The following is a 57,372-nucleotide window of genomic DNA, read 5'->3' as shown; positions in this document are numbered from 1 at the left end:
CGGCCTACCGTACCAAGCAAACGATTGGTAGGGTAGGGTTCGTGGACCTCACCGACAGCGCCGCGGACGAGGCCTTCCGTGCGGAGATTTTCCGGACCGAGCTGCGGGCCTGGCTCCACGACCACCTCACCGGCGAGTTCGCCGCGGCCCGGGGGCTGGGCGGCCCCGGGCGCGAGCACGAGGCCTTCGACGTCCGCGTCGCCTGGGACCGCCACCTCGCCGCGCACGGCTGGACCTGCCTGGACTGGCCCAAGGAGTACGGCGGCCGGGCCGCCGGCCTCGCGCAGCAGGTGATCTTCCACGAGGAGTACGCGCGCGCCGACGCGCCGATCCGCGTCAGCCACATCGGCGAACAGCTCCTGGGGCCCACGCTCATCGCCTTCGGCACCGAGGAGCAGAAGCAGCGCTTCCTGCCGGGCATCCGCGACGTGACAGAGCTCTGGTGCCAGGGCTATTCCGAGCCCGACGCCGGCTCGGACCTCGCCAACGTCAAGACCACCGCCGTGCTCTCCGAAGACGGCAGCGAGTGGATCCTCAACGGACAGAAGGTGTGGACCTCGCTGGCGCACCTGGCCGACTGGTGCTTCGTCGTGGCGCGCACCGATGCCGCCGCGCCGAAACATCGAGGACTGTCATACCTGCTGGTGCCGATGCGGCAGCCCGGCGTCGAGGTCCGGCCGATCCTGCAGCTCACCAAGACCTCCGAGTTCAACGAGGTCTACTTCACCGACGCGCGCACCCCGGCGGGCAACGTCGTCGGCGGCGTGAACGACGGCTGGCGGGTCGCGATGGCCACCCTCGGCTTCGAACGCGGCGTCTCCACGCTCGGGCAGCAGATCGGCTTCCGGCGCGAGCTCGACGGGATCATCGCGCTGGCCAGGCGGACCGGGGCGGCCGGCGACCCGCTGATCCAGGACCGCCTCACCCGCGCCGCGATCGGTCTGGACGTGCTGCGCCTCAATGCTTTGCGATCCATGACGGGCCTGACAGACAGCGCTGGCAACACTGACAGCACCGGCACGACCGGCAGCACCGGGGGCACCGCCGGCCCCGAGGCCTCGATCGGCAAGCTGGCCTGGGCCCGCTGGCACCGCGACCTCGGCGAGCTGGCGATGGACGTGCTGGGCCCGGCCGGCACCGTCACCGGGCCCGGCTACGACCTCGACGAGTGGCAGCGGCTGTGGCTGTTCAGCCGCGCCGACACCATCTACGGCGGATCCGACGAGATCCAGCGGAACGTCATCGCCGAGCGCGTCCTCGGCCTGCCGAAGGAGCCGCGAGCGTGACCGTGCCGACCGTGCCCGCCCCCGTGGCGGGCCACAACCTCCTCGCCGGCAAGAACGTCGCCGTCACCGCCGCCGCCGGGACCGGCATCGGCGCCGCCGCCGCGCGCCGCTGCCTGGAGGAGGGGGCGCGCGTCGTCATCAGCGACCACCACGAGCGCCGCCTGGGGGAGACGCACGCGGCGCTGGCGAAGGAGTTCGGGGACGAGCAGGTCCACGCCCTGGTCTGCGACGTCACCCGCGAGGAGCACGTCCAGGCGCTGATCGACGGGACCGCCGAGCGCTTCGGCAGCCTCGACGTCCTGGTCAACAACGCCGGCCTCGGCGGCACCGCCTCGGTCCTGGACATGACGGACGAGGAGTGGACGCGGGTCCTCGACGTCACCCTCAACGGCACTTTCCGCTGCACCCGGGCGGCGCTGCGCCGCATGCGCGACCAGGGCACCGGCGGGGCCGTGGTCAACAACGCCTCGGTGATCGGCTGGCGCGCGCAGGAGGGCCAGGCGCACTACGCCGCGGCGAAAGCCGGGGTCATGGCCCTGACCCGCTGCTCGGCGCTGGACGCCGCCGCGTACGGTGTCCGGGTGAACGCCGTCGCGCCGTCACTGGCCATGCACCCGTTCCTCGCCAAGGTCACGACCGACGAACTGCTGTCCGAGCTGACCGCCCGCGAGGCGTTCGGGCGCGCCGCCGAGCCGTGGGAGGTCGCGAATGTCATGGTGTTCCTGGCAAGCGACTATGCCTCCTACCTGACCGGTGAAGTCCTCTCCGTTTCGAGCCAACATGCCTAAACCCCCCACCTCCGACCGCCGCGCCGAACTGCTGAACCTCGCCGCCGGCCTGTTCGCCGAGCGCGGCTACAAGAACACCACCGTGCGCGACATCGCCGACGCCGCCGGGATCCTGTCCGGGAGCCTGTACCACCACTTCGACTCCAAGGAGACGATGGCGGACGAGATCCTGCGGACGTTCCTGGACGAGCTGTTCCGCGACTACCGCGCGATCATCGAGCGCGAGAGCGATCCGCGCCGCGCGTTCGAGCAACTGGTCGACGCCTCGTTCCAGGCCATCGACCGCAGCCACGCGGCGATCGCGCTGTACCAGAACGAGGCCAAGCAACTGCGCCAGTCGCCGCGCTTCGCCTACCTGGACGACACCGACCGCGAGTTCCGCGAGATCTGGCTGGGCACGCTGGAGAAGGGCATCGCCTCGGGGGCGTTCCGCGCCGATCTGGACGCCACCATGGCCTACCGCTTCGTGCGCGACACCGTGTGGGTCGCGGTGCGCTGGTATGTGCCGGGCGGCAAGCTCACCGCCGAGGCAGTCTCGGCGCAGTACCTCTCCATGATCCTCGAAGGGTTCCAGAGCAGGGGTTGACCGATGAGTCGGGAGTGATGCGCCAATGGGTGAGGCCTACATAGTCGGGGCCCTGCGAACAGCGGTCGGACGCAAGAAGGGCGCGCTGTCCGCGGCGCATCCCGCCGATCTGGGAGCGCACGTCATCAAGGCGGTCGTGGACGCCGCCGGGGTCGATCCGGCGGCCGTGGACGACGTCGTGTTCGGCTGCGTCGACACCATCGGGACGCAGGCCGGCGACATCGCGCGCACCGCGTGGCTGGCCGCCGGGCTGCCCGAGGAGGTGCCGGGGGTGACGGTGGACCGGCAGTGCGGGTCCTCGCAGCAGGCGGTGCACTTCGCGGCCCAGGCGGTGCTGAGCGGGACGGCGGACCTCGTGGTGGCCGGCGGCGTGCAGAACATGTCGCAGATCCCGATCGCGGCGGCGATGACGGTCGCGACGCAGTTCGGCATCACGGATCCGTTCTCCGGCTCGAAGGGGTGGCGGGCCCGGTACGGCGACCAGCCGGTGTCGCAGTTCCACGCGGCCGAGCTGATCGCCGAGAAGTGGGACATCTCCCGGGACGAGATGGAGGACTTCGCGCTGGAGTCGCATCGGCGGGCGCTGGCGGCGATCGACGAGGGGCGCTTCGAGCGCGAGATCGTGCCGTACGAGGGGTTCGCGGTCGACGAGGGGCCGCGCCGCGACACCTCCAAGGAGGCCATGGCCGGCCTGCGCACGCTGGTCGAGGGCGGCCGGCTGACCGCGGCGGTGTCGTCGCAGATCTCTGATGCCTCGGCCGCGCTGCTCATCGCCTCCGAGGACGCGGTACGCACCCACGGCCTCACCCCGCGCGCCCGGATCCACCACCTCTCGGTCCGCGGCGCCGACCCGATCTACATGCTCACCGCCCCGATCCCGGCCACCGCGTATGCATTGCGCAAGAGCGCGATGGACCTGGACGACATCGACCTGGTCGAGATCAACGAGGCCTTCGCGCCGGTGGTGCTGGCGTGGGCCAAGGAGACCGGCGCGGACCCGGCGCGGGTGAACGTCAACGGCGGCGCCATCGCGCTGGGACACCCGCTGGGCGCGACCGGCGCGCGGCTGATGACGACGCTGCTGCACGAGTTGGAGCGCACCGGCGGCCGCTACGGTCTGCAGACGATGTGCGAGGGCGGCGGGCAGGCGAACGTGACGATCATCGAAAGGCTCTGATCTGCGACATCTCCGCGCACGGTGATTGTTCGCCGAAACGTGTGCGATCTGTGATGCTAATCAGTTCGTGAAGCCCGTGACCGGCAGATCCGGCGGCAGTACTCTGAATGACGATGAGCGTGAATATGAAGGCCGGTGCCGCCGTCGCCGCCGTGGTGCTGCTGCTGTTCCTCATCGTGCGGCCGACCAGCTCGGGGCACCACTTCAAGGTGACCGCCACCGAGTACGACTGCAACGTCAAAATAGCCGACGACCCGAGACCCCTGAACAAGGAAGTCCTGTCGACGGTGAGCATCAAGTGCGCCACCCCGCCGAAGCAGACCTCGCTGGTGCTGCAACTGCAGTACCACGCCAGCGGCTCCAGCGTGTGGACGAACGACGGCGACGCCCGCGCCTTCAACGGCATCCCCGGCCCGGACTACACGGACATCAACATCACGCAGCCGTGCAAGGCCGGGAGCTGGCGGATCGAGTACCAGCTGCAGGGGGTCGCGGCGGCGCTGGGGACGAACTTCCAGGAGGCGGCTCAGTTCGGGAGCAGCAAGGACATCAGCCAGTCGCAGTGCGACAACTCCTGAGCTGATTCCGGAGCGATTCGTCGGCCGGGTCCCCGAGCTGATCTATCGCCTCTGACCAGGTCTTCCGTCGTGAAGTTCACCCGATCGGGGGCATCGGGGCGGGCCGACTCCCGATGATCATGTGAGGCTTCCAGTGAGGGCACGCTAACTCGCCCTCATATCCCCCTAAGGAGCCCTCTCATGAGGAAGCTTGCCATGCTCGCCGTCGGCACCACTTTCGCGGCCGGCCTGGTACTGGTCCCGGCCGCCGGGGCGGCCACCGCGGCCACTGCCGGCCCTCCGGTCACCGACGTCCAGCCTCGCGTTTCCCTATACGACTGCGTGATTTCGGGCGGCCAAGTCCGGGAAATCGAGCCCGGTCTCGGCATCTGCGTCGGCGGCGCCCTCGATGGTCAGCCGGTCTGGTGGTAGCCGCATAGCAAGCCGAACATCACCGTTCTGATCCGACCGCGGGTCCTTGCGCACGCCGTGCGCGAGGACCCGCGTTTTCGGTCCGCGCGGCCCGCGCCTCCTGGCGGCTCTTCTCCAGCGGGTCGCCGTGCCACAGCATCGACAGGCCGATGAACAGGGTCAGGAAGACTCCCACGATCGCGTAGTTCCAGCCGCCGAGCGCGTGTTGTCCGGGGAGCGGGGAGAGGGTGTATGTCAGGATCCACACGGTGGCCACCGTCAGGCAGCCGAGGATCACCGCTCCGAACCACGGGGGCGACGGCTTGTCATTCATGGCTCTCCTGTCAACTTGAACCCTTGCTCTGCAGTGTGATGCGTGCCACTCTCATTGTGCAAGGGGTCCAATAAGGGATTCCCCCGAAAGCGTGCTCATCAGCGGGAGGCTGTGACATGTCGGCGTCGACCCTCAGCTCCACCGGTCTGCGGCCGGAGGCGCAGGCCTGGCAGGACGGCAAACGGTACCTGTGGCCGCTGGCCCTGGTCGTGCCGGTCCTGCCCTACGTCGGCTACGGCCTGTGGCACCGCTTCGACAACGCGCTGGCGTGGTACCTGACCCCGATCCTGGTGTACGTGATCGTGCCGGTCGGCGACTGGCTGATCGGCGAGGACGCGGGCAACCCGCCGGTGGAGCGTGAGGCGCAGTTGCAGTCGGCCTGGTACTACCGCGTGCTCACCTTCCTGTACCTGCCGCTGCAATTCGGCTCGCTGGTGCTGGGGGCGTGGTGCTGGAGCCAGCCCCATGTGAACCTCGCGTCCAAGGTCGGCATGGTGGTCACCATCGGCATCGTGACCGGCATCGCCATCAACACCGCGCACGAACTCGGGCACAAGCGCGAGGACGTGGAGCGCTGGCTGTCGAAGATCGCGCTCGCGCCGTCCGGATACGGGCACTTCTACGTCGAGCACAACCGGGGGCATCACGTGCGCGTCGCGACGCCCGAGGACCCGGCGTCGGCGCGGCTGGGGGAGTCCTTCTACCGGTTCTGGCCGCGCACCGTGTGGGGCTCGCTGAAGTCGGCGTGGGCGCTGGAGTCGAAGAAGCACCGGCTGCGCAGGCGCTCGCCCTGGACGCTGCGCAACGACCTGCTGAACGCGTGGCTGATGACCGTGGCCCTGTTCGCCGGGCTGACGGCCTGGCTGGGCGTCGGCGTCCTGCCGTTCCTGCTGCTGCAGATGGTCTTCGGCTTCTCGCTGCTGGAGATCGTGAACTACCTGGAGCACTACGGCCTGCTGCGCCAGCGCACCGCGAGCGGCCGCTACGAGAAGGTCGAGCCGGTCCACAGCTGGAACAGCGACCGCCTCTCGACGAACGTGTTCCTCTACCAGCTCCAGCGGCACAGCGACCACCACGCCTACCCGAATCGCCGCTACCAGGTGCTGCGCTCGTTCGACGAGGCGCCGCAGCTGCCCGGCGGCTACGCCACGATGATCGTGGTCGCGCTCTTCCCGCCGGTGTGGCGCCGGGTGATGGACCAGCGGGTGCTCGACCACTACGACGGCGACGCGCTGCGGGCGAACCTGACGCCGAAGCTGCGGGCGAAGTACGAGGCGCGGGCCGCGGGAACGAGCAGCGACTGAGGTGGCACCGGGGTGTTCTGGGCCCGGGGCCGGCGACTCGCCGGTCCCGGGCTTCTTCGTGTGCGCAGGTCGCAGGAGTCTGGTTGACGGCTTCATTGTTCTAGTAGTTCTATAGCAATCAACACAATGAAGCCTGATTCGTTGGGAGGGCTCTGATGCGTGCAGTCCGCTGTGTCGCGGTGGCTTCCGTGGCCGTTGTCCTTGCCGCTATTGCGGCGCCCGGTGCGTCGGCGGCGGCGAACCACCGGCCGGTGGCGCCGTACGACGTGACCTTCACCAGTTCCGGCGACACGCTCCCGGCGACCTTCCTGCCCGCCGGCGGCCGGAACCACGGAGCGGCGGCGCTGATCATCTCCGGCAGTGGTCCGACGGACCGCAACGGCGACGATCCGCAGTATCCGCACCTGGACACGAACCTGAACTTCGCCAAAGCCCTGGCGTCGGCCGGGGTCTCGTCACTGCGCTACGACAAACTCGGGTCCGGTACGGCCGGTCTCGGCGGTCCCGGGCACCACCCCGGCGGCGCCGGCATCGACTTCGACCTCTACGCGCAGGAAGCGCTCGACGCCTACCGCACCATGGCTTCCCAACCCGGTGTCGATCCGCACCGCCTGGTGATCGTCGGGCACAGCGAGGGCGGACTGTTCGCGCTGTGGCTGGCGAACCAGCTGAAGGGCACGCCGCTGGCGCCGCGCGCCGTCATCCTCGCCGCGCCGCTGAGTGAGCGCTACCTGGACCTGCTCGACACGCAGTTGACCGAGGCGTATCAGCAGGCTGCCGCGGCCGGTGCGATCACCGCAGCCGCGGCCGCGCACTACATCCGGCAGATGCGTGACGCCTTCGCCTCGATCCGTGCCGGCCACGGGGTCCCGCCCGGTTTGGACGACCCCTCGCTGGCGGCGATGCTGAGCCCGGTGAACGTCGCCTTTCTGGAGCAGGCCGACAAGTACGACCCGGCCGAGCTGGCCCGGTCGCTGGGGGGCGACTTCCCCGTCCTCGTGCTCCGCGGCACGAAAGACGTCCAGGTGACCGGCCCCGAGGTCGCCCGCGTCGCCGATGCGCTGCGCCAGGACCGCGACGCGTGGGACGTCAGCGTCCCCGACGCCGACCACCTGTTCAAGATCGTGACGGGCGTTCCGAACCCGGCCGTCGACTACGCGAACCCGAACCGGGAGTTCGCGCCGGAGGTCGGGGTGATGGTGCGGGTGTTCATCGGGGCGATGGTCGAGCGGGCGGACTAGGGGCGCCGCGGCCTCTCGCCCTTGACCGCCTTGCCGCAGCGTGCTGGTATGGCTGACGCAGGGATGCCAGCACTCAGGCTTCATGGGCTAGGGGTGGTCTCCTTTGCGTGTCCTGGAATCGGTGCGAAGCCGCTTCACAGCCGGCGTCCTCCTGGTTTCCGCCCTGACGGTGTCGGCGGTGCCGGTGGGTGCGGCCGCGGCGGTGGTCGCGGTGCGGGTCGCGGAGTCGTATCAGGTCTCGACCCCCGTCGACATCTCCGCCTCCTGCTCCTCGCAGAACGCTGAGACCATCCAGGCCGTCGATCCGAAGGCGAACGCCGTCTACGACGAGTGGATGGGGTGCAAGGGCATCGGCTTCTCCCGCTCCACCGACGGCGTCAAGACCTGGTCGGCGCCGATCACCTTGCAGGGCAGCAGCGGTCAGAACGGGCAGCGCACGTGGGATCCGGCCGTCACGGTGGGACCCGACGGCACCGTCTACGCCGCCTTCATGGTCTCGCGGTCGGGCCAGTCGTATCCGGTCGTCGACGCTTCCCACGACCACGGGGCCTCGTTCAAGACCGTCGGCGCCGCGATCCCGCCGGCGACCGGCGACTGGGGCGACCGCGACTTCATCGCGGTCGGTCCGGACGGCACGGTCTACCTCACGTGGGACTACGGCCCGAGTGCCGCGGCCGTGACCTTCCTGTGCGCGCCCGACGGCAGCTGCTCGTTCGCCACCGGCGACCTCAACGCGGTCATCCAGAAGTCCACCGACGGCGGTCACACCTGGAGCGCCATCACGCCGATCAACCCCGGCTTCCCGAACGGCGGCGGGGACAGCGCGCCGCTCATCGTCGAGCCGGACGGTTCGCTCGACGTCGTCTACCAGGGCTACACCGTCACGAACGTCCCCACCGACGACCTCACGGTCGCCTATACCTACGCCGCCCGCTCCACCGACGGCGGAGCCACCTGGTCCGCCCCGGTCCGTGTCGGTCCGAGCGCCGGCACCATGGACGACAGCGAGTGGTGGATCGACGGCGACGAGGCCCTGGGGCCCGACGGCACGCTCTACGCCACCTGGGACACTCAGGGCACTGGCACTGGCATTGGCACTGGCACTGGCACGGACACCGGCTGGCTGTCCTACTCGCGGGACCACGGCGCGACCTGGTCCACGCCGGTCCAGGCGCCGACGGACACGCTGAACGTCCCGCACATCATGCAGGTGGCTGCCGGGCCCGCCGGCATCGTCTACGTCGGATGGCTCTCGGACAGCGATCCGCGCGGCTATGCGCAGTATCTGCGGACCTACTCGGTGAGCAAGGGCTGGCTGTCGGCACCAGTGCAGGTCTCGCAGGGATTCGGATCCCCGTCGGTCTGGCCCGGCGACACCTTCGGGTTCTCCGCGTTGTCGCCGACGCGGCTGGCCATGGCGTGGGGGAGCGCTGTCGCGCCGACTGCGACCGAGGACGACATCTGGGCCGCCACGGTGGACGTCTCGCTGCCCTCGTCGCCGGCCGCGGGCTGAGGCCGGCGTCTCGGCCGAGATCCCAGCCGCGGGGCAGGCTCAGCTGCCGTCGCCGTACATCCGAGCCAGCCCCGCGGCCGTCTCCGCGATCCGCTCCCGCAACACCGTCGGCGCCAGCACCTCGACCCCGGCGCCCAACGACAGGAACTGGCCGTGCGCGTGGGTCAGCGACTCGATCGGCACCGTCGCCTTCACCCAGCCTTCGCGCTCGCAGTCGTCCTCGGCCGTGGTGTCCACCGCCTTCACCACGTCGGCCGCCATCACTTCCTCCAGCCGCTGCCTTCCGGCCGGTGACAAGCGGATCAGCGCGTCGCCCTGGACCAGGCGCGCCCGGAACTCCGCGACCTGCCGGGCCCAGTAGCTGTTCAGGTTGAAGTCGTCCGGGCGCTCGAAGCGGGAGTCGGCGTCGGCGTCGTCGTCCTCCAGCGCGGTCAGCTCCAGGATCTGGTTCACGCGGTAGGTGTTGATCCGTCCGGCTGATTCGGCGACGGCGTACCACTTGCCCGTCTTCAGCACGATCCCGTACGGCGCCAGCGTGCGCACCACCTCCGTCGGCTCCGTCCAGCGGCGGTACAGGACCCTGATACGCCGCTGGTTCCACACCGCCTCGGCGACGGCCGGCAGGAAGGGGCTGGTGTCGCCGTCGTCGTACCAGCCGGGGGCGTCGAGCAGGAAGCGCTCCTGGATGCGGCCGCTGCGGTCGGCCAGCTCCGGCGGCATGGCCGCCTTCACCTTCAGCTGCGCCGCGGCCATGACCGAGCCCAGTCCGAGCTCGGCGGCCGGGCCCGGCAGGGCGGCCAGGAACATGGCCTCGGCCTCGTTGGCCGACAGGCCGGTCAGCCGTGTGCGGTAGCCGTCCAGGAGCTGGTAGCCGCCGGCCGGGCCGGCGTCGCCGTAGAGCGGGATGCCGGCCTCGTGCAGCGACTCGACGTCGCGGTAGATGGTGCGGACCGAGACCTCCAGCTCGTCGGCGAGCTGTTGGGCCGTCATGCGTCCCCGGGTCTGCAGGAGCAGGAGCAGGGAGACGAGTCGGCTGGCGCGCATGGCTGGATTATCCGTCCCGGCGCCGACAGGTTCGCGTCAGGCGGTGAAGCCGGTGCGGACCTTGGTGCCGGTCTTCGCGCGGGAGGCCTCGAAGTCCGCCCGGAGGATGGCGAAGACGACCATGTCGCGGTACTCGCCGTCCCGGAAGTGGCAGCCGCGGCAGACGCCCTCGCGGACCAGGCCGGCCTTCTCCAGCGAGCGCTGCTCGGCGATGTTCTCCACGTCCGTCGAGGCCTCGACGCGGTTCACCGTGGTGTTGGCGAACAGGTAGGCGACCAGCTGGCGCTGCGCCTCGGTGCCGTGGCCCTTGCCGCGGCCGGAGGGGATCAGGCCGATGCCGAAGTTGATCCCCGGCGCCGGGATCGGGCCGTAGTGCTGCGGATGCCAGCTGACGGTGCCGATGTACTCGCCGTCGGCCTCGACCGCGAGTCGGCCGCTCAGGTCGCCCCACTTCTGGTACGCCTCGCCCGACTCCACGGTCTTGCGCATGCGGGCCGGGTCGGTGAAGCCGTAGAAGCTGTACGGATCGTTCTCGGGGGTCGAGACGTTCGCTTCGTCGATGGCGCAGTCTTCGAGGGTGATCGGACGAAGGCGCACCGTGCTCGCCGGGGTGTCGTAAGTCATAGCGGCCAAGTTAGCCCACTACCGCCGCCGAAGTCCTGGCCAATACCCCCACCGCCTCCTCGACGATCCGCCCGATGAGCTCCTCGCAGCTCGGCAGGTCCTCGATCAGGCCGACCACCTGGCCCGCCGACAGCACCCCGGCGGCCGGATCGCCGCGCACCAGACCGGCCTTCAGCAGCATCGGGGTGTTCGCGGCCATCACGACCTGGCCCAGACGCAGGCCGTGGTGCCGGCGCATCGCCAGGCCGTCCTTGACCATCGCGCGCAGCGACATGCCGGTCATCTTCTTGAAGGCCAGGCCGTTGCGCGCCGAGCGCAGCAGGGAGCTCACCGTGCCGGAGCGCTCGATCTGCTCCACGAGCCCGGTACGCAGCACGCGGTGCGGGACACCGTCGATCTTCGGGGTCGCGACGGTCCCGTTGACGTCGGCCGCCAGATAGAGCGCCTTCACGGCGTCCGGGACGCGGGAGTCGGACGTCAGCAGGAACCGCGTGCCCATCGCGATGCCCTCGGCGCCGTAGGCCAATGCCGCCGCCAGGCCCCGGCCGTCGAAGAACCCGCCGGCGGCCAGCACCGGGATGTCCACGGCCGCGGTGATCTGCGGCAGCAGCAGGCTGGTGGCCACGCCGCCGGTGTGTCCGCCGCCTTCGCCGCCCTGGACGACGACCGCGTCCACGCCCCAGGCCGCGACCTTCTCGGCGTGCCGCTTGGCGCCGATGGAGGGGACGACGACGGTTCCGGCGTCCTTGAGCTTCGCGATCAGCTCCTGCTTCGGGGCCAGGGCGAAGGAAGCGACCCGCACCCCCTCCTTGATGAGCAGATCCACTCGCTCGGCCGCGTCGGCCGCGTCAGCCCTCAGATTCACACCGAAGGGAGCATCAGTACGCTCCTTCACCTCGCGGATCGCGGCGGCCAGCTCGTCGTGGGACATGGTCGCCGAAGCCAGGATTCCCAGTCCTCCGGCCCGCGCCGTCGCGGTCACCAGATGGGGACCGGCGACCCAGCCCATGCCGGTCTGCACGATCGGGTGCCGGACACCCACGAGCTCCGTCCACCGCGTGCGGATCCGCTGCTCCAGCATGCGTCCTCATCGCCTTCCGGCGGAGGGGACTTCGCGCTCGCGGGTGTTCTCCGGGTCCAGGACCTCGCGGATCAGCCGCAGCGCCTCGGCGTCCGGCTCCGGGGTGGTCTGGACCCGCCCCCGGTCCGTCCCGATCAGGACGAAGCCGGTCGCGTCGACCACGTCGTCGATCGAGACGCCGGGATGGACCGACCGGACGCGCATCCGGTGGTCCTTGGTCTGGAAGTCGAAGACCGCCAGATTCGTCACCACGCGGCGCAGTTCGTGGAAGCGCGCAGCGTGCCCGGCGCCGCGGGCGCGGTCGTATCCGAGCCCTGAAACGACGTCCACCTTCTCCACGAACACTTTGGGGGAGTGGTTGGCGATCCAGTAACTGGTCGGGTGGTTGATCGTGTTGCCCGGCGCGCCGCGGACGCCGATCAGCTGCGCCTTGGGCCGGGCGAACTCCGGGCCGATGGCGGAGATGTTCTGGTTGCCGAACCTGTCGAGCTGGCTGGCGCCCATCATCACGTGGCGCGAGCCGTGCCAGACGAAGTCGAACAGCTGGCGGTAGGGGATGTGCGCCTCGACGTGCGACTCGGCGCCGGTGGGGTCGGTCAGGTAGTTCGCGTCCCCGTCGGAGAGCATCAAGCCCGGGGCGAAGGTCAGCTTGGCCAGCCGGGCCCCGAGCGCCGGGATCAGGCCCATCGGCGAGGCGATGATCTCGCCGTCGCCGCGCCAGGCCTCGGCGCAGGCGGCCACACAGATTTCGGAGCGGGTACAGACCTCGGCGCGTGTCACGTCGCTCATTCGCCGTGCTCCTTGTCCCCGGCGAACAGGTCGCCGGCCGCGTATGCCTTCTGCGCCGCCTCGTCGCGGCCGTAGTCCGGGACGCAGCTGGTGAAGCCGGCGCCGCCGGGGGCCTCGACGACGCCGTCGACCATCATCCGGTTGATCTTCAGGGACTGCGGCGGGCCGGCGGCCAGCAGGTCGCCGGTGTCCACGATCCGCTCGCAGGAGACGTAGCGCTTCGCGGCGGCCAGGCAGTAGAGGTCGTCGAAGTAGATGTCAGGGCCCAGATACTGGGTGTTGCCGAACATGTCGGCTCGGTTCATGTGGACCAGGGCGGCGTCCAGGTGGATCGCGGGCATCGCCAGGAGCTTCTCGCCGTCGTCGTAGGGCGAGTCGACGGTCCGCAGGTCCGGGTTGTTGCGCATGACGTCGGTGCCCAGGCCCGCGCGGGTCGGCAGGAACGGCAGGCGCAGCGCGGCGGCGTACAGGCCCCACTGCAACGCGCCCTCATCGAACTCCGATACCTCGATCTCGCCTTCCTGGCGCGCCTTGCGGAAGTGCGGGTCCAGGGGGATCGAGTCCAGGGACACGAACCCGTAGACCGCTTTGCGCACCTTGCCGGTAGCGCACAGCATGCCGACGTCCGGGCCGCCATAGGACACCACCGTCAAGTCCTTCAGGCTGGATTTGGCGATCGCGCTCACCAGCGCCATCGGCTTGCGCCGCGATCCCCAGCCGCCGATGCCGACCGTCATGCCGTCGCGCAGCTCGGCGACCACGTCCTCGACGGTCATCCGCTTGTCGCGCACGCTCACGCCCCGCCTTCCTTGTCGGCCACGAACTTGTCCCGCTCCTCGTCGGCGACCCCGGCCAGGTTGATCTCGAAGGTGAAGCCCTGCTCGTAGCGGTAGGAGCGTTTGACGTCGACCGGGTCGATGCCGTTCAGGGCGGCCTTCGCGGCCCGGATCACCGCCGGGTGCTTGGCGGCGATCTCGGCGGCCAGGTCCAGGGCGCGCTCGTGCAGCTTCTCGCGGGGCACGACGTCCCAGACCGAGCCGAACTCCAGGAGCCGCTGCGCCGAGACGGTGCGCGCCGTGTAGTACATGGTCCGCAGGTAGTGCTGCGGGACGAGCCGCCCGAGATGCGTGGCCGCGCCGAGCGCGCCCCGGTCCACCTCCGGCAGCCCGAAGTAGGCGTCGTCGCTGGCGATGACGCTGTCCGCGTTGCCCACCAAGCCGATCCCGCCCCCGACGCAGAACCCCGCCACCTCCGCGATGACCGGCACGGGACATTCGTAGACGGCGGCGAAGGCGGCGGCGCATCCGGCGTTGGCCCCGAGCAGCGCGTCGAAGCCGGGGGTGTTCTGCATCTCCTTGATGTCCACGCCGGCATTGAAACCGCGGCCCTCGGCGCGCAGGATGACTACCCGGGTCTCAGGATCCTGACCCGCGGCGTGCAGCGCGTCGGCGAGGGCGAACCAGCCGGCCACCGGCAGCGCGTTCACCGGGGGCTGGTCGACGGTGATCGTGACGACGCCCCGATGGGCCGCGCCGGACTCGCTGGTGCTGGTGACGGCCAAGGCGGCCTCCTGGTGGTCCGAGGGGGTGCGGACTGAGCAACCTAGCATTTGCTTGGGAGATCCTAGCGGTCGCTCGGAGGGGTGACCAGAGCGGCGGGAAACGCGAATGTGACGGACATTGGTCTGCAGGGAACTAGATTGCGACCGATCGGAGCGCGCACGATGTCCCAGGACGACCAGCGCAACCAGCCGAACGAGGAGCCCGAGCAGGCGGCGCGGCGGGCAGAGGCGGACGCCGCCGGGGGCGCTGGGGCGTCGCCGGGGTCGGGACCGGAACCGGAACCCGCACCGGGGCCGACTCCGGCGGCCGACGCCCCGAAACCGACGGTCACCGGCACCCCGGCCCCGACCGTCGTCGGCGCGCCGAGCCCCGCGAGTGAGCTCGGCGCCGCCGCGGTCGGGCCCACAGTGGCCACCGCGGCCGGAGCCGCCGGCGTGGCGGCCACTCCCCGCGCCGTCCCGCGGCGCCGCGAGTTCCACGAGGCCGGCGAGGGCGCCGCCCGCTACGCCGAAGCCCCCGAGTCGATGCCGCGCTCGGGTTCGGAGGAGTCCTGGAGCGCGCAGCCGCACCCCGGCTTCCGGCCCGACCCGGCGCGTCGCGCCTCCCCGCGACGTCTCATGGTCAGTTCCCTGGTCGGCCTGATCGTGCTGGGTGCCGGCTCCTTCGCCGGCTACCTCGTGCTGACCGCCAAGTCCAGCAACGGGAACGGCCCGGCGCTGTGGACCGGCGCGGTGGAGCAGCACGGCGCCGTCGTCGGCGGCATCAACGCCCAGAACAACGACGCGGCCTCGCCGGTCGACCTGCCCGCGGGTGCCAGCTTCGGCAACAGCGGGACCTCCCAGGGCGCCGCGATCAACCAGGCCATCATGGCCTGCCAGAAGGCGTCGACCACTTCGGTGCCGGTGACCGGCGCCACCGGCACCGCCGCCGAGATCAGCGCCTGGGGGAACAAGGCCACGCCGACCGCGAACGACCTGCACGCCGGCGCGGCCACCTTGCAGCGCACCCTTGCCGGCACCGACGCCATCACCGTGGCGAACGCGGCCTACAACCTGTGCCTGGGCTACCCGGCGGTCGCCACGGTGCCGCCGATGCCGGACGCCGCCGGCTCGCAGGCCTGGTCGGCCGCGGTCAAGGCGTACGCCCAGGCCGCGAACCAAGCGCTCCAGGGCATCAGCGGGAAGCCGAACATGCTGGTTACCGCGAACGACAGCATCAACGCCGGCAACGCGGATCTCGCCGCGCTGTCCGCGCGGGTCAACGCCTCCGTCTGAGCGCCTCTGACAAGAGCTGACAGCCGCTGACGGCCTCCCGTCGGCGGCTGACAGCTGTTGTCAGCTCTTGTCAGCGCCGTGTGCGCGGCCTATCAGCGGCACCCCCGATGCTCTTACTCGTAGCCAGACGACGAGTGAAGACGACAGAGGGGACCAGGTCGATGACCTCCTACGCGATCGAGGCCGAGGGCCTGCAGAAGTCCTTCGGCCAGACCCAGGCGCTCAAGGGCGTGGACCTGTACGCCAAGCCGGGAACCGTGCACGCCGTGCTGGGCCCGAACGGCGCCGGCAAGACCACCAGCGTCCGGATCCTGGCCACCCTGATCAAGGCCGACGCCGGCCGGGCCCGCATCGGCGGCTACGACGTGGCCAAGCAGGCCGAGAAGGTCCGCGCCACGATCGGCCTGACCGGCCAGTACGCCTCGGTCGACGAGGACCTGACCGGTATGGAGAACATGGAGCTGATCGGCCGGCTGCTGGACCTGTCCAAGCGCGACGCCCGGGCCCGCGCCGCCGAGCTGCTGGAGTGGTTCGACCTCACCGACGCCGCCAAGCGACCGGCCAAGACCTACTCCGGAGGGATGCGCCGGCGCCTGGACCTGGCCGCCTCGCTGGTCGGCCGGCCCTCGGTGATCTTCCTGGACGAGCCCACCACCGGCCTGGACCCGGCCAAGCGCGAGGACATGTGGGGCGTGGTGCGGCGGCTGGTCGGCGAGGGCTCCACGGTCCTGCTCACCACGCAGTACCTGGAGGAGGCCGACGCGCTGGCCGACGAGGTGACGGTGATCGACCGCGGCCAGGTGATCGCGCACGACACCCCGCTGGGCCTCAAGCGCGTCGTCGGCGGGCAGACGCTGACCGTGCAGCCGCTGGACCCGGCCCGGCTGGCCGAGACCGCGGCGCTGCTCCAGCAGGTGTCCGGGAGCAAGGCCGAGTCGCCGCGCACCGGGGTGGTGTCGGCGCCGGTGACGGACGACTCGGCGCTGACCGAGGTCGTGGCCCGGCTGTCGGCGGCCGGGATCGGCGTGTCCGAGCTGTCGCTGCACCTGCCGAGCCTGGACGAGGTGTTCTTCTCGCTGGTCGGCCGCCGGGCCGGGGACGAACGCGCGGTGCCCGCCACCCGCGACGAGAACGCGTCCGAGCCGTCCACCCCGGTCGCGGTCTGACCGCCGCCGCATCAGAACTCACAGACACAGAGGGGAACCCGCCATGACCACCGCCACCATGCCCGTCGGCGCCGCGACCGCGAGCACCAAGCCGTTCAAGACCATCCGCCACAGCGCCGCACTGGCCAAGCGCAGCCTGATCAAGACCCTGCGCACCCCGGAGGCGCTGCTGGACGTGACGCTCCAGCCGGTCATCTTCCTGCTGCTGTTCACCTACGTCTTCGGCGGCGCGATCGCCGGATCGCAGAGCGTCTACCTGCAGTACCTGCTGCCTGGCATCCTCGCGCAGACCATCGCGATGAGCGCCACGGCGATCGGCGTGAACATGAACACCGACATCTCCAAGGGCGTGTTCGACCGCTTCCGATCACTGCCGATCGCCAGGTCCGCACCACTGGTCGGCGCGGTGCTCGCGGACTTCGTCCGGTACGCGCTGGTCGCCGTCATCACCCTGACCGTCGGCTATGCGATGGGCTTCCGCATCCACACCAACCCGCTGGAGGCCGGGGCGGCGCTGCTCGTGGCCGTGGCCTTCGCGCTGGCGATGAGCTGGGTCTCGGTGTTCCTCGGCATGGTGGCCCGCACCCCGGGCGCGGTGCAGGGCATGATGATCCTGCTGGTGCTGCCGCTGAGCTTCGGCAGCACCACCTTCGTGCAGACCAAGACGCTGCCGGGATGGATGCAGGGCTTCGTCAACGTCAACCCGATCACGCACCTGGCCGGGGTCTCCCGCAGCCTGTTCCTCGGCGGGCCGGTGGCCAACCACATGCTGTGGACGTTCGGCTGGATCGTCGGGCTGACCGCGGTCTTCATGCCGCTGGCGCTGCGGGCCTACGGCCGCAAGGTGTGAATCCCGGTCCTGGGGTCGGTCAGAAGGTCCTCGGACAGGCCCAGCGTGTGCGCGACGAGAACCTGGTTCTCGTCGCGCGTCGCGTTTTTCCCCACCGCGTAGCAGGACTCGTAGTCGGGCCGGTCCGCGAGCTTCTTCACCAGCGCGACACGCTCGTTGTCGCTGCGGTCCTGCGCGCCGAGCATGTTCTCGGACGCGCCGAGCAGCCGCATCGCCAGTTCGCTGTCGCCGACGGCTTCCGCGTAGCGCGCGGCCCCGACGGCCATGCGGGCCTGGATCGGCAGGTCCTTCGCGGCCAGTCCGTACAGGAAGGCCTGGCCCAGTGCCTCGCGGGCCGGCTCGGGCTCGCCGGCGTCCAGGTGCAGCATCGCGGCGATCGACTCGCGGAAGGCCAGCAGCTGCGGCGGTCCGTTCCAGTTGTCGATGAACTCCACGGTCGCCATGCGCAGGAAGTGCCACGCCTGGTCGGGCTCGCCGGCCGCCCGGTGGTGCTCGGTCAGGCCGAGCATGGCCACGAAACAGCTCATCTGCGACCCGGAGCGCTGCGCGGTGTCCAGGACCTCCTGGAGCAGCCGCCGCGCCTCGTCGGTCTGGCCGAGCCGGGTGAGCAGCTGGGCTCGGTTGATCTGGATCTGCGCGGCGTTGGTGAAGGCGTTGATCTCGCGGATCAGGCTCAGCGCCTCGTCCTGGAGCCGCAGGGCCGTGGTGTCGTCGCCCTCGGTGACGGCCAGCGAGGCCAGGCCGTTGAGCGCGGCCGACAGGCCCCAGCGGTCGCCGAGCTCTTCGAAGGTCTCGCGGGCCCGCTCCAGGTCCGCACGGACCGGGGCGCGGACCCCGGCGTTCTCCGCGGACAGGCCGCGCAGCAGGTGCAGGCTCGCGCCGACCCACGGGTCCGGGTGCCGGGCGTACTTCTCGATCGCGGTCTCCAGCTGCTCCCGGTCGTCGCTGAGCATCGGCGCCACGACCGCGCCCAGCGCCAGCAGCGGATGATCGCAGGTCCCCGTCGCGGCGACCGTTTCGGCGATCTCCTCGGTCAGCCGGGGAATCTCCTCCCACAGGTAGTCCTCGAACACGGACGTGATGCGCTCCATCACGTACACGATCGCGTGGGCCTCCTTCGGCGAGGGCCCCGGCACCTGCAACGCCAGCCGGGTCCACGCGCGGCCCTCGTGGTTCTGGTCGCCGAGCATCCAGTACCAGGCCATCGCGGCGCAGATGCGCACGGCGGTGTCGGCGTCCTCGTCGGCGGCCGCGAACCGCAGCGCGGCCAGGATGTTGTCGCGCTCGGCGTTGAGGCGCTTGAGCCACATCATCTGCGCGGCGCGCCGCAACTGCGGCTCGGCGGTCTCGGCCAGCTCCAGGAAGAAGGCGGCGTGCGCGCGCCGGGTCTGGGCGAGCCGGTCGGCCTCGCTCAGCCGGTCGGCGCCGTACTCGCGCAGCGTCTCCAGCATGCGGAACCGCGGGTCCTGCCCGGGCTCGGTCGGCACCGCCTGCAGCAGCGACTTGTCGACGAGCGCCGAAAGCAGGTCGAAGGCGGAGTCGGGGTCCAGGCCCGGGGTGACCGCGGCCGCGGCCTCGGCGGTGACCCCGCCGGGGAAGACGGCCAGGCGCTCGGCGAGGTCCCGCTCGTCCTCGGAGAGCAGCTCCCAGCTCCAGGCCACGACGGCGCGCAGCGTCTGGTGCCGCGGCATCGCGGTGCGGCTGCCGCCGGTGAGCAGCCGGAACCGGTCGCCGAGCCGGCCGGCGATCTGGTGCAGCGGCAGGGTGCGCAGCCGCGCGGCGGCCAGCTCGATCGCCAGCGGCAGGCCGTCGAGGCTGCGGCAGATGCGGATCACGTCGGGGAGGGTCTCGGCGTCCACGGCGAAGTCCGGGACGACGGCGGTCGCGCGGTCGGCGAACAGCCGGACCGCGGGGTAGGCCAGGACGGTGTCGGCCACGGTGAGGGCGGTGTCGGGGTCGAGGCTGGTGCCGGTGCCGGTGCCGGTGCCGGCGCGGGCGGTGCGGGGATCGGAGGTGCGACCGGTGTTGGTTCCGGAGCGAGGACCGGAGGTAGGACCCGAGCCGGCGTTGAGACCGGAGGCGGATCCGGCGTTGGTTCCGGAACTGAGACCGGAGGTCGAAACAGCGCCGGATTCCGTTGCCCCGCCTCGATACTCGTCGGGCCCGTCCCCCTCCGGCAGTGCCAGCGGCGGCACCGGGAACAGGCTCTCGCCGTCGATGGTCAGCGGCTCCCGGCTGGTGGCCAGCACGCGCAGGCCGGGCGCGTGGCCCAGCAGCGTCTCGGCGAGGTCAGCGGCCGCGCCGACCAGGTGTTCGCAGTTGTCGAGGATGAGCAGCGCGCGCTTCTCGGCCACCGTCTCGATCAGGTGGCCCTCCGCGCTGCGCAGCAACGCCGCGGCCGCGGCCGGGTTCCCGTTGCCGGCCATCACGCGGCTCTCGCGCGGGCCCAGCGCCGACAGCACCGCCTGCGGCACCTCGCCGGGATCGGTGACCGGTGCGAGCTCGGCGAGCCAGGCGCCGTCGGGGAACCGCTCCAGGACCCGCTGCGCGGCCTCGCCGGCCAGCCGGGTCTTGCCCGCGCCGCCCGGGCCGACGAGCGTCACCAGGCGGGAGGCGTCCAGCATCTTGCCGATCCGCGCCACTTCCTCGTCGCGGCCGACGAAGCTGGTCAGCCGGGTCTTCAGGTTCGTGCGCGGGGCCTGCTCCAGGGCGGCCGGGGCCAGGGCGGGGTCGCTGCGCAGGACCGCGAGGTGGACCTCGGCCAGCTCCTTGGACGGATCGATGCCCAGCTGGTCGGCCAGGGCCCGCCGCACCTGTTCGTAGACGGCCAGCGCGTCGGCCTGCCGCCCCACCGCATACAGGGCTCTGACATGAAGCGCGGCGACGTTCTCGCGCAGCGGGTGCTCGGCGCTGAGCGCCTCGAGCTCGGCCAGCGCCTCGGCGGCCTGGCCCAGCCGCAGCTCGGCGTCCAGCCGGTCGGTCAGCGCGGCCAGCCGCAGCTCGTCCAGCCGCGCGGCCGGGGCCGTGGCGAACGCCGCGTCGGCGACGTCGGCCAGTGCCGGACCGCGCCACAGGGCCAGCGCCTCGCGCAGGGTGGCGCGCGCCGCCGAGGGATCGCCGGCGCGCAGTGCTTCGCGACCCGAGCGCGACAGTGATTCGAACCGGACCGCGTCCACCGACTCCGGCGCGATCGCCAGCCGGTATCCGCCCGGCGCGGCGGCGAGCAGCGCGGGATCCCCGAGGACCTTGCGGACCCGGGAGATCAGGGACTGCAACGCGTTCGCCGCTCCCTCAGGCGGCTCGTCGGCCCACAGCGCGTCGACGAGCGCCCCGATGGTGACCGCCCGCCCCGGGTCGAGCGCGAGCCGGGACATCAGGGTGCGCAGACGCGCGCCGCCGAGCGCCACCGGCGCGCCGTCGACACGGATCTCGAGCGGGCCCAGGATCGATACGGTCAGCGGCACCGTCCCAGTCTGGCATGCGGGCCGCCGCTGGGGTGGCGGCGCGCGGCGGCTTCCCAACCTAACACTTGCTTGGTAGCCTGCGGACGTGCCCCTCACCCTCGATCTGACCGGCCGCGTCGCCCTGGTCACCGGCGGCGCCCGGGGCGTGGGCCGGGGCGTCACCCGGCGGCTGCTCGCGGCCGGGGCGACCGTGGTCAGCTGCGGCCGCGCCGTGCCCGACGTGCCGCTGCCGGCCGGCGCCGAGCACCGCACGGCCGACGTGCGCGCCGCCGAGCAGGTCCGCGACCTCGTCGAGGGCGTGGTCGCCGACCACGGCCGCCTGGACCTGGTCGTCAACAACGCCGGCGGCGCGCCCTACGCGCTGGCCGCCGAGGCCAGTCCGCGGTTCGCGGCCGCCATCGTCGGCCTGAACCTGCTGGCCCCGCTGACGGTGGCGCAGGAGGCGAACCGCGTCATGCAGCGCCAGGACGACGGCGGGCACATCATCAACATCTCCAGCGAGAGCGCGCGCCGGGCCAGCCCCGGCACGGCGGCGTACGGCGCGGCCAAGGCCGGCCTGGAGAACCTGACGCGCACGCTGGCGGTCGAGTGGGCGCCGCGGGTACGGGTGAACGCGATCACCGTCGGGCCGGTGCGGACCGAGCAGGCGTACCTGCACTACGGCGACGAGGCCGGCGTCGCCGCGGTCGCGCGGACCATCGCGCTGGGCCGGCTGGCAGAGCCCGACGACGTCGGGGACGTGTGCGTCCTGTTGGCCTCGCCGCTGGCCTCCTACGTCAACGGCACCGCGATACTGCTGGACGGCGGCGGCACGCGTCCGGCGTTCCTGGACGCCGCCAACGCCGACCATCCGTGAGGACCACCTCAGCACCACCCCGAAGGAGCAGCCGACCATGGCAGGGATCTGCGAAGGCCGCGTCGCCGTCGTCACCGGGGCCGGCCGCGGCCTGGGCCGCGCGCACGCCCTGGAGTTCGCCCGGCAGGGGGCCCGGGTCGTGGTCAACGACCTCGGCGTGGGCCCCGACGGCCGGGACGGCAGCGACGCCCCGGCGCAGGAGGTCGTCGCCGAGATCGTGAAGGCCGGCGGCCAGGCCGTCGCCGACCATCACGACATCGCCACCTGGGACGGCGCCGCGGCGCTGGTGCGGACCGCGCTGGAGGCCTTCGGCAAGCTCGACGTCCTGGTCAACAACGCCGGCTTCCTGCGTGACCGGATGCTGGTCAACCTCTCCGAACAGGACTGGGACGACGTGGTCCGGGTCCATCTCAAGGGCCACTTCCTCACCCTGCGCCACGCCGGCGCGCACTGGCGCGACCAGTACAAGCTCGGCAACCTCAACGACGCCCGCGTCGTCAACACCAGCTCCGGCGCCGGCCTGCTCGGTTCGGTCGGCCAGGGCAACTACGCCGCGGCCAAGGCCGGCATCGCCGCCCTGACCATCCAGGCCGCCGCCGAACTCGGCCGTTACGGGGTCACGGTCAACGCCATCGCCCCGGCCGCCCGCACCCGCATGACCGAGGGTCCGTTCAGCACGATGATGGCCCCGCCGGACTCCGGCTTCGACGCGATGGCCCCGGAGAACGTCTCCCCGCTGGTCGTCTGGCTCGGCTCGGACCGTTCGCGGGCGGTCAGCGGCCGGGTCTTCGAGGTCGAGGGCGGCCGGATCGGCGTCGCGGACGGCTGGCAGCACGGGCCGACCGCCGACAAGGGCGCGCGCTGGGAGCCCGCGGAGCTGGACGCGGTGGTCGCGGGGCTGATCGAGCAGGCGCCGGTGCCCGGGGAGGTCTACGGGGCCTAGCGATCCACGGAGCCCAGCGCTCGACGGAGCCCAGCGATCCATGGAGCCCAGCGCTGTACGAGGCCTCGTACGTCACCGGTGCCGAGTCCGTCGCAGACGGTGGCGACACGACCATGTGAGGCCGTCCGCATGGGATAGCCTCGCCTGTCGGGCCACCGAAAACGGATCTGGACAGGAGCGGCGAGCATGCGGGTGTCACTGCGGCACGGTCGATGGGCGGTGCTGGCCGCGGTCGGCGCCCTGGCGCTGGCGGGCTGCAGCTCGTCCGGGAGCGCGAAGAGTTCCGGTACCGCCGGCGGGGCCGCCTCGTCGCAGACCTCGTCGCAGACCTCGGCGGCGTCCGGGTCGTCCGGGTCGGCCAAGAGCTGGCCGAAGGAGCCGGCGATGACCATCGACCCGAAGAAGAAGTACACGATGGTGCTGCACACCTCCCAGGGCGACATCACCGTCGCGATGGACGCGGCCAAGGCCCCGCACACCGTGAACTCCTTCAACTTCCTGGCCGCCCAGCACTTCTTCGACGGCAGCTACTGCCATCGGCTGTCCACCTCGGCCGGCCTGCAGATGCTGCAGTGCGGCGACCCGACGGCCGGCGCCACGCCCAAGGACACCGACGGCTCCAACGGCCCCGGCTACCAGTTCCAGGACGAGAACCTGTCCGGCGCCGCCTACCCGGCCGGCACCGTGGCGATGGCCAACGCCGGCCCGAACACCAACGGCTCGCAGTTCTTCCTGGTCTTCGGCGACAGCCAGCTGCCCCCGAGCTACACCCCCTTCGGCACCATCACCGACGGCATGGGCGTCCTGGTCCACGTCGCCTCCGGCGGCATCTCCAACCCCGGCCAGGACGGCACCGGCCGCCCGACGATCCCGGTCGAGCTGAAGTCGGTCACGGTCTCAGCGAGCTGATCCGTCCGCGCGCCGTGTAACCCGTCCGCGCCTCGGCCGCAGTGTCCAGTGGTGTACTGGCCACCGACCGACGAGGGGCGGGCATGGAAGGGACGATCGCCGAACGGCGATTGCGGACACAAGGCGGGGGATCGGCGGTGAAGGCCGCGCAGGAGGAGTCGTTCCGGGAGTTCGTCGAGGGCTCCTGGAACCGCCTGCTCCGCACCGCGTACCTGCTCACCGGCGACCACGGAGCCGCCGAGGACCTGGTCCAGAACGCGCTGATGCGCACCTACCGGCACTGGGCCCGGATCGAGGCGTACGAGTCTCCCGAGGCGTACGTCCGCCGGGTGATGGTGAACGCCAACATCTCGGCCTGGCGGCGCCGCAGGCCGGTGGTCCACGTGATGGCCGAACCGCCCGAGCCGCGGTCCGGGGCGGGCGAAACGGGCGACCATCAGGACACCTACGCCCTGCGCGACGAGCTGTGGCGTGCGGTCTGCACGATGTCGCCGCGCATGCGCACGGTCTTCGTCCTGCGCTATTTCGAGGACCTGGCCGAGGCCGAGGTGGCCGCGGTGATGGGCTGCGCGGTCGGCACGGTCAAGAGCCAGATCGCCCGCGGTCTGGCGAAGCTGCGCACCGAGCTGCACGCAGAGGGGAGTCCGCGATGAGCGCCGACAAGCGGACCGCTGCCAAGCGGGACGACGGCTCTGGACGCGAAGAGCTGGAGAACGAGTTCCGCGCGATGTTCGCGGAACGCTCGGAGACCGTGCGGATGACGACGGCGCCGTACGCGGCCGTCCGGCAGCGCATCGTCGCGGGCCGCCGCAGGCGCCGGATGCGGATCGGCAGCGCCGGCGTCGCGTTCGCGGTGGCGGTGGTCGGGGTCGGCGTGTGGGCCACGGTGCCGGCCGGGCGTCATGCGGCCGTGACGCCGGCCACCACGCCGACCTCTCCCGGTGTGATGGCCGGCGTGCCCGCGAAGGTCCTCTACGCCGACGGCCACACCGAGGTCCCCGACGGGCAGCTGCGGGACGACGCGCTGAACTGGCTGCGCGCGAACTACACCGGGAATCTGGCCGGCACCACCGTGGTGACGACGTTCGACCAGAAGGCCCAGACCGCGGCGAGCGCCTCGCCCGACAGCAGCGTCGTGATCCTCGACGCGCGCGACGGAGCGGTGCTGGCCCTGGGCGGAGCCTGGAACCGGCCGGTGCCGGTCGCCGACCTGATGAAGCCGATCCTGTTGGCGGCGGCGTTCCAGAGCGGGAAGTACACACCGGACTCGACGGTGCCGCTCGACACCGCGAAGCACCCGCTGTACTGGCCGCCGGGTGCGAGGCAGCCCTTGACCTACGCGGCGGGGAACCAACAAGCCGACTGGCCGCCGGAATCGCCCACCACCCACATCGTCGACCAGGACGTCACGCTCCGCCGAGCCGCCGAACTCGGGGCCGACGGGCCCTTCGCCCAGCTGGAGCTGAGCCCGGACATGTCGCCGACGGTGCTGCGTGACATGGGTGTCAGTCTCGGCCTGCCGAGTGACAGCCAGGATCTGGTGCCGGTGGCGTCCCTGGTGCTGGGGATCGTGAAGGCGACTCCGCTGACGATGGCGACCGTCAACGCGACCTTCGCCGACGGCGGTGTGCGCCGGGATCCCCGGATGGTCGCCACGGTGCTCGGCGCGACCGGCCAGACCGTCTGGACGCCGCCGGACAAGGCCGCCCAGGTGCTGTCGCAGACCACTGCCGCACAGGTCACCGATGTGCTGCACTCGGCGCTGGCCGAGGGCAGCACCGGATACGGCGTCGTGCCCCCGTCGACCATCGGTGCCCAGACCTGGGCCATGGCCGCGGCCTCCGCCACGGAGAACGCCGCCTGGCTCGTCGGCGCCGATTCGCACTATGTGATCTCGGTGGGGATGTCCAAGGAGGACGAGAACGGGAACCTTCTCCCACTCGCCGACGACCATCGCTTCGGTCCCGTGACCGGCAGCTTTTTCGCGGGCATGACGTGGGCGGGCTTGGTGCGGGCCGTGAGGACACTCGGCTGAGCGGACGCGGCCGACACAGATGACGGATCCGCCGGGCGGCCTGAGCACCGTCCGGCGGATCCGGGTCCTGGTTTCCTTTACGGCTTGCGGCTTACCGCTTACCGCTTACCGCTTTGTGGTGTGCGGCTAGCGGCGCGAGCCCTACCGCAGCGCCACCCGCCGAGCCAGCCCCAGCGGCAGCCCGCCCGACCCGGCGATCGTGTCGTGGAACTGCTTCAGCGTCCCCTTGCCCTGCTTCACATACTCCGCCCGGATCGCCTCGATCTCCAGGCATCCGGTCAGATATGACGGCGCCTGCGTAGGCCACGCGCAGTACCGGTTCACCTCGCCCTTGGCGGTCTCCGGTGTCAGCGAGGCCTTCGAGGCCATGAACGCCTCGGCCTCCTCCACGCTCATCTCCCCGGTGTGCAGCGCGGTGTCCACGACGATGCGCGCCGCCCGGAAGATGCGCGCGTCCAGGTGCCCGAGCTCGTGCCGCGGGTCGGCGAAGTAGCCCTGCTCGCGCATCGCCGTCTCGATGTACAGCGCCCAGCCCTCGGTGAAGTACGGGGTGGTGAAGGTGCTGCGCACCGGGCGTCCCTGTTCGGCCACCCACGACAGGTGCCAGTGGTGCCCGGGGTAGGCCTCGTGCACGGCGATCGTCGGCATCGACACCCGCGCGTTGGTCTTCAGCCGGCCGAGCACCGCCTCCGGCGAGGAGCCGGCCGGCGTGAACGGGACGTTGAACACCCCGGTCCGGGACGGCGTCAGCGCCGGCGGCCGGTTGTAGGAGGCCACCGACAGCACCGCGCGCAGGAACTCAGGGCCCGGCTGCACCAGGCACTCCTCGCCCGGCGCGAAGGAGACCAGGTCGTGCTCCTTCGTGAACCGCCGGGCCCGCTCGGTCTCGGCGGTGTACTCCGCGAGCATCGCCTCCTCGGTCGGCGGGAAGTCCTCGCAGAGCATCTCCATCGTCGCGCGCCAGTCGGGCGATCCGTCGGGGATCCGCGACGCCAGCTCCCGCATCTCGCCGTCGAGCCTGTCGTACGCGGCCTGGCCGCGCCGGTGCAGCTCGGCCGTGTCGTAGCCGAGCATCTCGACGTCCTGGAGCAGCCGGGAGTAGGTCTGCTCGCCGAGCCGCCAGTCGCCTTCGCAGCGCTCTGCGAAGTCCGCGAGGAACGCGGCCAGCTCGTCGAAGGCCTCCGCGGCCGGCTCGGCGGCCTCGGCCACCCGGGCCCGCAGTGTCTCGTCCTGGAGCATCGCCGGCAGCGAGCCGGTCAGGAACGACCGCCCGGTGCGCGCCTGCCCCAGCGCCCGGTTCACCAACAGCTTCGGGGCCAGGGCCGGGTCCAGGTTGCGCCGGCAGGCCGCCAGCACCTCGGGGACCTGCTTCAGCTTGGCCAGCGACTCCTCGGCCAGGCGCTCCTCGGGCCGCGTGCGCTGCTGGAGCGGGAGGTAGAGGCCGTACAGCGCGGTGCTCACGTAGTCGGTGGGGTCGCGCAGCCACACCCGCCGTTCGGACATGATGCCGTGCCGGCGCAGCTGAGCCCGGACCAGGTCGCGGTCGACCCCGTCCTGGAAGGCCTCGTCGCCGGTCGCGCCCCCGGCCTCGGCCGAATCCTCGGCGCCGGCCAGGGCGTCCAGCTTCGCCAGGTGGGCCGCCGCCTCGCGCGCCCGGCGTTCGTAGCCCTCGGCCGACAGGTCGCCGAGGGTCCTCGTGCGCTCCGGATCGTCGGAGCCCATGACCGTGGCCGACACCGGATTCGCGTCCAGGTACCAGCCGACCGCTTCGGCGACCGCCGACGCCACCGGGCTCAGGGAGCCCGCCACCGGGCTCTGGGAGTCTTCAGTCGTCATGGGCTCGACCGTAGCGCTCCAAGAGCATCCGCGGCGGTGAAGATCCCCCTTGACCGACCCTCGCCACCGGTCTGGACCAGTGCCGACAGTGCGGCACCGGACCAGACCGGCCGGCTCGCCGGGCCGGGCCTGGAGGCTCAGAACGAGGCGTTCGTGACCCAGTGGTCCAGCAGCGTGTGGTCGCCCAGGACCTCGATCTCCTTGGCCCCCGGCGCGCGCCGCCGCCAGACGAACAGGTACAGCTCGCCGACCGGACCGCGCACGGCCGCGGCGCCCTTGGCGTGCGCCCGGCGCCAGCGGAACCCGTTCGGCTCCAGGGTGATCAGCCACTCCGCGCGCTCCTCGCCGAGCGCCGCCGGGTCGCCGTCGGTGGCGTGCAGGTGCAGGGTCTCGCCGTCGCCGGTCAGGGCCCTGATCTTCGGGGCGAACGCGGCCGCCGCGGGCAGCACGGTCAGGAACTCGTCGATGCCGTCGGCGGCCACCGCCGGGTCGTAGTCCGGGTTCTGGCCGAGCGCCAGGACGATGTCGCCGCGGTGCACCGCGGTCTCGTGCAGCATCCGCCGCGCCCAGAACCGGGCGTGCTGGTCCGGGCCCCAGGACCACACCGGCTTGTCCGGGCCGGCGTCGCGGACGGCGGACGCCAGCTCCGCGGCTCCGGCGCGGACCCAGTCGCCGTAGCCCGCGTAGGACTCCGGGAAGCCCAGGTCCAGGGTCCGCGGGTTGACGGCCTCGGCGCCCGGAGAGCGCACGATCGCCGCGGCCCAGCGGTGCGCCGTGCCGATGTGCCGCGCGACCTTGCGCACGTTCCAGCCGGGGCAGGTCGGGACCGCTCGGCCCCAGTCGTCGGTGCCGAGGGACTCGAGCAGCGTCGCCACGCGCTCGGCCTCAGCAGTGAATCGTTCCGTGTGGACGAGGTGCGGGTTGGCCGTCTCGCTCATCATCGGCTTGCCTTCCATCGGTGGTCTCGGGCGCCGCCGGGCCTCGCGGACGAGGGTGCGCGGGGCGGGACGACGGCGTGAGGGGACGAGTCATCGGTGGTGAACGGGTATGGAATTTGTTGTGGACGACGGTGCGTCCAGGAGGAACATTGGACCACCGCGCGGCGGGCCGCCACCCCCGGACGTGTGATCATCGTCTCTTGTGTCCGCGTGGTTCCCGACCACCTTCCCCGGCGGGTCGGCTTTTATACCTGCGCCGCAGGTCGAAGCTGACGGACGGACGCGGTTTCCGCCCGGTCGCACCGGTGCGTAACAATCGGGCAAAGGCCCCGGGGCTCACCGAGCACGAGCACGGTGGCGGCCGGGACGATCGGGAGGCAGGCGCGTGGGACTGGCAGTGGGCTTGTTGGCGGCCGTCGTCTGCGCGCTGGCCTACGGGGCGGCGACGGTGTTCCAGGCGATCGGCGCCGGGCGCACCAAGGACACCGCCGGCGCCGGCGTGGACCCGCGGGTGCTGATCAGGGCCCTGTCCCAGCTGCCGTTCCTGGCCGGCATCGGCCTGGACACCGTGGGCCTGGTGGCGGACCTGGTGGCGCTGGAGAAGCTGCCGCTGTTCGCCGTGCAGGCCATCATGAACTGCTCGCTGGCGGTGACCGCGCTGCTCTCGGTGCCGCTGCTGAAGGCCAGGCTGAGCCGCAACGACTGGACGGCGGTCAGCGCGGTGGTGCTGGGCCTGATCCTGGTCGGCATCTCGGCCGGCGCGGAGTCGCCGGTGCACGTGGGCCGCGCCTTCCACTGGGGCATGCTGATCGCGGTCGTGGTGCTGATCGCCGGGTCCTCGCTGGCGATCTGGAAGCTCGGCGGCAACTCGGTGGTGCTCGCGGCGTTCGCCGGCTCGCTGTTCGGCGCGTTCGCGATCTGTGTCCGGATCCTGCCGGACCTGCATCTGTCGGCGCTGCTGACCGACCCGGCGACCTACGCCGGGGTGATCGCCTCGATCACCGGGTTCCTGTTCCTCACCACCGCCCTGCAGCGCGGTTCGGCGACGATCGCCACGGCGACGCTGGTGGTGGGGGAGACCGGACTGCCGGCGCTGCTGGGGTTCACGCTGTTCCACGACCACACGCGGCACGGGTTCGCCCCGGTGGCGGTGGTGGGCTTCCTGTGCGCGGTCGGCGGCGCGGTCGCGCTGTCGCGGTTCGGGGAGGCCGGGCCGCAGGCGCCGGGTTCGGGCGCCCCCGGCCCGGGCACCGGGGGCGGTCAGGATGCCGGCGCGGCCTCGGGGGAGTCGTCGGCGGCCAGCTGACGGCCGACCCGCTCCACCTCGTGGACCTCGTGGTCGAGGGCGTGCTCGACGGCCGCGATGGCGTGCTTCACGTCGTCGACGAGGTCGTCTCGGTCGTCTTCTCCTTTGGCCGGCTCGGCGGCTCTCTTGCGTCGCTTCACCACGAACAGCACCACGGCGCCGGCCACGAACAGGCCCAGCAGCACCCAGCTGACGATCGAGGCGTAGTGCTCGACCTTGTGCCAGGCATTGCCGGCCGCATAGCCCAGAAGAGTGAACCCGGTGGCCCAGACGATGCCGCCGAGCGCGTTCCAGAACAGGAATTTCCGGTATGGGATGCGCGACACCCCGCACAGTCCCGGCACCAGCGCCCGCAGCGCGGCGGCGAAGCGCCCGGTGAACACCGCCTTGCCGCCGAGCCGGTTGATCAGCTGCTTGCCCTGCTCGATGTGTTCGGGCTTGACGAACCGGGCCGGCAGCCTGGTCAGCAGGCTGTCGCCCCACTTCTTGCCGACCTCGTAGCCGACGCTGTCGCCGATCACCGCGCCGGCGATCGCCGCGGCCAGCGCCACCCCGAGGTTGACCTTGCCGCTGAAGGCCAGGAACCCGCCGATCACCACCGCGATCTCGCCGGGGATCAGGAAGCCCAGGAAGACCGAGGCCTCCAGCGCCGGCAGCAGGAACACCAGCGCCAGCGCCGCCGGGCCGGGCAGTTTCTGCAGCGTGTCCGCGATCCAGGTCAGTAGGGCTCCCATGGCGGTCAAGCTTAGGCGGTCCGCATTTTCCGCGGGACGTGCGAAGGTCGCCGGTCCGGGTCATCCCTTGGTATGACGCCTCAGGCGTGCGACGGCACCCGGGTCCACGCGCGGACTATGTCCCGCACCGAGATCATCCCCACCACCTCGTCCCCGTCGACCACGATCAGGTGCCGGAACCCGCCGCGGGTCATGGCCTCGGCGGCCTGCTCCAGCGTCCAGCGCGGGGTGGCGAACACGACGTCCGAGGTCAGGTGCCCCTCGACGCACTCGGTGTCGGCGTCCCGGCCGCCGCCGAGGGCGTGCAGGATGTCGCGCTCGGTGATGATGCCGATGCCCGAGGTCTCGGGGTTGTGCACCACGGCGCTGCCGACGCCGCGCTGGGTCATCCGCTGCGCCGCCTGGCGCAGCGTGTGCCGCGGGCCGATCATGAGGATCTCGGTGGACATGGCGTCGACGACGTGGGCGGCGTGTCGGGTGCTGGGGATGGACATGGTCGCTCCCTGATGATTCGCCTGGGGGTGGGGGCCGTGCCCGGGGGTGGCACGGTGGCCGACGGGCTCCTCTTCACAAATTCACATGCGCGGAAGTCGTTGGCAAGGCGAAAGGCGGGAGATCTTTTGGATTCACCCCTCCAGCTGCTGGCCGCCCACGTAATAGAGCAATTCCTCGTGCAGTAGGCCGTTGGAGACCGCGGCGGACCCGCCGAGCACCCCGGGCACGCCGTCCACCGAGGTGAACATGCCGCCGGCCTCGGTGACGATCACCGCCAGCGCCGCCATGTCCCACAGCGACAGCTCCGGCTCGGCCGCGATGTCGCAGGCCCCCTCGGCGACCAGCATGTGCGACCAGAAGTCGCCGTAGGCGCGGGTCCGCCAGCAGGCTCGGGACAGGTCCAGGAAGGCCTCCAGCTTCCCGTACTCCTCCCAGGACGTCACGGAGCTGTAGGCCAGCGAGGCGTCGGCTATCGTCGCCACCTTGGAGACGTGGCAGCGCTGCGCCGAGGACAGCGAGCGGCCGGTGAACGCGCCGCCGCCCTTGGCCGCCCACCAGCGCCGGCCCAGCGCCGGGGCGGACACCACGCCGGCCACCACCTCCTCGCCCTCCATCAGGCCGATGAGCGTGGCCCAGACCGGGACCCCGCGCACGTAGTTCTTGGTGCCGTCGATCGGGTCGATGATCCACTTGCGGCCGGTGGCGCCGGCCGCGGTCTCGCCGAACTCCTCGCCGAGCATCGCGTCGCGCGGACGGGCCCGGGACAGCGCCGAGCGGATCGCCTCCTCGGCCGCCTTGTCGGCGTCGGAGACCGGGGTCATGTCGGGCTTGGCCTCCACCACCAGATCCCGGGCCTTGTAGCGGCCCATGGTGATGGCGTCGGCGGAGTCAGCGAGGACGTGGGCCAGCCGAAGGTCGTCGTCGAAGGCGGTCATGGGTCACACGATAGGGCGAATCCGCGACCCGCCGCGCCCGTCCTCCCAGGATGTGACCGCCGTCCTCACTAGGCTGGCCGTATCTTCCGACGAACATCGCCTTCAGGTCCCACGCCGCCGCGACGCACCCCGATCCCGTCGCCGCGGCGCCTGCGGTCGTGGCTCGGCTTCGGGGAGGACGGGCTGCCCGCCGCGCCCGCGCAATCCCGGCAGCCGGCACCGCCTCCGCAGCAGGCACCGCCCCTGCGGCAGGCACCGTCCCCGCAACCGGCGCCGGCGCCGGCGCCGTCCTCCCGGCGGACCAGGGAACGCGTGGACCGGCTCCCGCCCGATCTGCTCGAGCCGGTCGTCGAGCCCCGGTGCGGCATCGACGGCTGGACCTACGAGGGCACCACGCTCGAGGAGTGCTTCCCGCCGCACATCGAGGCCGAGCTGGCGCAGACCGTCCACATGATCAGCGCGCGGCTGGCCACCGCGTGGAACTACCGGCGCGCGGCGCAGCTGCTGGAGAGTCAGCACGCTTATTCCCAGGCCTACGCCGTCCTGGAGATCTGGTCCACCGAAGGGCCGGACCCGGACCCCACACTGCCGAAATGGCGGGCACGGTTGGCGCGGGCGGTACTCTCGAACGCGAGAGCTTGACAGCAGTCGGCGCCATGTCAAGCTAGCTTCATGGGTTCCGCTCGCGAAGCACTCCTCGACGCCGCCTACGAGGCCATCGTCGCCGGTGACTGGTCCACCGCCCGCATGGCCGACCTCGCGGCGCGCGCCGGCGTCTCGCGCCAGACCCTGTACAACGAGTTCGGCAACCGCGACCAGCTCGCCGCCGCCCTGGCGCTGCGCGAGGCCGAGCGCTTCCGCGAGCTGACCGGCCAGGCCGCGCGCACCGCGCCCGGCGACGTCGGCGCCGCCACCGCGGCCTCGGTGACCGCCGCCCTGACCGCCGCCCGCGACAACCCGCTGATCAAGGCCACCCTCACCGACGACACCTCCGGGCTGCTGCCGTACCTGACCACCCGCTCCGAGGCGATCATGGACGTCTTCCGCGAGGACTCCATCGCCATCTTCACCGAGCGCTGGCCGGAGCTGGCCCGCCGCCCCGAGGCCCTGGCCGAGGTGGGCTGGATCAGCGAGACCGCCTTCCGCCTGGTGATCAGCCATCTGATCATCGCCACCGAGCCCGTGGAGACCACCAGCGCGCACATCGCCGAAGTGGTCCGCCGCCTGATGAGGGACCTCACGACGCACCAATGACGGCAGGAGTCCGCAGTGTCCACACACGACCTCTACACCCTCCCGGCCGACCACGAGACCTGGGACGTCGCCGACACCGGCTACTCCCGCTTCACCTGGGAGTACGACAACGGCCGCGACCGCCTGCTGCGCCTGTACCAGAAGGGCAAGGACAAGCAGTGGGACCAGGTCACCCGCATCGACTGGGACATCGAGGTCGACCCGGACGACATCCTGGGCTTCCCGCACGAGACCTCGCCGCTGTTCGGCTCGGAGATCTGGGACAGGATGACCCCCGAGCAGCACAACGAACTGGGCCGGCACCAGGTCGCCTGGCAGTTCTCGAACTTCCTGCACGGTGAACAGGGCGCGATGATCTGCTCGGCCCGCATCGTGGAGTCGGTCCCGGACCTGGACGCCAAGTTCTACGCGGCCACCCAGACCATGGACGAGGCCCGCCACGCCGAGGTCTACAGCCGCTTCCTCAAGGAGAAGGTCGGGCTCTTCTACCCGATCAACGACCAGCTCAAGGCGCTCCTGGACGACACCCTGTCGGACTCCCGCTGGGACATGCCCTACCTCGGCATGCAGGTCCTCATCGAGGGCCTGGCGCTGGCCGCCTTCGGCGTCATGCGCGACCTGACCGACATGCCGCTGCCCAAGCAGATCCTGGCCTACGTGATGCAGGACGAGGCCCGCCACGTCGCCTTCGGCCGTCTGGCCCTGCGCGACTACTACAAGGAACTCACCCAGGCCGAACGCGACGAACGCGAGGAGTTCGTCGTCGAGGGCTGCTACCTGATGCGCGACCGCATCAACGGCCGCGACGTCTACGAACACCTCGGCCTGCCGGTGGAGCGGTGCCTGGAGCTCAACGAGCACTCCGACTACTACACCGCCTTCCGGAACCTGCTCTTCACCCGCATCGTGCCGACGGTGAAGGACATCGGCCTGTGGGGTCCCCGCGTCCAGAAGGCGTACGAGGACATGGGAGTCCTGAACTACGCCGCCTCGAACGTCGAGGACCTGATGAAGGCCGACGAGGATCTGGCCGAGCGCCTCGACCGCGAGAAGCGCTTCGCGGCGGAGGAGGCGGCGCGCGCCGCGGACGTGGACGCGACGATCGCGGCGGGGGAGCAGGGGTAGTGCCTAGCTCAACACCTTGAGCCAGTTGGGTTTCGGGCCTATTTGGTGATGTACCCCGACCACGTGGCCCGAGCCCCGGCATCCCCGACCCGCACCGTCTGCACGACCGCCGCGACCGCGACCGCCGCCGCGATGATCGCGAACACCGTCGTCAGCGGCGGCCGCTCGTACTTCTCGGCCAGCACCAGCAGCACGGCCGCGAGCAGCAGACCGACGATGTACCAGATCAGCGTCATGCCCAGGTTCTTGTGGTCCACGATCTGCTTCAGCGTCTTGAAGCCGGGGTTGTGGTTGAAGAACTGCTCGCCGCTGATCCGCGCTATGTAGGTCCCGACGACCGCCAGCGCGTCGACGGCGACGATCGCCAGCCCGACCTTCCCCGAGCGCCACTGGGGCCGCACCGCCATGGCGATCGTGGCCAGCGCGGCCACCGGGATGCCCACGACCACGAGATGGATCACCAGGATGTGGGTGGGCAGGTCGAAGATCTTGTAGGTCACCGATGCCTCCGTGTGATGGCTGTGCTGGAGCTAACGTACGGCACCTGTCTATGGGTTCAACCGGCGGCTCAAAGCGGTTCCGAGCCCCGCCCCGGACCGGTCTACCGACCCATCCGGCGCGCCCAGAACTCCGCCTGCGCATCGGCCGTGTCGTTGAAGAACTCCAGAATCCCCTGCGACGAGAACGCTTCGATCCCGGCCACGTCGTGGACCTCCAGCTGCGGGATGCCGGGAACCTGGCGCGCGGTCTCCATAGCGTTTCCCGCTCCGTCCTTCGGCGCTTCCACCTCGACGCCGCGCCCCAGCAACCGCATATCGGCGACCAAGCACGTCACCGACCCCACCGCGTCGCGCCCGATCCACACCGGATACGACCCGTCCCCCTTCCCGCACGGGAACGTCAGCAACTCCGAGTTCCCATCACGGGGAATCGTCGCCTCCGCGGCCTCCGCGTCGTCCGCGTCCTGGTAGGCCGCCAGCGCACGCACAGCCGAAGCGTCCATGAACGCCGCGGTTCCGGAGTCCACCACGAACCCGAAGAACTCCGACGCACCCAGCAGCCGCTCGTCCTGCCCCGGCCGCAACGCCAACTCCCACGTCGCCACCGGCTCGTCGCTCACCCGCACCCGGGCCGCCGCGACGACATCCGTCCCGCGCCCCACAGCCCGCACTCGCGCCGTCTCCACCCGGTACTCGCCCGGAGTGAGCGTCACCGTATAAGGCTCGACGGCCTGTTCCCCCTGAAGCTCCACCGTCGCCGGATCCGCTGCCACGATCCGCCCGGTGCCCAACCGCAGCCGGCCGACCGGCTCCGGCTCCCGCACCTCGAACACGTCGCCCTGTCCGTTCCGGATCCGCGTCCCGGGGGCGAACAGCGCCTCCAGTGCCGTCGGCCGCGCGCCCTCCGGTGCGCTCCAGGGCGCCCAGAACGGCCCCTCGGCCTCCCGTTCGGGATCGGCCGCGGTGACGAACTCCAGCGGCTCGAACGCGCCGAGCAGCCAGCCGTCCACCGGCCACCGGCCGAACTCCAGCAGCGGGATCCGGTGCAGCGGCCCCGGAAGCTTCACGTGGCTGGTGAACTGGCCGCGCCGCGCGTCGTCCAACGTCGCGCGCACCGGCTCGTCCGGCCAGAACCGGAAGGTGATCCGCAGGTCGGCACCGAACTCCGGCTCGTCGTCGTCCATGTGCCGCCACGCTTTGAGCTCGCGCAGCATCAGGTGGTCGCCGAGGTCCCGGTAGGAGAACTTCAGTGAGCGCCGGCCGGCCAGGTCGAAGGCGAACACCCCGACATACCCGGCGCCGGTGTCCACCTGGACCAGGGCCCGCGGCTCCCCGTCGATACCGAGCAGCGCCGCATAGCGCCGGCCGGCGTTGTGCCGTTCGCGTGCGGTCTGTTCTTTAAGCGGCCGGAACGCCGCATGGGCCGCCGCATCCCAGCCCTCGCAGTACGCGACCTCGACGCGCGTCGGCTCCATGGTCACCCGCGCCCTCCTTCGCTCTTGCCCGCTTCGCGTTCGTCCGCTTCGGGCTCGTCCTCTTCCCTCTTGCCAGCTCTGGTCCGCTCTCGTCCGTTCCCCCGGTTCCTATTCCACAGCCTTCTTCAGTACACCGATCAGCAACGACAAGTCCGTGGGTCCGCTGTCCGCGTCCCGCCGCGCCCGCACGACCCGCACCGGCTCCCCGAGCTCGTGCCAGTCCTGGATCCGCACCGTGGGCCGGTTCGACGACGAGGCGGAGGACTGCATCGGCACCCCGATCCCGGCGGCCTGGAACGGCACCACGGCCCCCGAGGGCAGCTTCGCCTGCGCCCGCCCCGGCAGGTACGGCCCGCCCGGCGCGGTGGTCGCCGCACCGGCCCCCAGCAGCAGCCGCAGCGCCTCGGGGTTCGAGGTCTGCATCGCCACCCGCAGATCGGCGGCCAGGCACACCGGGGCGTTCAGCGCGGCCAGGAAGGCGCGCTCGCCGGTGGCGTTGCCCGGGGCGCCGTATCCGGCGGTCTCGATGACCGAGGCGCCGAGCACGACCCGCAGCCCGAACCGGCGCCCGCGCTCGGCCAGCGCGGCCAGCGTCTCCACGAACGCCGGGTGCTCGGCGGCCAGCGCGGTCAGGTTGTCGACGGCCAGCAGTATCCGCGGCGGCGTCTTGCGCCCCGGCGCGCCGGGGCCGGCCGGGACCAGCGCCCCGGAGTGCCCGCCGGGCGAGGAGGGCGCGGACGGCCCGCCGGCGAACCCGGCCGGCTCCTCCTCCGGCGGCCACTCCCGCTGGTCGAGTTCGTACTCCAGGCGCCGGACCAGACGCTCCAGCGCCTCGTCGCCGACCGCGGAGGCGTCGACGTACTCGAAGACGTGCGGCAGGTCCTCGCAGGGCGCCAGCGGCTTGCCGGGGCCGGCCGAGACCAGCGCGATGTCCAGGGTGTCCGGGTGGTTGGTCGCGGCCTGGCCGGCCACCACCGCGCGCACCAGTTCCGACACCCCCGAGCGCGAGTCCCCGCCGATCAGCAAGTGCGCGGGCTCGGCAGCCAGCGGTCCGTCGGCCATCTTGCCAAGCGCTATGCGCGGCGTCGCCGGAAGAGCGGCCCAGCGCGCGGCCAGCTTGGCCGGCGTCAGCAGGTCCAGGCCGAGCAGCTCCAGCAGCCGCACCTGCTCCGGCAGGTGCGAGGTGGGGGAGACCCGGTCGATGCGGGTCTGCTCGTCCGGGGAGGTCGGGGTGTCGGTGCGGTCCCGCAGCGGCGCCAAGGCCCGGGCGAACCGGTCCGCCCAGGCCACCGACACCATGTCCGCCACGGCGCCCTCGACCGGCGCGGTGTGCGGGGTGTCCACGCGCAGCCGGGAGTTCACCTCCCCGCCCAGTGTGACCATCGCACCGGTCTGCGGCGGCAGGTCGCCGGGCCGGTCGGCCAGGCAGATGGTGAACACCCCGGCCGCCGGGCCCTCGGCCAGCACCTCGTTCAACTCCGCGGACCCGGTCAGCGCCCGGATCGGGTCGACGACCACCACGACCGCGCGGCCGGAGTCGGGCGTCGAGGTCACCCCGGGACCCGGGGCCGGTGTCCGGCCGGTGCGCAGCCGGATCCGCTCGACCAGCTCCCCGAGCCGGGCCCGCGACTGCTCCGGGCCCAGGCCGAGCAGCCGCGCGCAGTCCTGGTCGTCCTCCGGGAGCAGGTGCGGCAGCCAGCGGGTCCAGCGCCAGTGCTCCTCGCCGGCCGGGGCGCCGTGGTCCCCGAGCGGCTCCGGGGCCAGCATCACGATCTCTACGTACTTCGGGCTGTGCGCCCCGGCGACCTGCGCCAGCGCATAGCGCGCCAGGCGTGCCAGCTCCGGCCGCGGCCCCACCAGGCCGACGACGCCGCACTGCGCCAGGTCCACGGTCACCGGAACGGTCGGCACCCGCGGCTGCACCGCCTTGCCGCCGACCACGGTCACGTTCGACGGCAGCGCGCCGGTGCCCAGCCGCAGCCGCAGGAAGTCCGGCTCCCCGGGGCGGCGCTCCCACAGGCGCGCGTCGGGGCGTACCGCGGACACCAGGAGGGTCGCCGGGTCCGGGGACGCCTCGCGCCGGATCCGCGCCTCGGTGGTGAGCGCGCCGGCGATACGGCGGTCCGCGTCCGCGCGTTCCCGCTCGTATTGCTCCATAGCGATCCGGCGCTGTGCGGGGCGTCCCTTGTCGGACGGCCGCGGCGGAAGGTCGATGCGCACCTGCGGCGGATCCACCGGACCGCGGCCCCAGCCGACCCGGCCGACCGACACGTGGCCGTTGCCGTCGGGGTGCACAGGCAAGTCCGGTGTACCGCCGGCCTCTACAGAAAGCGCTATTGAGGATTCCCCCATGCGCAACAGAGAACCCGGGCGCATCTCCACCGGCGCGCCGCCGACCTGCGCGCCGTCCAGCGTCATGCCGTTGGTGGAACCGAGGTCGCGCACGTATACGCGCGCGTAGTCCTGTTCGTGGCGTACCAATAACTCAGCGTGGATGCGGGAGATGTCGGGATCGTCCACGCGGATGTCCGCGTCCGCGCCACGCCCGATGCGGATCGGGAGTTCCCCTCCGTATCCGTCATCCTTGGGAGTGAGAAGGTGCACGCCTCCGGCATCCGGACCGGACACCACATATAGGGCGAGATTCCCGATCAGCGTCGCGGGCGTACCCGGCACGTCCAGCCACAGGCGCGCGCCGTCCACCAGTAACGGCCGGCCCAGCGGCGCTTCGTCCTCCAGCGGATCCAGTCCGGCGAACAGGCGTCCCGGTGCGCTGACTCCCGCTGCGGTGCGCAACTGCTGCGCTACGGAGGACAAAGTGGCGCCCGGCTCGGCGGTCACTTGAACGTCAGCGGAAGTCTGCCGGGATCCTTGGGTTCGGGTGACGGTGAGCCGGATCTGCATGGGGTGCATCCTCGCATGAGGTGACAGCTACGCGACACGGATGGCCTCTCAAGCCCTAGTCTTTGCCCTGGAGGGTTCTTCTTAAGCTGCCTTGGCGCGTTCACAGGGAGGGTTCTTCGGCGCGTAGTGTGCAGTGTCCTTGGTACTGGGGGGATGAGGAGCAGCGTGGGCAGGGCGATCGGAAGCAGGTACGAGCTCGACGACGAGATCGGCCGCGGTGCGTTCGGCGCGGTCTGGCGCGGCCGCGTGCGCGCCACCGGCGAGGCCGTCGCGATCAAGGTGCTCCTCGAGGAGTTCGCCGCCGACGCCGACGTGGTGACGCGCTTCCTGCGCGAGCGCGCGGCGCTGGTCGGGCTGAACCACCGCTCCCTGGTGCGGCTGCGCGACCTGGTCGTCGAGGGCGACATCCTGGCGCTGGTGATGCAGCTGGTCGAGGGCCCGGACCTGAAGAAGTACCTGGCCGGCCGGGGACGCCTGGAGCCGGACGAGGCCGGGCTGCTGGTCGCCGAGGTCGCCGAGGGCATGGCCGTGGCGCACTCGGCGGGCATCGTGCACCGCGACATCAAGCCCGCCAACGTGCTGCTGGAGCAGGCCGACGGCGGCCTGCGGCCGCTGCTGACCGACTTCGGCATCGCCCGGATCGCCGACGCGCCCTCGGTCACCCGCACCCACCAGGTCGTCGGCACCCCGTACTACCTGGCGCCGGAGGTGGTGGCCGGGAAGAAGGCCACGCCGGCCGCCGACGTGTACGCCGCCGGCGTCATGCTCTACGAGCTCATCACCGGCCACCCGGTCTTCCGCGGCCCGGACGCGGTGAGCGTCTTCCGCCAGCACATGAACACCGTGCCGGAGCGGCCTGCGGAGATCCCGCAGCGGCTGTGGCCGGTCATCGCCGCGGCGCTGGTGAAGGAGCCGGAGGCGCGGCCCTCGGCCACCGTCCTGGCCGCGCAGCTGCGCGCCGCCATCGGGCGCACCGTGGAGGGCACCGACGGCGAGCCCACGCACCACCTGCCGGTCGAGGGGCAGTACGGGACGCTCCGGCTCCCGCCGGTCGCGGGTGTCGCTGGTGTCGCCGGCGCCGCTGCCGGCGACGCCGCCGCGTCCGGCCCCGGCTCGGCCGCTCCGGCCTCGGCCAGCGCCCCGACCACGGCCATGCCCGCGGTCTCCCCGGCCGCCGCCGCGGCCGCCGCGAAGGCGGCCTCCGCGGCCGCCTCCGCCATCGAGCCGACCGTCCCGGTGGTCCGCCCCGCGTCCGCGCCGCTGCCGCAGCGTCCGGCCCGGATCGACGGCAAGATCGCCGGCTGGGACGCCCCGTCGGACCCCGACGCGATCGGCGCCGGCGTCTCCCGCCGCCCCGCCGCCCCGCCGCCGATGCCCCCGCAGATGCAGCGCCAGCTCGAACAGCTCCACAAGGAGCACCAGAGCGAGCCCGCGCCCTCCCACCAGCAGCGTCTGGCCGCCTACCCGCCGCAGCCGCAGTTCGCGCCGCAGGGGTACCAGCAGCCCGGGCCCCAGGGCTACCAGCACCCGGCGCCCGGCCAGCCCTATCCGGCGCAGAACCAGGGCTACCAGCCCACGCAGTTCCAGGGCACCATCCCGGCGCCGCCGCGGCCGGTGGCCCAGGCCCCGACCCAGCCGCCGCGCCAGGCGCCGCCGCGCGAACGTGAGCGGGAACGTGACCGTGACCGTGAGCCCTCCCGGCCGGCGGTGCAGAAGACGGTGGTCAAGCGCCGCAGCGGCGTGCCGATGGGCTGCCTGATCAAGCTCGCGATCCTGGCCCTGGTCGGCTTCGGCATCTACACCGGTGTCAACTGGGCGATGGCCAAGATCAACGGCATCCACCACGACCTGAACAACTGGGTCTCCAAAGAGTGGCACCAGATCGCCCAGAAGATCGACTTGGAGAAGAAGAAGGCCGTCCCGCAGTTCCCCGGACCGTCGGACCTCCCGAGCTCCCTGCCGGGATCCGGCAAGACGCCGTGACCCGCTGAGCACTCCGCGGCCCCACGGCGAGCCCGCTTGCCCCGAAGGTGTGCGACGCGGGAAAGTTTCGTGTCCCCCGTAATCCCCCCGCGGGCGGACACAGCAGCGGACAGGAGCGAGAAGACCTCGTGGCGCGGAAGATCGGCAGCAGATACACCATCACCACGGTGCTGGGCCGCGGGACCTGCGGCACCGTGTGGGAGGGCGAGGGCCCGGAAGGGCCGGTCGCGGTCAAGCTGCTGCGCGAGGACCTCGCGGCCGACCAGACCCTGATCGCGCGCTTCGTGCAGGAGCGCACCGTCCTGACCTCGCTGCAGCACCCGAACGTGGTCGGGGTGCGCGACCTGGTCGTCGACGGCACCGACCTGGCCCTGGTCATGGACCTGATCCGGGGCTCGGACCTGCGCCACCTGCTGGACGCCGAGCACGCGCTGCGCCCGCAGCTGGCCGTGCTGATCGTGGCCGGCGTCGCCGAGGGCCTGGCCGCCGCGCACTCCCAGGGCATCATCCACCGCGACGTCAAGCCGGAGAACATCCTGCTCGACCACTCCGGCGGCGCCCTGGTCCCGCGCCTGGCCGACTTCGGCATCGCGCGCCTGGTCGACGGCCCGCGCCGGACCCGCGCCACCCGGATCATCGGCACCCCGGACTACCTGGCCCCCGAGGTCATCGAGGGACTTCAGCCGGGCCCCGCGGTGGACATGTACGCCCTGGGCACCGTGCTGTTCGAGCTGCTCGCCGGCTGGACGCCGTTCGGCGGCGGCCACCCCGGCGCGGTGCTGCGCCGGCACGTCACCGACAAGGTCCCGCCGCTGCCCGGCGTCCCCGGCCCGCTGGCCGCGCTGGTCGCCTCCTGCCTGGCCAAGGGCCCGGCGGCCCGGCTGACGGCCGCCGAGTTCGCCGCCCGGCTGCGCGACCTGGCGCCGCTGCTGGAGGACATGGCGCCGCTGAGCATCCCGGACCCGCGCGAGGGCGGCTGGGACGTGCGCTCCTCGGCGCGCGCCAGCATGCACGGCGGCCGCAACCCCACCGTCGACCCGATCCCGATGCGGCACAGCGGCATCGTCCCGCTGGTGCACAACGCCGAGGTCAAGGACGAGGACGAGGACACCCACCTCAACCTGATGCGGCCGATCCGCGAGCGGGACCAGGGCGAGGTGCGGCGGCGCTCGGGCACCGGCTCGTACGACGTCTCGGAGCTGCGCGCCGAGCGGGCCAACGCCAACGCCAACGCCGCCGCCGGCTCCAAGCGGCCCCGGTGGATCGCCGCTACCGCCGCCGCGCTGCTGGTCGGGGGAGCGGCGGCCGCGATCGCCGTGGGGATGTCCGGGGGTGACGACTCCGGCAAGGACAACAAGGCGCACTCGCAGGGTCCGGCTGGAGCGACGACCTCTAATGTCTCCTCGCCTCCGGGGACCTCTACGCGGTCCACCGCAGTGGGCTTGAGCTTCCAGCCCGCTCATGAGCTGCCGCCGGTGCCGGTCAGTATTCAGGGCGCTCCGCGTACCGCGGTCTTTAAGGACGCCTCCGGTACGACGACTCTCTTTGTGTTCGTCACAGGTACTGACGACACCGTTTGGTACCTGCCGGGGGAGAACAGTCACTCCTGGCTTCCGCTCCACGGACTGAAGACAGGTACAGAGCCCGCTGTAGTAGCCACAAGCGCGGGACACCTGGAGCTGTTCGCTGTGCGCAGCGACGGAGTGGTCCACCAGCGCAGCTACGCAGATGGCGGCTGGTCGGCGAAGTGGATCCCGATCGCCAGCGGGAAGGTGCACGGAGCTCCGGGTGCGCTGGCTAACTCCGATGGCTCCGTGGTGGTCGCCGCGGTCGGAAGCGGTAAAACGCTGATGACTGCTACCGGGACTCCTAACGGGGCGTCCGGTGCGTTCTCCTGGAGCGACTGGCAAGCCGCGTCGGGTGTGGGCGACCTCGGCTCCGGGGTGGCGCTGGCTTCGACTCCGTCGACGTCCGGGTACACCGCCTACGTGCCGCGCGCTTCGGATAACGGCGTCATGGCGATCGCTTATGCGAACAAGCTGTGGGGAACGCCTGTGCAGACCCCACTGTCAGGGCTTCCTACAGCGGCGACTTCCGGGGACGGCGCGTCTTATGTGTTCGTGCGCTCCGCCGGTGGCTCCGTCAAGGCCATGAACGGCAACGGCCAGGCCGGTGCCGGTGGGCTCCAGTCCGTGCTCCCGCCGGGGGCCACGGAGACGCCCGACGGCCGGGTCGCCGTGGTCACGGCCGCGTCTCCCACGAAGCTCAGGGTGTCGTACTCCGGATAGGCTTGTCACGTGGCTACAGATCCTTCCGAAGAGCTCAAGAACCTCCGCGCGACCATGGCCTCCATCGAGGCGGTGCTCGACCTCGACAAGCTGCGGACGCAGATCGCGGATCTGGAGGAGCAGGCATCGGCCCCGGACCTGTGGAACGACCAGGCCAAGGCCCAGGCCGTGACCTCGAAGCTGTCGGGCCTGCAGGCCGAGCTGAACCGGTTCTCCACCCTGAACCGCCGCCTGGAGGACGTCGAGGTGCTCTTCGAGCTCGGCCAGTCCGAGGGCGACGCCGACACGCTGGCGGAGGTGCAGGGCGAGCTCATCGACGTCTCCAAGGCGGTCGGCGAGCTGGAGGTGCGCACCCTGCTCTCCGGCGAGTACGACGCGCGCGAGGCGCTGGTGTCGCTGCGCGCCGAGGCCGGCGGCGTGGACGCCGCGGACTTCGCCGAGATGCTGCTGCGCATGTACACGCGCTGGGCGGAGCGGCACGGGTACCCGACCGAGGTCTACGACACGTCGTACGCCGAAGAGGCCGGCATCAAGTCCGCGACCTTCACCGTCAAGGCGCCCTATGCGTACGGCACGCTGTCGGTGGAGCAGGGGACGCACCGCCTGGTGCGCATCTCCCCGTTCGACAACCAGGGCCGGCGCCAGACCTCCTTCGCCGCGGTCGAGGTGGTGCCGGTGATCGAGCAGACCGACCACGTCGACATCCCCGAGGACGAGCTGCGGGTCGACGTCTACCGCTCCTCGGGCCCCGGCGGCCAGGGCGTCAACACCACCGACTCCGCGGTGCGCATCACGCACCTGCCGACCGGGATCGTGGTGTCCTGCCAGAACGAGCGCTCGCAGATCCAGAACCGCGCCTCGGCCATGGCCGTGCTCCAGGCCAAGCTGCTCCAGCGGCGGCGCGAGGAGGAGCAGGCGAAGATGGACGCCCTGAAGGACGACTCCTCCGGTTCCTGGGGCAACCAGATGCGCAGCTACGTCCTGCACCCCTACCAGCTGGTCAAGGACCTGCGCACGAACTACGAGACCGGCAACACCACCGCGGTGCTCGACGGGGACATCGACGAGTTCATCGAGGCCGGGATCCGCTGGCGCAAGCAGCGCGAGAACGCCTAAAAAGGACAGAAGCCGCTATATAGCGCACTGAGTGCTATATAGCGGCTTTCTCATGTATATGGGCACCACGTATACCGATGATCCATTAATGCATGGTCGTGGTGAGAAAAGCCACAGCGATGAGCAAGGTCAACAGGACTGCGGTCATCGCCGAGACGGACAGGCCTCCGGTCTGGTGGTGCATCTGGGCCCTCTGGCCACGGCAGACGCTGCACCTGCCCTCGGACACCGGCCCCGCGCAGTTCGCGCAAATCAGGTGCTCACAGCACATGCCGCCTCACCTCCTGTGTTCCGTACCCGCCGGCAGCCGGTGCGGATTGTGCTTCCCGGCCGAAGGGGCCGTGAACCCCTACTTCCGGCGTGTACTGTCATCTCTACTGTGACACTACGACCGAGCGTACGCATAAGTGCCCGCCTGGGCTTCCTGAACGCTGCGCTTGTCGCGGAGGCGAACCCGGCATGATCAGATTCGACAGGGTCACCAAGACCTACCCGAGCCAGAACCGTCCGGCTCTGCAGGATATTTCTTTGGAGATCGAGCGCGGGGAGTTCGTCTTCGTCATCGGTTCCTCGGGGTCCGGCAAGTCGACCTTCATGCGTCTGATCCTGCGCGAGGAGCGGCCCACCGCCGGCCGCGTCCAGGTCGCGGGCAAGGACCTGGCGAAGCTGTCCAACTGGAAGATCCCGCAGCTGCGCCGCCAGATCGGCACGGTGTTCCAGGACTTCCGCCTGCTGCCGAACAAGACGGTCGAGCAGAACGTGGCCTTCGCGCTGGAGGTCATCGGCAAGTCCCGGCCCGTCATCAACAAGGCGGTGCCCGAAGTGCTGGACCTGGTCGGCCTGGGAGGCAAGGGCGGCCGGTTCCCCAACGAGCTCTCCGGTGGCGAGCAGCAGCGCGTGGCGATCGCCCGGGCCTTCGTGAACCGCCCGATGGTGCTGATCGCCGACGAGCCCACCGGCAACCTGGACCCGGAGACCTCGGTCGGCATCATGAAGCTGCTGGACCGGATCAACCGCGCCGGCACCACCGTGGTGATGGTGACCCACGACCAGGCCATCGTGAACCAGATGCGCAAGCGCGTCCTGGAGCTCGACAGCGGCAGCCTGGTGCGCGACCAGTCGCGCGGCGTGTACGGCTACGTCCGCTAAAGCGCCCACGCAGCCTTAGAGCGCCCACGAAGACGCCGCACTAAAAGCAGAACTCATAGGAGTCCCCCGACCATGCGCGCACAATTCGTCCTGTCCGAGATCTTCATCGGCCTGCGCCGCAACCTGACGATGACCGTCGCGGTCGTCGTCTCCGCGGCGGTGGCCCTCGGCATGCTCGGCGTGGCGCTGCTGATGCTGTTCCAGACCAGCCACATGAAGGACTTCTGGTACAACAAGGTCGAGGTCACGGTGTTCATGTGCACCAAGGACGACGCGACCCTGCATCCCAGCACCTGCGCCGGCGGCGCCGCGACGCAGAACCAGATGAACTCCCTGCAGTCCACCCTGCAGGCCAACCCCCTGGTGCAGACCGTCTTCACCGAGAGCCAGGCCGATGCCTTCGCCCGGTACCAGCAGCAGTCCAAGGGCAGCACCAGCGGCACCTCGATGGCCGAGTACGTGACCCCGGACCAGATCCCGGCCTCCCTGCGGGTGAAGCTGAAGAACCCCAGCACCGAGAACATCGACGCCATGATCAGCTCCTACCAGGGGCAGCAGGGCGTGGAGACGGTGTCGGACCAGCGCACCATCCTGCAGCCGCTGTTCAAGCTGTTCAACGGCCTGACCGTCTCGGCGACCACGGTCGCGATCGTGATGGTGGGCCTGGCGCTGATGCTGATCGTGAACACGGTCCGGCTGTCGGCGTTCAGCAGGCGCCGGGAGACAGGCATCATGCGCCTGGTGGGAGCCTCGAACTTCTATATCCGCCTACCCTTCCTGATGGAGGGCGCGGTGGCCGGCCTCGGCGGCGTGGCGGTCGCCACCCTGGGCGTGGCCAGCTTCAAGTTCTTCCTCATCGACCGGGTCCTGGCCCCCAACTTCACCTTCACCAGCTTCATCGGCTGGGACAAGGTGGTGGTGACCGTCCTGATCCTGATCCCGGTCGGCCTGCTGATGGCCGTCGGCGCCAGCGCCCTGTCCCTGCGGAAATACCTGAAGGTCTAGCGCCGTTCATCGGGGATAATGAACCCCATGCCGAAGGAACAAGGCCAGAAGGTCATCGCCCGCAACAAGAAGGCGCGCCACGAGTACGAGATCGAGGCCACCTACGAAGCGGGCATCTCCCTGACCGGCACCGAGGTCAAGTCCCTCCGGGCCGGCCGAGCCAGCCTGGTCGACGGCTACGCGGTCATCAAGGACGCCGAGGTCTGGCTCCAGGGCGTCCACATCGCGGAGTACGCGGAGGGCACCTGGACCAACCACAGCCCCCGCCGCAACCGCAAACTCCTGCTCCACCGCTCCGAGATCAACAAACTCATCGGCAAGACCAAGGAGACAGGCCTGACCCTGATCCCCCTGGAGCTGTACTTCAAGGACGGCAAGGTCAAGGTCGAGATCGGCCTGGCCCGAGGCAAGAAGACCTACGACAAGCGCCAGACCCTCATGGAGCGCCAGAACAAGCGCGAGGCCGAACGCGCCATGGCCGCCGCCTTCAAGCGCAACAACAAGCGCCGCTGACCCCCTGACCAGCACCGCACCGAGAAGCAAAGACCGCACCGACGCCCAGTTCGCCCACGGCGAACCCGCTGGAGTCTGCCGGTCCGAACCGCTACTCTTGGATCACGGCCCCGGGAAACCGAAGCCGAAAGTTTGACAACTGAACAGAGACGACCAAGCGTCAGAAAACCAAACGTTTCCGACCAGAGTCGTCCGACAAGGGGCCGAACGGTTTCGACATCGGACGTTTTGGCAGGGGAAGCGGGCCGAGGAAGCAGCGATGATCTCGTTAACCACACGCTGCAAAAAAAATAACTGCCAACAAGACGCAGCTGAAGTCGCAGACCGCTTACGGTCTCGCCGCCTGACAATAATCAGGTAATGACTTCTGTCGACCCGGGAGCGCCTCCGGCCCGGTAAGACATCATTAGGAGGATCCACCGCCGGGCACGGCCACAGGGCCCGACGGGACACTAATGTGGATGGGCCTGTCAGCAGCGTGCCTGTGAGACTGCCGGGGCCGAGAAAAGCGAACACAGGCTGCGCCCGGAGAAGCCCTGGCAAGCCGCCGATGGACGCGGGTTCAATTCCCGCCGGCTCCACGATTGCATATGCCGCCCGACATAGTCGGGCGGCATTTTTGCATTTCAGGGGCGGGTTTGACCAGGTCGGGCCCAATTTCTTACCCGGGCATTCTCGATTTCGGCGTTTCATCGAGATATGTCATGGATCATGGTTTGGTGCTGTCCGTGCCCTATGCGTGCCCCGGTTTTCAGCGGGTCGGCGGTTCCTCGTCGACCGTGGGCCCGAGCGCCCGTTCGATGCGCTGGCGCGCTTGTTCGTCCTGGCCGTCGATGCACTTGGCGTAGGTGGACAACAGGATCTCGACGCTGTGCCCGGCCCATTCGGCGACCTGCGGGGCGCCGACGCCGGCATTGAGCCATGTCGACACCGCCGCGTGTCTGAGGTCGTAGGGACGGCCGGCGAGCTGCGACGCGGCCTGGGTCTCCGTCAGTGCGACTTCGCGGGCGCGTTCCCAGATGGCGCCGTAGCTGCCGTAGGTGATGGGGTTTCCCTTGCCGTTGACGAACAGTCGTCCGTCGGGCGTCGTGCCGTAGGTGTCGAGGTGCTTGCGGAGGTGGGCGACGAGTTCGGGGTGGGCGGGGACGATTCGGCATTCTCCGTCGGCGCGGTGCTTTAGGGCCTTGCGTGGCTGGGCTTCGCCGTTGTCGGTCCATGCTGATCCTGAGTAGGGGCTGGATTCGTAGAACCGCAGCTCGCCCCAGCCGGTCTCGGGGAGGTGGAGGTCTTCCCTGCGTAGCGCGACCACTTCGCCGGGGCGTAGTCCTGCGTAGTAGATGGTGGCGAAGAACGCGACGAGTCGTCGGCCCGCCTCGCCCAGCGAGGCCACCGCGTGCAGGAGAGCGCGGGCCTGGTCGGGGTTGACGACCACACGGCGGTCGACGGTGACGACGCGCCGCTGCTTGGGGATGCTGATCTTCCGTAGCGGGTCGTGGTCCAGGTGTCCGAGTTCGATGGCGTAGTTGATCGCGCCGCTGAGGGCCCTGCGTTTGTTCGTGGCGGTGGACTGCTTCAGTGGTGTTCCGTCGGCCGCGTGGTGGGTGCAGTCGTAGGCGTGGCGGGCGACCTTGGGGTTGGCGAGCGTCCCCAGCCGGATCGAGTGGCGCTCAATCCAGGCGATGGCGGCCTCGAACTTCTCCGGCGGCGGTCCGGATGTGCGGGCAGGTTTGTTGAAGGCCCAGTGGACCAGCGCTCGGAACAGCGTCTGCGGCTCGGCGAACCCGTCCGGGGCGTCGACGAGCCCGCAGGTGATGGTGGCGAGCGACTCGGCGAGGGTTCGTCGCGATCCCCCTTCCAGGCTCTTCCACTTCATGTCGATGAACTCGGTCGCGTGCTGGTACCAGGTGAGACGGCTGGACTGTTCGCGCAGCTGGGACTCGGGCAGTCCGGCGTCGGTGTCGAAGCGCTCGCCTTTGCGCTGGGCGTTGATCAGTTCCGCGCGGAAGCCTTCGGCCAGTGCCTTGGTGCCGAATGTCTTGCGGAAGGTTCGGCCAGCCACGGACCAGCGGACCTTGTATGTAGTCTTCTTCGCTCCCTTGTAGGGGCTGATGCCCCAGATGCGGACGTCGAACGTGCTGCTCATGCTCTGTTCCTAACGGGGGGACGGCCGGGGCCGCGTGGGCGCGGCCCCGGAGTGGGAAGCTGGCTGGTCAGTGGGCGTCGCGTTTCGCGCAAGCAGTGAGGAACTGCTCCAACGCTGAGCGGCGAATGCGGACGGTGCCGTTGGGAAGGCGGAGGCTCTCGGGTCCCTTGCGATGCGCGCGCCAACGGTAGAAGGTGGCGCGAGAGACGCCGAGCTCGTCGCAGACCTCGGCGATGCTCAGGAGTTCGTCGCTGGCGGTGCTCCGGCCGCGCTTGGCGGGGCGTGCGGTCTCAGGCACGATCATTGTGGGCCCTTCGGTCTTGAGGTGGTTCGGTGGCGTTGGCTTTGTGTCATGTCTCCAGTGCCGCTCGTCACGGCCGTAGAGATCAAGGCTTTGGTCAAAGGTTTTGGCCGGGCTCACGCCGCCCGCCGGACGGTCTCGTCGCTGAACAGCGGGATGCAGGCGCAGGTGACTTCTGCTGCGAGGCTGTCGTTCACTTCGGAGGCGGGCTGTCCTTCGGGTACTGGCTCAGGGCTGCGACGCAGGGCCAAGACGTCCTCATGGATGACGAGATGCAGCGGGGCGCCGTTGGCATTTGAGCTTCGGGCGTTGAGGCTCGCGAAGAACGATGGCCGGGGGACGAGCCGGTCGCCGGAGACGGCTGCCAGCAGTGCAACACAGCGCTCATAGTTCTCGAACCCGGCGTCCAGGGCGGCCTTGAGCGCGAGGTTCGGGATGTCGATCATCTGGCGCTTGGAACGGATCGGGCGGGTGGTGATGACAAGGAATCCGCCGGGCTTGAGCAGGGTGCGGCAGCTGCTGAGGATCTCGGTGAACCCTTCGAACAGCTCCTCGATACCGCGATAGGCGAGGTTGCCCGGGTCGTGGCTGTAGTGGAAGTCGGACTTGGCGACGTTTGGCTGCCCGGAGTCGCGGGTGGTGCGGACTTGGCCGTGGGTGGACGCGCCGTAGGGCGGGGAGGTGAGGATGAGTGCGGCGCGTCCGGCGGTGTCGCGGCCCAGGAGCTTGTCGATGCGGCGGGCGTTGCCGTGGACGACGGTGGCGTAGCCGGGGGCGCCGTTCTCCGTGGCGTGGGTGACGTTGTCCAGTGCCAGGTCGGCCCAGCGCTTCTCGTACTCCACGCCGATCGCGAGCCGGTCGAGGTGCGCGGCCTCGACTAGCGTGGTTCCGATCCCGCACATCGGGTCGATCACCAGGTCGCCGGGGGAGGTGTAGTGCTCGATGGCGTGGCGGGCGATCGCCGGGAGCATCTTGCCGGGGTGAGCCATCGAGGCTGGGAGGTAGCGGCCTCGCCGCTGAGTGCGGGAGTCGGACTGGGCAGTAGACCAGACCGACACCGGGGTGTCAGGTTCGACTGGGCGGGCTTGCTTGCCGGGCATGTTCAGTTGTCCTTCTGTATCGCTGTGGACCCCTCACCGCATCGAGTCGTGCGTGGCGAGGATCTTGACGCTCCAGAAGTCCGCCCCGAGTCCGGAAAACGGTCTCCGCGGCCTCCGCATTCACCGCTTCGGCGGAATGGCTCGAGGGATAGCGAAGGGCACTGGCCCGTACAGCTAAAGCTCATGGATTCGGGTCCCGCGTGTCCCACCAGCTATTCCGCACCGCCGTCAGCTGCTCCTCGGCTTCGGGTCGGGTGTCAATCCCGCCCCGGGCTACGACTTGCCAATCGACCCCCGCGGCCTGGAACCTGGTCTGGAAGTGCCACGACGCGTGCGAAGGATCCACCCCGATCCGTGCCGCAGCTTCGGACACGTCGAACCGATCCGGGATTGCTTCAGCTTGCCCGCCGCGCCCAGCACCGGCGAGCCGTCCGCCGCCGGCACGGGCACCCGGCAGCTGCACTTCTTGACCGCCGACGCGTAGTCACGATGATCACTCCTATCCTCTACTCGACTCCCTACCGCCGCTGTATCAGCGAGTGATCACCGTGTGACGACCTGGTCCGTGCTCCCCCGCGCCCACCGCCCGCCGCTGGCGGCCGCTGGGGGCGCGGGGCGTGGGAACTCCTTAGCCGCAGCCAACCGATACGCCCAGGACCGTCCGATCCCCAACAACCGCCCCGCCGACGGCATGTCCAATACCGCAGGCAGCCCACCGGCCTGCGGCGACGCTGGACTCACGAGCGCCAGCGCGGGTCGCCGGACCTATCATCGCGATTACCTGCTCTCAACCCCCACATTCACCCCGCACTCGGAGACCTGAGTGAGCCACACGACAGAAACAGCCCTGGAACTGTCGAGACTCTGTCCAAGGGTTGGCTTAAAAGCGCACCGCCGAGTTCTCGGTCAAGCCTTCGAACGCCACGCCTTCGGTTACCTGCGGCCCCGTGACCAGCGGATTTTCTGAATCGATACGAACCGGCGTCGACTTCCTCGGCGTCGCCGAATGGCCGGACGATGTCGCCGCCAGCACGTAGGCTCAGTGCGGCAAAGACGGGTTCCTGCGGGAGCTGAGTCGATGCTGCAGGTCCGATGAGCGGAGGACAGCGTGACCCACGCGGCAGAGCAGGTGACGTACCAGACGGTGCTGATTAGCGTCCGCCCGCCGCGGGCCGTCACGTTGATCTGCTCCGAGGGCGGCTGGCATGCCGATGCGCTGCGGATGCTCGAATGCTACGCACGCACCTGGGGCGGGGACGCCAACGGCCTGGCCGCCTGCACGCCGAACGGGAAGATCCCCGAGCCGTTCTGGCCTCTGCTGGCCGCCCTGGATGCTGACCAGTGGGTCTGTTTCGCCCGAACCCCTCTGGGCCTGCGAATGTCGGATCCCACCGCGTATGAGAAATACATCGTCTCGCGCGCCAAAGACTGGGCCGAGCGGAACCATGTGACGGAAGAGGAAGCGAGACAGGCGCTTGAGGCACCGGAGCTCCTCTCGCCCAGCGGCAGCTTCTTTGAGACCGCGGATGACGAGCGTATCCGTAGCAAGCTGGCGCCTGCGGTCAACGAGCACGTCGTCGTCCACGGGCAATATTCGGCCGACAGCGCCCCGCCGCAGGGCCTGGTGGACATGTGCCATCTGGACTACGCACCCGAACGCGTCACCGAGATCGACATGTCCGCTCTGCCGCCACTGGTGCGTTTAATGGTCGGTGCCCGCTCAGGCCTGATCGCCCCCAGCTACCGGACCCACCTGCAAAGCAGGGAGGAAACGGAGTTTCAAAGCGTGGCCGCGACGCCGACCGACCTGGCCGCGCTGCTGGAGTACGCCTGGACTGAACAAGTTGACACCCTCCCGAAGCACCTCGCCGCACGCATAACCGGCGAGACGGGGATCGCCGAGCAGCTTCAACAGGACTTCACGGCGTACACGCCGGCCGCCCACTCCCGTCTGGGATGTGACAGGTTCGGACGCCTGGACAGAGACTCCTTCAACCCGGCCCCGCTCGTCGTGGTCTGCGGCGACTCCGCGGAAGACTTCTGCTATACCTACACCCGGCAGCGCGTCACCAACGTCAACACCTTCTGGCTGCCTCTACACCCGGACACGCTCAACGACGAATCCGCACAAGTCATGTGCACCGTCTTGACCCGCATACTGTCCCGCTTGCGGCGCTCCCACTACGGCGAGCACGAGATCCTGCTGACCTCGCTGACCTTGACCGCTAACCAGCTCGGGGCAGTCCGCACCAGCCTGCTGGCAACCGGGTGGTTCGACACCGGCTACGGAATTCCCGTCCCAGGGCCTCTCAGCATGCGGATCTGCACCCCCAAGGAAGTCCCGGTGAAGCGGACATTTGCTCTGCTGGATGCTGAGCACTTTGCGACGGAATCGTCTGAGCCGTTCGTCGGTGCCGACATGCAACGTACCCTGGAGGTCCTCCGCCCGTCGAAGGCCCGCAGCACCTCTCCGGATGCGTGCCGCTGGCGCGTAGACGTCGAACGCCTCGGCCACATCCTGCCCGCCCGCTGGGCGGTACAGGACACGCTGAAGGCCGCAGGCTCGGAGGTCCTGATCCCGGGCGCCGTGCGGTCCAGCACAGCCGGGATCAGCGTGGACTCCCACGGCAAGATCGCCCGGTTCAACGGCAGCCCACTGTCCCAGATACTCACCCGTACCCGCCTGCACTTCCCGGACGCCGCCGAGATCTTCCGGATCCTGCTGGACCGATGTGGCGCCAACATGGAGGAGTCTGACAAAGGTCGCTACACCCGCCATATTCTCGACATGTGGGGAGGGCTACTGGCACTTGCAGCCGACCTCCACGCGGACTCCGCGACCCGCTGCCTGCTGAACCACTGGATCTCGAACGATCGGAGCTACGGCCGTATCCACCACGACCGCAAGTACCTACGGATGTCGGACATCGACAAGCTCACCGGCATGGACAAGCCGACGCGACGCGCCATGATCGACCGATTCCTAGACCGCGGAATCGCCCACCGCGGGTTGATCCTGCGATGCAGACTGTGCGCCGACTCCTCCTTCTACCATCTTGCGGACATCGGCCCCGGCTACCGGTGTCCGCGCTGCCGACAGCACAACGCCATCGCCGAAGGCGCCTGGACCACGGCAGCTCACGAGCCTGAATGGTTTTATAGCCTCGACGAGATCGTCTATCTGGCGCTGGATAACAACATCCACGTCCCGATCCTCGCCCTCAACCAGCTGGCCGTGACAGCCCGTTCCTTCCTGCACATGCCCGAGGTCATCGTGCGCCGGCAAGGCGAGACCGATCTCGAGGTTGACCTGTGGGCCATCGTCGATGGCCGCATTGTCATCGGCGAGGCGAAGAAAGGCGACAAGCTCGACGAGTCTCCCGACGCCGAGATCGAACGCTGCCGAAGGCTCAAACGGCTCGTCCACGATCTCACCGCCGACGAGCTGGTGATGGCCACAGCGGACAAGCACTGGTCTCCGCGAACCATTGACAACCTCGAGCAGGCAATGGACCCCGGATCAGCTATCACGTGGATTACGAACCTCAGGTAACGAGTATGCCTGCGAGACCCGTATCCCGGACCTGCCGTTCCCCTGTAACGACTGAACCTCCGTTCAAGACACTGTTTCAGGGTTCTGTCACTTACAACCGACCGTTGATGGTTGGATCAGACAGAGATCCGATGCCGGAGGGGGTTAACGGACATGGAGCAGGCGTTCGATCTGAACATCGGCGAGGTGCTCGAACACTGGCAGGTCGCGTTCGCGATCCGCGAGCTTATCGCCAACGCACTCGACGAGCACGTCATCACCGGCACCGCCGAGCCGCAGATCGTCAAGGACGGCCGAGGCGACTGGCACATACGCGACTTCGGCCGAGGCATCCGCTACGAACACCTGACCCAGAACGAGAACCCTGAAAAACACCAGCATCAGGACGTTATTGGGAAGTTCGGCGTCGGCCTCAAGGATGCCCTGGCGGTCTTCGACCGCAACCAGATCATCGTGAATATCCGTTCCGGCCACGGAGACATCACCACCGGCATGCGCGCCAAGAGCGGCTTTCCCGACGTCATCACCCTTCATGCCTTGGTCACACCACCCGCCGACCCCCACCTGGCTGGCACCGACATCTGTCTGAGCGGCGTCAGCGACGACGACGTGGCCATCGCCAAGGGGTTCTTTCTTCGCTACAGCGGCGACACACCTCTGGAACAGACCAGGCTCGGGGACGTGCTCACTCGCCGGGCAGGTGCCGACGAAGCCAGGATCTACGTCAAAGGCCTCATGGTGGCCACTGAGCCGAACTTCCTGTTCTCCTACAACATCACCCGCCTGTCCGCCGAACTGGAGCGGGCACTCAACCGGGAGCGCAGCAACGTCGGCCGCGGCGCCTACTCCGCCCAGGTCAAGAAGATCCTGACCGCCTGCCGATCCAGCCAGGTCGCCGGGCCCCTCACCGACGACCTCGGCCAGTACACCAGCGGCACCATGCACGACGAACTATCCTGGCGCGACGTCGCGTTACACGCCTGCCGGGTCCTGCAGACCAACGAGAAGGTGGTGTTCATCACCCCCTGGATCCAGCATGGCGATAACCAGGCTCTGCGGCATGCGATTGACGATGGCTACCGGCCGGTTGTGGTCCCCGACGACATCGCCCGCTCCCTCGGCAGCACCACCGACCTCGACGGCCGCCCGATGATCGACCTGGAAGCGTACCGCCAAGAGTTCAACGACAGCCTGGTCTTCGTCATCGTCGATCCCGCCGAACTCAACCCAGTCGAACGCGCCGTCTTCGACATGACCAGCCCTATCGTCTCCCTCGCCAAAACCAACCTTCGCGGTACCGGCATCGATATTGTCATCTCCGAGACAATGCGACTCGATGAGGGTGGTCAGCCCATCCTCGGACTCTGGGATCCGCAAGAGCGGCGCGTCATCCTGCGACGAGATCTGTTGCACAACCTCGACCGCTACGCCGGCATCCTCCTTCGTGAACTTGGGCGAGCCTTGACCGGTACCTTCGACGAAACCAGTGAGTTTGAAGAGGAACTCACCCGACTGCTTGGCGTCGTCGCCGCCGCCGGCCTGACCCACACGAGGGCCTGACATGTCTCAACTGCTTCCCTCGAATAGCGGCCTGCGATGACCAGTCGTCCAGACAGCATTCCTATGCCCGCTGCCGTCGCGGCCCGGCCACGCGATGCCCGCGGCTACCCGATTCCCGCGATCACTCCGTGGGAGGACGGCCAGCCACTATTCGCGTCGCTGAGCAGCATCCGGACGCTCATCTGTCTCGTCGAGCGCCGATGCAGTGTTTGCGGGCTGCCAATGAAGCGGGGTCCGGTGTGGCGCGTCGTCCACGACGATATGGCCGATACCATAGCCCAGGCACTGGAAACCGGCCTGCCGTGGATCAACCTGGCGCCAGCCCACGAAGGGCCCGGCCACCGGGCATGCATGCTCTACAGCGCCATTTTGTGTCCCCACCTTGCTTCACCCAACGCCCGACGTACGCAGGATGCCCGGGCGAGTAAGACGACCCTTCCCAAGGGTCTGGCGCGAGGAGAGACTGCAGGCGTAGCCGGGTTCAAGGACTACAGCTATCAGATGACCAATCAGGGCCAGGAGATCCAGTTCGGCCAGCCCGTCGAACTCATCGCCTATACAGACGGCTCCGAACTACTCGATGCGCTCGCAGAAGAACTCGCGAAACCACAGGCGGCACTGAGGCCGAGCCCGCCCTACCTCCTGGATGACGATCAGGCTGCTAGGAACGCCTTGGTGAGGCTTCTTCAGTCGCCGCCGGGACGGCGAGATCACGCAGACCGCTCTGAGAAGGCCCGCAAGCAACGCCGCAAATCCGGCCAGGCGTCGCGCCGCAAGAACCGATAATATCGGCACAAGCTACCTAAAAGGGTACCCGCGGGGTCGATCCGCTGTTGGCGCTACTGCGAGCCTCCTGGCTGCCTGCCGAAGCCCGCGATCAGGCAGTCGACGTCCTCGTCGCTGGTCAGCGCCTCGCCCAAGAAGTCACGGGCCGTATCACCCTTCGCCGGACGCCTCGTGGCGTGCCGACCTATGTTGATGCCGCCTGGGAGGACGGAAAGAAGGACTCGGCACTGGTCCAATGATCTGTTTATGCCTCAGCGTTGACCGAGCGCACCGAGGTCTCGGGGGAGTTTGGGTCGGCGGATCTTGTCGAGTGCGTCCAGGGCGGTCTGGTCGGTGTCGGGCAGGGTGTGTAGGTATCTGGCGGTGGTGGCGATGTCGGTGTGGCCGAGGCGTTCTTTCACGGCTTGCAGGCTTGCGCCGCCGGCGAGTAGCCAGGAGGCGTGGGCGTGGCGTAGGTCGTGGATGCGGACGTGGAAGCCGAGGTCGGCGTCCTCGATGGCACGGAGCCAGATTTCGCTGCGGAACCAGCGGTTGGGGATGTGGCCGTCGGTGTCGAGTTTGCGTGGGCTGCGGGGGTGG

At 70.1% G+C, this 57,372-nt stretch carries 49 protein-coding genes, 1 other RNA gene and 1 pseudogene (1 of these 51 only partly in view); 31 read left to right on the top strand and 20 right to left on the bottom strand.

Annotated elements, in window-relative coordinates:
* Positions 1-41 precede the first annotated feature (41 nt).
* The 6 genes from ABH926_RS44185 (at position 42) to ABH926_RS44160 (ending at position 4,826) form a co-directional block, all read left to right on the top strand.
* Complete coding sequence (locus ABH926_RS44185) at positions 42-1,286, top strand: acyl-CoA dehydrogenase family protein (protein ID WP_370372795.1); 1,245 nt, start codon at positions 42-44, stop codon at positions 1,284-1,286.
* A complete protein-coding gene (locus ABH926_RS44180) occupies positions 1,283-2,074 on the top strand; it encodes an SDR family oxidoreductase (protein WP_370372793.1) in 792 nt (263 codons plus the stop codon). The genes ABH926_RS44185 and ABH926_RS44180 overlap by 4 nt, the downstream gene beginning before the upstream one ends.
* Positions 2,067-2,660: a TetR/AcrR family transcriptional regulator gene (locus tag ABH926_RS44175; RefSeq protein ID WP_370372791.1), complete on the top strand. Its 594-nt coding sequence runs from the start codon at positions 2,067-2,069 to the stop codon at positions 2,658-2,660. The genes ABH926_RS44180 and ABH926_RS44175 overlap by 8 nt, the downstream gene beginning before the upstream one ends.
* Positions 2,661-2,685: 25 nt before the next feature.
* Positions 2,686-3,837 carry an acetyl-CoA C-acetyltransferase gene (locus ABH926_RS44170; protein ID WP_370372789.1) on the top strand — a complete coding sequence of 384 codons (1,152 nt, stop codon included), beginning with the start codon at positions 2,686-2,688 and terminating at the stop codon, positions 3,835-3,837.
* Positions 3,838-3,950: 113 nt separating this feature from the next.
* Complete coding sequence (locus tag ABH926_RS44165) at positions 3,951-4,415, top strand: hypothetical protein (protein WP_370372787.1); 465 nt, start codon at positions 3,951-3,953, stop codon at positions 4,413-4,415.
* A gap of 180 nt (positions 4,416-4,595) precedes the next feature.
* On the top strand, positions 4,596-4,826 hold the full coding sequence (locus ABH926_RS44160) for a hypothetical protein (protein ID WP_370372785.1): 231 nt from the start codon (positions 4,596-4,598) through the stop codon (positions 4,824-4,826).
* 19 nt (positions 4,827-4,845) lie between these two features.
* Here the strand turns inward: ABH926_RS44160 and ABH926_RS44155 are convergent.
* Positions 4,846-5,145, bottom strand: a pseudogene (locus tag ABH926_RS44155) (cell division protein CrgA); the annotation flags it as partial.
* A 110-nt stretch (positions 5,146-5,255) separates the two neighbouring features.
* On the opposite strand from ABH926_RS44155, the gene ABH926_RS44150 reads away from it, so the two are divergent.
* The 3 genes from ABH926_RS44150 (at position 5,256) to ABH926_RS44140 (ending at position 9,197) form a co-directional block, all read left to right on the top strand.
* The gene (locus ABH926_RS44150) at positions 5,256-6,443 is read left to right on the top strand and encodes an alkane 1-monooxygenase (protein ID WP_370372783.1); all 1,188 of its coding nucleotides are present in this window, start codon (positions 5,256-5,258) and stop codon (positions 6,441-6,443) included.
* 188 nt (positions 6,444-6,631) lie between these two features.
* Positions 6,632-7,684, top strand: a complete 1,053-nt coding sequence (locus ABH926_RS44145; protein ID WP_370372781.1) for an alpha/beta hydrolase family protein — start codon at positions 6,632-6,634, stop codon at positions 7,682-7,684.
* Positions 7,685-7,805: 121 nt separating this feature from the next.
* A complete protein-coding gene (locus tag ABH926_RS44140) occupies positions 7,806-9,197 on the top strand; it encodes a sialidase family protein (RefSeq protein WP_370372779.1) in 1,392 nt (463 codons plus the stop codon).
* Between the two features lie 39 nt (positions 9,198-9,236).
* Here the strand turns inward: ABH926_RS44140 and ABH926_RS44135 are convergent, their stop codons facing one another.
* Genes ABH926_RS44135 through ABH926_RS44110 form a run of 6 tightly spaced genes read right to left on the bottom strand, consistent with a single transcriptional unit; the run spans position 9,237 to position 14,296 of the window.
* The gene (locus tag ABH926_RS44135; protein WP_370372777.1) at positions 9,237-10,241 is read right to left on the bottom strand and encodes a helix-turn-helix transcriptional regulator; all 1,005 of its coding nucleotides are present in this window, start codon (positions 10,239-10,241) and stop codon (positions 9,237-9,239) included.
* 36 nt (positions 10,242-10,277) lie between these two features.
* Positions 10,278-10,865: a GNAT family N-acetyltransferase gene (locus ABH926_RS44130; RefSeq protein ID WP_370372775.1), complete on the bottom strand. Its 588-nt coding sequence runs from the start codon at positions 10,863-10,865 to the stop codon at positions 10,278-10,280.
* 10 nt (positions 10,866-10,875) lie between these two features.
* A complete protein-coding gene (locus ABH926_RS44125; protein ID WP_370372773.1) occupies positions 10,876-11,946 on the bottom strand; it encodes an NAD(P)H-dependent flavin oxidoreductase in 1,071 nt (356 codons plus the stop codon).
* Positions 11,947-11,952: 6 nt separating this feature from the next.
* The gene (locus ABH926_RS44120) at positions 11,953-12,735 is read right to left on the bottom strand and encodes a CoA-transferase subunit beta (RefSeq protein WP_370372771.1); all 783 of its coding nucleotides are present in this window, start codon (positions 12,733-12,735) and stop codon (positions 11,953-11,955) included.
* Complete coding sequence (locus tag ABH926_RS44115) at positions 12,732-13,526, bottom strand: CoA transferase subunit A (RefSeq protein WP_370372828.1); 795 nt, start codon at positions 13,524-13,526, stop codon at positions 12,732-12,734. The genes ABH926_RS44120 and ABH926_RS44115 overlap by 4 nt, the downstream gene beginning before the upstream one ends.
* A 2-nt stretch (positions 13,527-13,528) precedes the next feature.
* A complete protein-coding gene (locus ABH926_RS44110) occupies positions 13,529-14,296 on the bottom strand; it encodes an enoyl-CoA hydratase family protein (RefSeq protein WP_370372769.1) in 768 nt (255 codons plus the stop codon).
* Positions 14,297-14,458: 162 nt separating this feature from the next.
* Between ABH926_RS44110 and ABH926_RS44105 the strand changes: the two genes are divergently transcribed.
* The 3 genes from ABH926_RS44105 (at position 14,459) to ABH926_RS44095 (ending at position 17,587) form a co-directional block, all read left to right on the top strand.
* Positions 14,459-15,571 (top strand): hypothetical protein, encoded by a 1,113-nt coding sequence (locus ABH926_RS44105; RefSeq protein ID WP_370372767.1) that lies wholly within the window; start codon positions 14,459-14,461, stop codon positions 15,569-15,571.
* Positions 15,572-15,732: 161 nt separating this feature from the next.
* Positions 15,733-16,737 (top strand): ATP-binding cassette domain-containing protein, encoded by a 1,005-nt coding sequence (locus ABH926_RS44100; RefSeq protein ID WP_370372765.1) that lies wholly within the window; start codon positions 15,733-15,735, stop codon positions 16,735-16,737.
* Positions 16,738-16,780: 43 nt separating this feature from the next.
* Positions 16,781-17,587, top strand: a complete 807-nt coding sequence (locus ABH926_RS44095) for an ABC transporter permease (protein WP_370372763.1) — start codon at positions 16,781-16,783, stop codon at positions 17,585-17,587.
* Here ABH926_RS44095 and ABH926_RS44090 read toward each other — a convergent pair.
* Positions 17,569-21,051, bottom strand: a complete 3,483-nt coding sequence (locus ABH926_RS44090; RefSeq protein ID WP_370372761.1) for a BTAD domain-containing putative transcriptional regulator — start codon at positions 21,049-21,051, stop codon at positions 17,569-17,571. The two genes, ABH926_RS44095 and ABH926_RS44090, sit on opposite strands and share 19 nt — an antisense overlap.
* A gap of 85 nt (positions 21,052-21,136) precedes the next feature.
* Between ABH926_RS44090 and ABH926_RS44085 the strand changes: the two genes are divergently transcribed.
* From ABH926_RS44085 to ABH926_RS44065, 5 genes are all read left to right on the top strand, one after another.
* Positions 21,137-21,907, top strand: a complete 771-nt coding sequence (locus tag ABH926_RS44085) for an SDR family oxidoreductase (RefSeq protein ID WP_370372759.1) — start codon at positions 21,137-21,139, stop codon at positions 21,905-21,907.
* 37 nt (positions 21,908-21,944) lie between these two features.
* The gene (locus ABH926_RS44080) at positions 21,945-22,850 is read left to right on the top strand and encodes an SDR family oxidoreductase (protein WP_370372757.1); all 906 of its coding nucleotides are present in this window, start codon (positions 21,945-21,947) and stop codon (positions 22,848-22,850) included.
* A gap of 186 nt (positions 22,851-23,036) precedes the next feature.
* Entirely contained in the window at positions 23,037-23,759 is a 723-nt protein-coding gene (locus ABH926_RS44075) for a peptidylprolyl isomerase (protein ID WP_370372756.1), read from the top strand.
* An 83-nt stretch (positions 23,760-23,842) separates the two neighbouring features.
* Positions 23,843-24,412, top strand: coding sequence for a SigE family RNA polymerase sigma factor (locus tag ABH926_RS44070; protein WP_370372755.1), 570 nt, complete (start codon positions 23,843-23,845; stop codon positions 24,410-24,412).
* The gene (locus tag ABH926_RS44065) at positions 24,409-25,794 is read left to right on the top strand and encodes a penicillin-binding transpeptidase domain-containing protein (protein ID WP_370372753.1); all 1,386 of its coding nucleotides are present in this window, start codon (positions 24,409-24,411) and stop codon (positions 25,792-25,794) included. Before ABH926_RS44070 ends, ABH926_RS44065 begins: the two co-directional genes overlap by 4 nt.
* A gap of 141 nt (positions 25,795-25,935) precedes the next feature.
* On the opposite strand, the gene ABH926_RS44060 is transcribed toward ABH926_RS44065, so the two are convergent.
* The gene (locus ABH926_RS44060) at positions 25,936-27,630 is read right to left on the bottom strand and encodes a DUF885 domain-containing protein (RefSeq protein WP_370372751.1); all 1,695 of its coding nucleotides are present in this window, start codon (positions 27,628-27,630) and stop codon (positions 25,936-25,938) included.
* A 137-nt stretch (positions 27,631-27,767) separates the two neighbouring features.
* Positions 27,768-28,571: a maleylpyruvate isomerase family mycothiol-dependent enzyme gene (locus ABH926_RS44055; protein WP_370372750.1), complete on the bottom strand. Its 804-nt coding sequence runs from the start codon at positions 28,569-28,571 to the stop codon at positions 27,768-27,770.
* 382 nt (positions 28,572-28,953) lie between these two features.
* On the opposite strand from ABH926_RS44055, the gene ABH926_RS44050 reads away from it, so the two are divergent.
* Positions 28,954-29,874, top strand: coding sequence for a hypothetical protein (locus tag ABH926_RS44050; RefSeq protein ID WP_370372748.1), 921 nt, complete (start codon positions 28,954-28,956; stop codon positions 29,872-29,874).
* On the opposite strand, the gene ABH926_RS44045 is transcribed toward ABH926_RS44050, so the two are convergent.
* The 3 genes from ABH926_RS44045 to hisN form a co-directional block, all read right to left on the bottom strand.
* On the bottom strand, positions 29,829-30,608 hold the full coding sequence (locus ABH926_RS44045; RefSeq protein ID WP_370372746.1) for a DedA family protein: 780 nt from the start codon (positions 30,606-30,608) through the stop codon (positions 29,829-29,831). The two genes, ABH926_RS44050 and ABH926_RS44045, sit on opposite strands and share 46 nt — an antisense overlap.
* Before the next feature lie 80 nt (positions 30,609-30,688).
* A complete protein-coding gene (locus tag ABH926_RS44040) occupies positions 30,689-31,102 on the bottom strand; it encodes a cyclic nucleotide-binding/CBS domain-containing protein (protein WP_370339353.1) in 414 nt (137 codons plus the stop codon).
* 132 nt (positions 31,103-31,234) lie between these two features.
* Entirely contained in the window at positions 31,235-32,038 is an 804-nt protein-coding gene (gene hisN, locus ABH926_RS44035) for a histidinol-phosphatase (protein ID WP_370372744.1), read from the bottom strand.
* A gap of 312 nt (positions 32,039-32,350) precedes the next feature.
* Between hisN and ABH926_RS44030 the strand changes: the two genes are divergently transcribed.
* The 3 genes from ABH926_RS44030 to ABH926_RS44020 are packed head-to-tail and all read left to right on the top strand — an operon-like array spanning position 32,351 to position 34,417.
* Positions 32,351-32,680, top strand: coding sequence for a hypothetical protein (locus tag ABH926_RS44030; protein WP_370372742.1), 330 nt, complete (start codon positions 32,351-32,353; stop codon positions 32,678-32,680).
* 30 nt (positions 32,681-32,710) lie between these two features.
* A complete protein-coding gene (locus tag ABH926_RS44025) occupies positions 32,711-33,292 on the top strand; it encodes a TetR family transcriptional regulator (RefSeq protein WP_370372740.1) in 582 nt (193 codons plus the stop codon).
* Positions 33,293-33,307: 15 nt separating this feature from the next.
* The gene (locus ABH926_RS44020) at positions 33,308-34,417 is read left to right on the top strand and encodes a ferritin-like domain-containing protein (protein WP_370372738.1); all 1,110 of its coding nucleotides are present in this window, start codon (positions 33,308-33,310) and stop codon (positions 34,415-34,417) included.
* Between the two features lie 38 nt (positions 34,418-34,455).
* Here ABH926_RS44020 and ABH926_RS44015 read toward each other — a convergent pair whose 3' ends face one another.
* The 3 genes from ABH926_RS44015 to ABH926_RS44005 all read right to left on the bottom strand — a co-directional run bounded on the left by ABH926_RS44015 (position 34,456) and on the right by ABH926_RS44005 (position 39,233).
* Positions 34,456-34,917 (bottom strand): DUF2231 domain-containing protein, encoded by a 462-nt coding sequence (locus tag ABH926_RS44015; protein WP_370372736.1) that lies wholly within the window; start codon positions 34,915-34,917, stop codon positions 34,456-34,458.
* A gap of 101 nt (positions 34,918-35,018) precedes the next feature.
* Positions 35,019-36,392 (bottom strand): DUF4241 domain-containing protein, encoded by a 1,374-nt coding sequence (locus ABH926_RS44010; protein WP_370372826.1) that lies wholly within the window; start codon positions 36,390-36,392, stop codon positions 35,019-35,021.
* A 108-nt stretch (positions 36,393-36,500) separates the two neighbouring features.
* Positions 36,501-39,233, bottom strand: coding sequence for an FHA domain-containing protein (locus ABH926_RS44005; protein ID WP_370372734.1), 2,733 nt, complete (start codon positions 39,231-39,233; stop codon positions 36,501-36,503).
* A 228-nt stretch (positions 39,234-39,461) separates the two neighbouring features.
* On the opposite strand from ABH926_RS44005, the gene ABH926_RS44000 reads away from it, so the two are divergent.
* The 7 genes from ABH926_RS44000 (at position 39,462) to ssrA (ending at position 47,934) form a co-directional block, all read left to right on the top strand.
* Entirely contained in the window at positions 39,462-41,279 is a 1,818-nt protein-coding gene (locus ABH926_RS44000; RefSeq protein WP_370372732.1) for a protein kinase, read from the top strand.
* A 128-nt stretch (positions 41,280-41,407) separates the two neighbouring features.
* On the top strand, positions 41,408-43,567 hold the full coding sequence (locus tag ABH926_RS43995; RefSeq protein WP_370372730.1) for a protein kinase: 2,160 nt from the start codon (positions 41,408-41,410) through the stop codon (positions 43,565-43,567).
* Positions 43,568-43,576: 9 nt separating this feature from the next.
* Positions 43,577-44,683, top strand: coding sequence for a peptide chain release factor 2 (gene prfB, locus ABH926_RS43990; RefSeq protein ID WP_370372729.1), 1,107 nt, complete (start codon positions 43,577-43,579; stop codon positions 44,681-44,683).
* Positions 44,684-45,142: 459 nt separating this feature from the next.
* Positions 45,143-45,832 carry a cell division ATP-binding protein FtsE gene (gene ftsE / locus ABH926_RS43985; protein WP_370372727.1) on the top strand — a complete coding sequence of 230 codons (690 nt, stop codon included), beginning with the start codon at positions 45,143-45,145 and terminating at the stop codon, positions 45,830-45,832.
* Positions 45,833-45,904: 72 nt separating this feature from the next.
* The gene (gene ftsX, locus ABH926_RS43980) at positions 45,905-46,837 is read left to right on the top strand and encodes a permease-like cell division protein FtsX (protein ID WP_370372725.1); all 933 of its coding nucleotides are present in this window, start codon (positions 45,905-45,907) and stop codon (positions 46,835-46,837) included.
* A 27-nt stretch (positions 46,838-46,864) separates the two neighbouring features.
* Positions 46,865-47,350: an SsrA-binding protein SmpB gene (gene smpB, locus ABH926_RS43975; protein WP_370372723.1), complete on the top strand. Its 486-nt coding sequence runs from the start codon at positions 46,865-46,867 to the stop codon at positions 47,348-47,350.
* Between the two features lie 199 nt (positions 47,351-47,549).
* Positions 47,550-47,934: a transfer-messenger RNA gene (gene ssrA, locus ABH926_RS43970) on the top strand.
* 167 nt (positions 47,935-48,101) lie between these two features.
* Here ssrA and ABH926_RS43965 read toward each other — a convergent pair.
* The 3 genes from ABH926_RS43965 to ABH926_RS43955 all read right to left on the bottom strand — a co-directional run bounded on the left by ABH926_RS43965 (position 48,102) and on the right by ABH926_RS43955 (position 50,894).
* On the bottom strand, positions 48,102-49,493 hold the full coding sequence (locus tag ABH926_RS43965; protein ID WP_370372721.1) for a tyrosine-type recombinase/integrase: 1,392 nt from the start codon (positions 49,491-49,493) through the stop codon (positions 48,102-48,104).
* 67 nt (positions 49,494-49,560) lie between these two features.
* Positions 49,561-49,791, bottom strand: a complete 231-nt coding sequence (locus ABH926_RS43960; protein ID WP_370372719.1) for a helix-turn-helix transcriptional regulator — start codon at positions 49,789-49,791, stop codon at positions 49,561-49,563.
* Positions 49,792-49,910: 119 nt separating this feature from the next.
* On the bottom strand, positions 49,911-50,894 hold the full coding sequence (locus ABH926_RS43955; protein ID WP_370372717.1) for a TRM11 family methyltransferase: 984 nt from the start codon (positions 50,892-50,894) through the stop codon (positions 49,911-49,913).
* 1,108 nt (positions 50,895-52,002) lie between these two features.
* On the opposite strand from ABH926_RS43955, the gene ABH926_RS43950 reads away from it, so the two are divergent.
* The 3 genes from ABH926_RS43950 to ABH926_RS43940 all read left to right on the top strand — a co-directional run bounded on the left by ABH926_RS43950 (position 52,003) and on the right by ABH926_RS43940 (position 56,793).
* On the top strand, positions 52,003-54,447 hold the full coding sequence (locus ABH926_RS43950) for a hypothetical protein (protein ID WP_370372716.1): 2,445 nt from the start codon (positions 52,003-52,005) through the stop codon (positions 54,445-54,447).
* A 153-nt stretch (positions 54,448-54,600) separates the two neighbouring features.
* Positions 54,601-56,007, top strand: coding sequence for an ATP-binding protein (locus ABH926_RS43945; RefSeq protein ID WP_370372714.1), 1,407 nt, complete (start codon positions 54,601-54,603; stop codon positions 56,005-56,007).
* Between the two features lie 63 nt (positions 56,008-56,070).
* Positions 56,071-56,793 carry a hypothetical protein gene (locus tag ABH926_RS43940; protein WP_370372712.1) on the top strand — a complete coding sequence of 241 codons (723 nt, stop codon included), beginning with the start codon at positions 56,071-56,073 and terminating at the stop codon, positions 56,791-56,793.
* Positions 56,794-57,044: 251 nt separating this feature from the next.
* Here ABH926_RS43940 and ABH926_RS43935 read toward each other — a convergent pair whose 3' ends face one another.
* Positions 57,045-57,372, bottom strand: partial view of a tyrosine-type recombinase/integrase gene (locus tag ABH926_RS43935; protein WP_370372710.1) — the 3' portion only. Its footprint extends 902 nt past the window's final position; only the last 328 of its 1,230 coding nucleotides appear in the window; its start codon lies beyond the right edge, outside the window; it ends in the stop codon at positions 57,045-57,047.

It is taken from the genome of Catenulispora sp. GP43, from assembly GCF_041260665.1.
In the GTDB taxonomy this organism is placed as follows: Bacteria; Actinomycetota; Actinomycetes; order Streptomycetales; family Catenulisporaceae; genus Catenulispora.
This window is presented reverse-complemented; position numbering and strand designations above follow the sequence as displayed.

What these genes read in the sequence shown, in the direction of transcription:
- ABH926_RS44055 (WP_370372750.1), bottom strand. Translation starts at nt 28,571, where the DNA reads ATGATGAGCGAGACGGCCAACCCGCACCTCGTCCACACGGAACGATTC.
- ABH926_RS44130 (WP_370372775.1), bottom strand. Translation starts at nt 10,865, where the DNA reads ATGACTTACGACACCCCGGCGAGCACGGTGCGCCTTCGTCCGATCACC.
- ABH926_RS44025 (WP_370372740.1), top strand. Translation starts at nt 32,711, where the DNA reads ATGGGTTCCGCTCGCGAAGCACTCCTCGACGCCGCCTACGAGGCCATC.
- ABH926_RS43945 (WP_370372714.1), top strand. Translation starts at nt 54,601, where the DNA reads ATGGAGCAGGCGTTCGATCTGAACATCGGCGAGGTGCTCGAACACTGG.
- ftsX (WP_370372725.1), top strand. Translation starts at nt 45,905, where the DNA reads ATGCGCGCACAATTCGTCCTGTCCGAGATCTTCATCGGCCTGCGCCGC.
- ABH926_RS44045 (WP_370372746.1), bottom strand. Translation starts at nt 30,608, where the DNA reads ATGGGAGCCCTACTGACCTGGATCGCGGACACGCTGCAGAAACTGCCC.
- ABH926_RS44095 (WP_370372763.1), top strand. Translation starts at nt 16,781, where the DNA reads ATGACCACCGCCACCATGCCCGTCGGCGCCGCGACCGCGAGCACCAAG.
- ABH926_RS44170 (WP_370372789.1), top strand. Translation starts at nt 2,686, where the DNA reads ATGGGTGAGGCCTACATAGTCGGGGCCCTGCGAACAGCGGTCGGACGC.
- ABH926_RS44160 (WP_370372785.1), top strand. Translation starts at nt 4,596, where the DNA reads ATGAGGAAGCTTGCCATGCTCGCCGTCGGCACCACTTTCGCGGCCGGC.
- ABH926_RS44070 (WP_370372755.1), top strand. Translation starts at nt 23,843, where the DNA reads ATGGAAGGGACGATCGCCGAACGGCGATTGCGGACACAAGGCGGGGGA.
- ABH926_RS44100 (WP_370372765.1), top strand. Translation starts at nt 15,733, where the DNA reads ATGACCTCCTACGCGATCGAGGCCGAGGGCCTGCAGAAGTCCTTCGGC.
- ABH926_RS44040 (WP_370339353.1), bottom strand. Translation starts at nt 31,102, where the DNA reads ATGTCCATCCCCAGCACCCGACACGCCGCCCACGTCGTCGACGCCATG.
- ABH926_RS44175 (WP_370372791.1), top strand. Translation starts at nt 2,067, where the DNA reads ATGCCTAAACCCCCCACCTCCGACCGCCGCGCCGAACTGCTGAACCTC.
- ABH926_RS44065 (WP_370372753.1), top strand. Translation starts at nt 24,409, where the DNA reads ATGAGCGCCGACAAGCGGACCGCTGCCAAGCGGGACGACGGCTCTGGA.
- ABH926_RS44125 (WP_370372773.1), bottom strand. Translation starts at nt 11,946, where the DNA reads ATGCTGGAGCAGCGGATCCGCACGCGGTGGACGGAGCTCGTGGGTGTC.
- ABH926_RS44080 (WP_370372757.1), top strand. Translation starts at nt 21,945, where the DNA reads ATGGCAGGGATCTGCGAAGGCCGCGTCGCCGTCGTCACCGGGGCCGGC.
- ABH926_RS44165 (WP_370372787.1), top strand. Translation starts at nt 3,951, where the DNA reads ATGAGCGTGAATATGAAGGCCGGTGCCGCCGTCGCCGCCGTGGTGCTG.
- ABH926_RS43940 (WP_370372712.1), top strand. Translation starts at nt 56,071, where the DNA reads ATGCCCGCTGCCGTCGCGGCCCGGCCACGCGATGCCCGCGGCTACCCG.
- ABH926_RS44075 (WP_370372756.1), top strand. Translation starts at nt 23,037, where the DNA reads ATGCGGGTGTCACTGCGGCACGGTCGATGGGCGGTGCTGGCCGCGGTC.
- smpB (WP_370372723.1), top strand. Translation starts at nt 46,865, where the DNA reads ATGCCGAAGGAACAAGGCCAGAAGGTCATCGCCCGCAACAAGAAGGCG.
- ftsE (WP_370372727.1), top strand. Translation starts at nt 45,143, where the DNA reads ATGATCAGATTCGACAGGGTCACCAAGACCTACCCGAGCCAGAACCGT.
- ABH926_RS44150 (WP_370372783.1), top strand. Translation starts at nt 5,256, where the DNA reads ATGTCGGCGTCGACCCTCAGCTCCACCGGTCTGCGGCCGGAGGCGCAG.
- ABH926_RS44060 (WP_370372751.1), bottom strand. Translation starts at nt 27,630, where the DNA reads ATGACGACTGAAGACTCCCAGAGCCCGGTGGCGGGCTCCCTGAGCCCG.
- ABH926_RS44105 (WP_370372767.1), top strand. Translation starts at nt 14,459, where the DNA reads ATGTCCCAGGACGACCAGCGCAACCAGCCGAACGAGGAGCCCGAGCAG.
- ABH926_RS43955 (WP_370372717.1), bottom strand. Translation starts at nt 50,894, where the DNA reads ATGCCCGGCAAGCAAGCCCGCCCAGTCGAACCTGACACCCCGGTGTCG.
- ABH926_RS43965 (WP_370372721.1), bottom strand. Translation starts at nt 49,493, where the DNA reads ATGAGCAGCACGTTCGACGTCCGCATCTGGGGCATCAGCCCCTACAAG.
- ABH926_RS44010 (WP_370372826.1), bottom strand. Translation starts at nt 36,392, where the DNA reads ATGGAGCCGACGCGCGTCGAGGTCGCGTACTGCGAGGGCTGGGATGCG.
- ABH926_RS44120 (WP_370372771.1), bottom strand. Translation starts at nt 12,735, where the DNA reads ATGAGCGACGTGACACGCGCCGAGGTCTGTACCCGCTCCGAAATCTGT.
- hisN (WP_370372744.1), bottom strand. Translation starts at nt 32,038, where the DNA reads ATGACCGCCTTCGACGACGACCTTCGGCTGGCCCACGTCCTCGCTGAC.
- ABH926_RS44135 (WP_370372777.1), bottom strand. Translation starts at nt 10,241, where the DNA reads ATGCGCGCCAGCCGACTCGTCTCCCTGCTCCTGCTCCTGCAGACCCGG.